At 66.4% G+C, this 57,671-nt stretch carries 50 protein-coding genes, 2 tRNA genes, 1 other RNA gene and 2 pseudogenes (2 of these 55 cut by a window edge); 19 read left to right on the top strand and 36 right to left on the bottom strand.

From position 1 onward, the window contains the following. The 17 genes from F623_RS0110055 to rlmE form a co-directional block, all read right to left on the bottom strand. On the bottom strand, positions 1-193 hold the 5' portion of the coding sequence (locus F623_RS0110055) for an NADH-quinone oxidoreductase subunit J (protein WP_018862418.1). The gene continues 461 nt to the left of window position 1, outside the view; the window shows 193 of its 654 coding nt (coding positions 1-193); its start codon is at positions 191-193; the stop codon falls past the left edge of the window. 15 nt (positions 194-208) lie between these two features. Then, positions 209-697, bottom strand: a complete 489-nt coding sequence (gene nuoI / locus F623_RS0110060; protein ID WP_018862419.1) for an NADH-quinone oxidoreductase subunit NuoI — start codon at positions 695-697, stop codon at positions 209-211. 10 nt (positions 698-707) lie between these two features. Continuing rightward, positions 708-1,772: an NADH-quinone oxidoreductase subunit NuoH gene (nuoH, locus tag F623_RS0110065; RefSeq protein ID WP_018862420.1), complete on the bottom strand. Its 1,065-nt coding sequence runs from the start codon at positions 1,770-1,772 to the stop codon at positions 708-710. 13 nt (positions 1,773-1,785) lie between these two features. Further along, positions 1,786-4,182, bottom strand: a complete 2,397-nt coding sequence (nuoG, locus tag F623_RS0110070) for an NADH-quinone oxidoreductase subunit NuoG (protein WP_018868601.1) — start codon at positions 4,180-4,182, stop codon at positions 1,786-1,788. Between the two features lie 32 nt (positions 4,183-4,214). Then, a complete protein-coding gene (nuoF, locus tag F623_RS0110075) occupies positions 4,215-5,495 on the bottom strand; it encodes an NADH-quinone oxidoreductase subunit NuoF (RefSeq protein ID WP_018862422.1) in 1,281 nt (426 codons plus the stop codon). 1 nt (position 5,496) lies between these two features. Continuing rightward, positions 5,497-6,027 (bottom strand): NAD(P)H-dependent oxidoreductase subunit E, encoded by a 531-nt coding sequence (nuoE, locus tag F623_RS0110080; RefSeq protein ID WP_018868600.1) that lies wholly within the window; start codon positions 6,025-6,027, stop codon positions 5,497-5,499. Further along, on the bottom strand, positions 6,027-7,280 hold the full coding sequence (locus F623_RS0110085) for an NADH-quinone oxidoreductase subunit D (RefSeq protein WP_018868599.1): 1,254 nt from the start codon (positions 7,278-7,280) through the stop codon (positions 6,027-6,029). The genes nuoE and F623_RS0110085 overlap by 1 nt, the downstream gene beginning before the upstream one ends. Then, complete coding sequence (locus F623_RS0110090) at positions 7,273-7,992, bottom strand: NADH-quinone oxidoreductase subunit C (RefSeq protein ID WP_018868598.1); 720 nt, start codon at positions 7,990-7,992, stop codon at positions 7,273-7,275. Before F623_RS0110090 ends, F623_RS0110085 begins: the two co-directional genes overlap by 8 nt. A 17-nt stretch (positions 7,993-8,009) precedes the next feature. Beyond that, positions 8,010-8,486, bottom strand: coding sequence for an NADH-quinone oxidoreductase subunit B family protein (locus F623_RS0110095; protein ID WP_012982122.1), 477 nt, complete (start codon positions 8,484-8,486; stop codon positions 8,010-8,012). After that, positions 8,477-8,833, bottom strand: coding sequence for an NADH-quinone oxidoreductase subunit A (locus F623_RS0110100; RefSeq protein ID WP_018862426.1), 357 nt, complete (start codon positions 8,831-8,833; stop codon positions 8,477-8,479). Before F623_RS0110100 ends, F623_RS0110095 begins: the two co-directional genes overlap by 10 nt. Before the next feature lie 263 nt (positions 8,834-9,096). Beyond that, a tRNA-Leu gene (locus F623_RS0110105) sits at positions 9,097-9,181 on the bottom strand. A 47-nt stretch (positions 9,182-9,228) separates the two neighbouring features. Further along, a complete protein-coding gene (gene secG / locus F623_RS0110110) occupies positions 9,229-9,609 on the bottom strand; it encodes a preprotein translocase subunit SecG (protein ID WP_018862427.1) in 381 nt (126 codons plus the stop codon). Beyond that, on the bottom strand, positions 9,606-10,373 hold the full coding sequence (tpiA, locus tag F623_RS0110115; RefSeq protein ID WP_018862428.1) for a triose-phosphate isomerase: 768 nt from the start codon (positions 10,371-10,373) through the stop codon (positions 9,606-9,608). The genes secG and tpiA overlap by 4 nt, the downstream gene beginning before the upstream one ends. A 183-nt stretch (positions 10,374-10,556) precedes the next feature. After that, the gene (glmM, locus tag F623_RS0110120) at positions 10,557-11,897 is read right to left on the bottom strand and encodes a phosphoglucosamine mutase (RefSeq protein WP_018868597.1); all 1,341 of its coding nucleotides are present in this window, start codon (positions 11,895-11,897) and stop codon (positions 10,557-10,559) included. 35 nt (positions 11,898-11,932) lie between these two features. Next, entirely contained in the window at positions 11,933-12,841 is a 909-nt protein-coding gene (gene folP / locus F623_RS0110125) for a dihydropteroate synthase (RefSeq protein WP_018868596.1), read from the bottom strand. Positions 12,842-12,928: 87 nt separating this feature from the next. Further along, complete coding sequence (gene ftsH / locus F623_RS0110130; protein WP_018862431.1) at positions 12,929-14,878, bottom strand: ATP-dependent zinc metalloprotease FtsH; 1,950 nt, start codon at positions 14,876-14,878, stop codon at positions 12,929-12,931. Positions 14,879-14,922: 44 nt separating this feature from the next. Next, positions 14,923-15,549 carry a 23S rRNA (uridine(2552)-2'-O)-methyltransferase RlmE gene (gene rlmE / locus F623_RS0110135; RefSeq protein WP_018862432.1) on the bottom strand — a complete coding sequence of 209 codons (627 nt, stop codon included), beginning with the start codon at positions 15,547-15,549 and terminating at the stop codon, positions 14,923-14,925. Between the two features lie 73 nt (positions 15,550-15,622). On the opposite strand from rlmE, the gene yhbY reads away from it, so the two are divergent. After that, a complete protein-coding gene (yhbY, locus tag F623_RS0110140) occupies positions 15,623-15,922 on the top strand; it encodes a ribosome assembly RNA-binding protein YhbY (RefSeq protein WP_018868595.1) in 300 nt (99 codons plus the stop codon). 21 nt (positions 15,923-15,943) lie between these two features. On the opposite strand, the gene greA is transcribed toward yhbY, so the two are convergent. The 6 genes from greA to F623_RS0110165 form a co-directional block, all read right to left on the bottom strand. Then, positions 15,944-16,423, bottom strand: a complete 480-nt coding sequence (gene greA, locus F623_RS0110145; protein ID WP_018862434.1) for a transcription elongation factor GreA — start codon at positions 16,421-16,423, stop codon at positions 15,944-15,946. After that, positions 16,420-19,653, bottom strand: coding sequence for a carbamoyl-phosphate synthase large subunit (gene carB / locus F623_RS0110150; protein ID WP_018868594.1), 3,234 nt, complete (start codon positions 19,651-19,653; stop codon positions 16,420-16,422). The genes greA and carB overlap by 4 nt, the downstream gene beginning before the upstream one ends. A gap of 48 nt (positions 19,654-19,701) precedes the next feature. Further along, the gene (carA, locus tag F623_RS0110155) at positions 19,702-20,835 is read right to left on the bottom strand and encodes a glutamine-hydrolyzing carbamoyl-phosphate synthase small subunit (RefSeq protein WP_018862436.1); all 1,134 of its coding nucleotides are present in this window, start codon (positions 20,833-20,835) and stop codon (positions 19,702-19,704) included. Between the two features lie 325 nt (positions 20,836-21,160). Next, positions 21,161-21,304: non-coding RNA, RtT sRNA (locus F623_RS13270), on the bottom strand. Between the two features lie 42 nt (positions 21,305-21,346). After that, positions 21,347-21,437, bottom strand: a tRNA-Ser gene (locus F623_RS0110160). A gap of 93 nt (positions 21,438-21,530) precedes the next feature. Continuing rightward, a complete protein-coding gene (locus tag F623_RS0110165) occupies positions 21,531-21,872 on the bottom strand; it encodes a DUF1820 family protein (protein ID WP_019572178.1) in 342 nt (113 codons plus the stop codon). Positions 21,873-21,991: 119 nt separating this feature from the next. Here F623_RS0110165 and F623_RS0110170 point away from each other — a divergent pair, with 119 nt between their 5' ends. The 3 genes from F623_RS0110170 (at position 21,992) to F623_RS0110180 (ending at position 26,145) form a co-directional block, all read left to right on the top strand. Next, positions 21,992-22,852, top strand: a complete 861-nt coding sequence (locus F623_RS0110170) for a diiron oxygenase (RefSeq protein ID WP_018862438.1) — start codon at positions 21,992-21,994, stop codon at positions 22,850-22,852. 312 nt (positions 22,853-23,164) lie between these two features. Then, on the top strand, positions 23,165-24,742 hold the full coding sequence (mltF, locus tag F623_RS0110175; RefSeq protein WP_018868592.1) for a membrane-bound lytic murein transglycosylase MltF: 1,578 nt from the start codon (positions 23,165-23,167) through the stop codon (positions 24,740-24,742). A 101-nt stretch (positions 24,743-24,843) separates the two neighbouring features. Then, positions 24,844-26,145: an NRAMP family divalent metal transporter gene (locus F623_RS0110180; protein WP_018862440.1), complete on the top strand. Its 1,302-nt coding sequence runs from the start codon at positions 24,844-24,846 to the stop codon at positions 26,143-26,145. 9 nt (positions 26,146-26,154) lie between these two features. Here the strand turns inward: F623_RS0110180 and F623_RS0110185 are convergent, their stop codons facing one another. Then, on the bottom strand, positions 26,155-27,072 hold the full coding sequence (locus tag F623_RS0110185; RefSeq protein ID WP_018868591.1) for an NAD(P)-dependent oxidoreductase: 918 nt from the start codon (positions 27,070-27,072) through the stop codon (positions 26,155-26,157). A gap of 111 nt (positions 27,073-27,183) precedes the next feature. Here F623_RS0110185 and F623_RS12900 point away from each other — a divergent pair. From F623_RS12900 to rlmKL, 7 genes and pseudogenes are all read left to right on the top strand, one after another. After that, positions 27,184-27,747 (top strand): annotated as a pseudogene (locus tag F623_RS12900) (DMT family transporter); the annotation flags it as partial. 273 nt (positions 27,748-28,020) lie between these two features. Further along, positions 28,021-28,317 (top strand): annotated as a pseudogene (locus F623_RS12905) (EamA/RhaT family transporter); the annotation flags it as partial. 234 nt (positions 28,318-28,551) lie between these two features. Continuing rightward, positions 28,552-29,001 carry a DsrE family protein gene (locus F623_RS0110195; RefSeq protein ID WP_018862443.1) on the top strand — a complete coding sequence of 150 codons (450 nt, stop codon included), beginning with the start codon at positions 28,552-28,554 and terminating at the stop codon, positions 28,999-29,001. 304 nt (positions 29,002-29,305) lie between these two features. Continuing rightward, a complete protein-coding gene (locus F623_RS0110200) occupies positions 29,306-29,749 on the top strand; it encodes a DsrE family protein (RefSeq protein ID WP_026278764.1) in 444 nt (147 codons plus the stop codon). Between the two features lie 129 nt (positions 29,750-29,878). Then, the gene (locus F623_RS0110205) at positions 29,879-30,784 is read left to right on the top strand and encodes an ABC transporter ATP-binding protein (protein ID WP_026279390.1); all 906 of its coding nucleotides are present in this window, start codon (positions 29,879-29,881) and stop codon (positions 30,782-30,784) included. Continuing rightward, positions 30,784-31,572 carry an ABC transporter permease gene (locus tag F623_RS0110210; RefSeq protein WP_018862446.1) on the top strand — a complete coding sequence of 263 codons (789 nt, stop codon included), beginning with the start codon at positions 30,784-30,786 and terminating at the stop codon, positions 31,570-31,572. Before F623_RS0110205 ends, F623_RS0110210 begins: the two co-directional genes overlap by 1 nt. A gap of 50 nt (positions 31,573-31,622) precedes the next feature. After that, a complete protein-coding gene (gene rlmKL / locus F623_RS0110215) occupies positions 31,623-33,827 on the top strand; it encodes a bifunctional 23S rRNA (guanine(2069)-N(7))-methyltransferase RlmK/23S rRNA (guanine(2445)-N(2))-methyltransferase RlmL (RefSeq protein WP_018868587.1) in 2,205 nt (734 codons plus the stop codon). 159 nt (positions 33,828-33,986) lie between these two features. Here the strand turns inward: rlmKL and F623_RS0110220 are convergent, their stop codons facing one another. Together F623_RS0110220 and F623_RS0110225 are read right to left on the bottom strand one after the other, a co-directional pair. After that, a complete protein-coding gene (locus F623_RS0110220) occupies positions 33,987-34,310 on the bottom strand; it encodes a c-type cytochrome (RefSeq protein WP_018862448.1) in 324 nt (107 codons plus the stop codon). A 62-nt stretch (positions 34,311-34,372) separates the two neighbouring features. Further along, positions 34,373-35,734, bottom strand: coding sequence for a sulfite oxidase (locus tag F623_RS0110225; RefSeq protein WP_018868586.1), 1,362 nt, complete (start codon positions 35,732-35,734; stop codon positions 34,373-34,375). 192 nt (positions 35,735-35,926) lie between these two features. Between F623_RS0110225 and F623_RS0110230 the strand changes: the two genes are divergently transcribed. Genes F623_RS0110230 through F623_RS0110240 form a run of 3 tightly spaced genes read left to right on the top strand, consistent with a single transcriptional unit; the run spans position 35,927 to position 39,327 of the window. Further along, positions 35,927-36,682 carry an FKBP-type peptidyl-prolyl cis-trans isomerase gene (locus F623_RS0110230; RefSeq protein WP_018862450.1) on the top strand — a complete coding sequence of 252 codons (756 nt, stop codon included), beginning with the start codon at positions 35,927-35,929 and terminating at the stop codon, positions 36,680-36,682. Further along, positions 36,676-38,217 carry a S10 family peptidase gene (locus tag F623_RS0110235; RefSeq protein ID WP_018868585.1) on the top strand — a complete coding sequence of 514 codons (1,542 nt, stop codon included), beginning with the start codon at positions 36,676-36,678 and terminating at the stop codon, positions 38,215-38,217. Before F623_RS0110230 ends, F623_RS0110235 begins: the two co-directional genes overlap by 7 nt. A 57-nt stretch (positions 38,218-38,274) precedes the next feature. Further along, the gene (locus F623_RS0110240) at positions 38,275-39,327 is read left to right on the top strand and encodes a GTP-binding protein (protein ID WP_018868584.1); all 1,053 of its coding nucleotides are present in this window, start codon (positions 38,275-38,277) and stop codon (positions 39,325-39,327) included. Between the two features lie 126 nt (positions 39,328-39,453). Here the strand turns inward: F623_RS0110240 and F623_RS0110245 are convergent, their stop codons facing one another. From F623_RS0110245 to F623_RS0110255, 3 genes are all read right to left on the bottom strand, one after another. Beyond that, positions 39,454-40,233, bottom strand: coding sequence for a sulfite exporter TauE/SafE family protein (locus F623_RS0110245; RefSeq protein WP_018868583.1), 780 nt, complete (start codon positions 40,231-40,233; stop codon positions 39,454-39,456). A gap of 6 nt (positions 40,234-40,239) precedes the next feature. Then, the gene (locus F623_RS0110250; protein ID WP_018862454.1) at positions 40,240-41,220 is read right to left on the bottom strand and encodes a M14 family metallopeptidase; all 981 of its coding nucleotides are present in this window, start codon (positions 41,218-41,220) and stop codon (positions 40,240-40,242) included. A 169-nt stretch (positions 41,221-41,389) separates the two neighbouring features. Next, the gene (locus F623_RS0110255) at positions 41,390-42,757 is read right to left on the bottom strand and encodes a PAS domain S-box protein (RefSeq protein ID WP_018862455.1); all 1,368 of its coding nucleotides are present in this window, start codon (positions 42,755-42,757) and stop codon (positions 41,390-41,392) included. A 290-nt stretch (positions 42,758-43,047) separates the two neighbouring features. Here F623_RS0110255 and hisI point away from each other — a divergent pair, with 290 nt between their 5' ends. The 5 genes from hisI to F623_RS0110280 all read left to right on the top strand — a co-directional run bounded on the left by hisI (position 43,048) and on the right by F623_RS0110280 (position 48,651). Further along, positions 43,048-43,491, top strand: coding sequence for a phosphoribosyl-AMP cyclohydrolase (hisI, locus tag F623_RS0110260; RefSeq protein ID WP_038040535.1), 444 nt, complete (start codon positions 43,048-43,050; stop codon positions 43,489-43,491). Next, on the top strand, positions 43,488-44,912 hold the full coding sequence (gene cysS / locus F623_RS0110265) for a cysteine--tRNA ligase (RefSeq protein WP_018868581.1): 1,425 nt from the start codon (positions 43,488-43,490) through the stop codon (positions 44,910-44,912). The genes hisI and cysS overlap by 4 nt, the downstream gene beginning before the upstream one ends. Before the next feature lie 2 nt (positions 44,913-44,914). Beyond that, positions 44,915-45,571, top strand: coding sequence for a DUF1007 family protein (locus tag F623_RS0110270; protein WP_018862458.1), 657 nt, complete (start codon positions 44,915-44,917; stop codon positions 45,569-45,571). Between the two features lie 70 nt (positions 45,572-45,641). Continuing rightward, positions 45,642-46,754, top strand: coding sequence for a nickel/cobalt transporter (locus F623_RS0110275; RefSeq protein WP_018862459.1), 1,113 nt, complete (start codon positions 45,642-45,644; stop codon positions 46,752-46,754). Between the two features lie 88 nt (positions 46,755-46,842). Further along, entirely contained in the window at positions 46,843-48,651 is a 1,809-nt protein-coding gene (locus F623_RS0110280) for a long-chain fatty acid--CoA ligase (protein WP_018862460.1), read from the top strand. 21 nt (positions 48,652-48,672) lie between these two features. Here the strand turns inward: F623_RS0110280 and F623_RS0110285 are convergent, their stop codons facing one another. The 7 genes in view from F623_RS0110285 to ntrB are tightly spaced (at most 26 nt apart) and all read right to left on the bottom strand, a layout consistent with a single transcriptional unit that may run on beyond the window. Further along, positions 48,673-49,542, bottom strand: a complete 870-nt coding sequence (locus tag F623_RS0110285) for a uroporphyrinogen-III synthase (protein WP_018862461.1) — start codon at positions 49,540-49,542, stop codon at positions 48,673-48,675. Next, positions 49,539-51,005, bottom strand: a complete 1,467-nt coding sequence (gene cysG / locus F623_RS0110290; RefSeq protein WP_018862462.1) for a siroheme synthase CysG — start codon at positions 51,003-51,005, stop codon at positions 49,539-49,541. The genes F623_RS0110285 and cysG overlap by 4 nt, the downstream gene beginning before the upstream one ends. Positions 51,006-51,007: 2 nt before the next feature. After that, entirely contained in the window at positions 51,008-53,698 is a 2,691-nt protein-coding gene (locus tag F623_RS0110295) for a nitrate reductase (protein ID WP_018862463.1), read from the bottom strand. A gap of 1 nt (position 53,699) precedes the next feature. Then, on the bottom strand, positions 53,700-54,071 hold the full coding sequence (nirD, locus tag F623_RS0110300) for a nitrite reductase small subunit NirD (protein WP_018862464.1): 372 nt from the start codon (positions 54,069-54,071) through the stop codon (positions 53,700-53,702). Further along, entirely contained in the window at positions 54,068-56,548 is a 2,481-nt protein-coding gene (nirB, locus tag F623_RS0110305) for a nitrite reductase large subunit NirB (protein ID WP_018862465.1), read from the bottom strand. The genes nirD and nirB overlap by 4 nt, the downstream gene beginning before the upstream one ends. Continuing rightward, a complete protein-coding gene (locus tag F623_RS0110310; protein WP_018862466.1) occupies positions 56,548-57,348 on the bottom strand; it encodes an ABC transporter ATP-binding protein in 801 nt (266 codons plus the stop codon). Before F623_RS0110310 ends, nirB begins: the two co-directional genes overlap by 1 nt. Before the next feature lie 26 nt (positions 57,349-57,374). After that, positions 57,375-57,671, bottom strand: the 3' end of a protein-coding gene (gene ntrB, locus F623_RS0110315) for a nitrate ABC transporter permease (protein ID WP_018862467.1). 636 nt of this gene lie beyond the right edge of the window; the window shows 297 of its 933 coding nt (coding positions 637-933); its start codon lies beyond the right edge, outside the window — the gene reads right to left on this strand; it ends in the stop codon at positions 57,375-57,377.

Raw genomic sequence — 57,671 nt, forward strand, 5'->3', positions numbered from 1 at the left:
CGCCGACATAGACCAGCACCAGCACGATGCCGAGGAACTCGGCCTCCGCCAGCAGCCAGATCGCGGCCGCAGCGAAAAAGCACAGCACGAGGAACAGGGCCGCGTGTACCGGGTTGCGCACGCTGATCATCGCCAGTGCGCCGCCCAGCAGGATCGCGCCGAAGAGGTAGAAAAGAAGCAGCTCGAAGGTCATGGGGCGTTCCCTGCGTTACCGGTACGGGGCGTCGACCGCGCGGGCCTCGGCGATCTCTTTCTCGAAGCGGTCACCAATGGCCAGGAGCTTGTCCTTGGTCATGATCTGCTCGCCCCGGTTTTCGAAGTGGTACTCGAAGATGTGCGTCTCGACGATGGAATCCACCGGGCAGGCCTCCTCGCAGAAGCCGCAGAAGATGCACTTGAACAGGTCGATGTCGTAGCGCGTGGTACGACGCGTACCATCCGCGCGTTCCTCGGACTCGATGGTGATCGCCAACGCCGGGCAGACGGCCTCGCACAGCTTGCAGGCGATGCAGCGCTCCTCGCCGTTCGGATAGCGGCGCAGCGCGTGCAGGCCCCGGAAGCGCGGCGACATCGGGGTCTTCTCGTCCGGGTACTGCACAGTGAACTTCCGGCTCAGCAGGTAACGCCCGGTCAGGCGCAGACCCAGCAGCAGCTCAAAGAACAGAAAACTCTTCAGGTAACGGCGCAACGCTTTCATGACGAACTCCTCAGGCGAACCACGGGCCGACGTTGAATGCGACCAGCACGCCCTCGACAAACAGCCAGAGGATGGTCACCGGGATCAGAACCTTCCAGCCCAGACGCATGATCTGGTCATAGCGATACCGGGGGAAAGTGGCGCGGAACCACAAGAAGGCAAACAGGAACACGGCCGTCTTGAACAGGAACCAGTGGATACCGTGACCCAGCAGCGCACCGATGACCGGCAGGTCAAAAGCCGCTTGCGGCAGGATCCCCTGGAACGGCGACAGCCAGCCACCGAGGAACAGGATCGCGACCAGTGCCGAGATCAGGATCATGTTCGCGTACTCGGCCAGGAAGAACACGGCAAAGGCCATGCCCGAGTACTCGACGTGGAAACCGGCGACGATCTCGGACTCGCCCTCGGCCACGTCGAACGGGGCACGGTTGGTCTCGGCGATCCCGGAGATGAAATACACAAAGAACAGCGGCAGCAGCGGCAGCAGGAACCAGTGGTATATGCTGCCGGACTGCGCCTCGACGATACCGCCGACATTCAGTGTGCCGGCAGCCATCAGCACGCCCACCAGGGCGAAGCCCATCGCAATTTCGTAGGACACCAGCTGTGCGGCCGAACGCAGCGAGCCCAGCAGCGCGTACTTCGAGTTCGAGGCCCAGCCGGCGATGATGATGCCGTACACGCCCAGCGAAGTCAGGGCCAGCAGGTACAACAGACCGGCATTCACATCGGCCAGGGCTCCGCCCTCGAAAAACGGGATCACCGCCCAGGCCGCCAGTGCCGGGGCAATGGTCAGCACCGGGGCACTGAGGAACAGGAAGCGGTTGGCATTGGTCGGGAGGATGACCTCCTTGGTCAACAGCTTCAGCGCATCCGCGATCGGCTGCAGCCAGCCGCGCGGGCCCACCCGGTTCGGCCCCACGCGCACGTGGGCATAGCCGATGACCTTGCGCTCGGCGAAGGTCGTGTAGGCGACGGCCAGCATCAGCGGGATCACGATCAGCTGAATGCCGATCAGGATCTGCATCACCGTCGGCAGGCTGCTGTAGAGGTTCATCATCCAGTCGAACATGTCTTACGTTCCCTCAGGCACGCGCGAGCGTGACCGTGGCGTTCGGGGCGCCCAGCCGGCCCATGGCCGTCGAGCCCGCAAAGGTCACCGCCAGGCCCACCGGCACGGCGTCGTCCAGAATCAGGGTCAGCTCCGTCTCGGCGCCGTCCTGGCGCAGTTTCACGCGCGACCCCGTATCAAGCCCGCCAGCCGACTCCGGATGCACCATCACGCACTCGGCCAGCCGACCCTCGGGGCTGGTTTGCAGCGGCTCGGCGCGGCGCACCAGGGCATCGGTGCTGTAGAGCCCAGCGGCCTGCACGCGATACAGGTCTCCTTGTATCGGCTCCGGCATGGCCAACTGGGCCTTGTTCATGTTGACCGCGGTATCGAAGCTGGCCGCCGCGAGCAGGCCCTTCAGCTCGTCCCGCACGGCACGCGAGTCCAGATAGTCCATGCCGCGTTGATCCAGCAGATTGCCCAGCACACGCCAGACCTTCCAGCCGGGGCGAACGTCTTCCGGCGCACGGGCTGCGGCACGATAGCTTTGCCAGCGACCCTCGACATTCACGAAGGTGCCGGAATTCTCGAAGCTGGTCGCGACCGGCAGCAGGACATCGGCCACGGCTTCCATGTCGGCGCTGGCAAACGCGGACAACGCCACGACGAATCCCGCCTTTTCCAGCGTGGCCCGCAATGCGACCGGGTCCGCCCCGTCGTGCCCGGGCTCGATCCCGGCAATCACGAATGCCTCGCGACCCTCGGCGATCATTTCGGCAGCGTTGTTGCCGGTGGACTCGACCTCGCCCCCGGCAGGACCGCGGTGCGGCAGCACCCCGGCCAGCCAGGCCCCCGCGGCATTGGCACCTGCCGGCAGGTAGCCCAAACGGGCACCGGTATGCTTGGCGATCCAGCCCGCCAGGGCGCGCAAGGTGCCAAAGGCGGGTCCGTGGATCGCGACCTGACCGAGCAGGACATGTCCCTGTTTCCCTTCCAGCAGCGATTTCGCAATGTGCTCGAAGGCGGCACGCGTGTCGGCATCCCGGCTCTCGGCGTCCTTGACGATTTTTTCCAGCTTTTTCGGCAGCGACTTGCCGGCAGCGGCGATTTGCCCGGCGACGCCCGCCAGGGCCATTACCTGGTCGCGCTCGTGGCCAACCAGCTGGGCCTGGACGGGATAGGTCAGGTCGAGCAGCATGTCGTTAATCAGACTGACCCGCGCCCCGCGCGAGGCCGCCTTGCGCAGACGATGGGCCAGCAGCGGCTGCTCGCGGCGCGGATTGCAGCCGACCAGCAGCACCGCGTCAGCATCCTCGAGATCACTGATCGCCACGCCCAGATAGGGGAACAGCGGTGCGGCCGACTCGTCGGAGAAGTCGACCTGGTCCAGCCGGTGATCGATGTCGACGACCCCCATCCCGCGCAGAACCTTCTGCGCCAGGTAGTGCTCTTCCACCGACAGCGACGGCGACAGCAGCGCCCCGATACGCTCGGGGGCGATCTCCTTAAGCCCCTCGACCGCATAGCTCAGCGCCGTCTCCCAGGAGACATCCTGCCACTGGCCGTCCACCTTCATGCGCGGACAGGTCAGGCGGTCCTCGGCATACAGGCCGGTGTAGCTGAAGCGATCCCGGTCGGAGATCCAGGTCTCGTTGACCGCCTCGTTGTCACGCGGCACCACGCGCATCGCACGTCCGTCGTAAGTATGCAGGTAGAGATTGGAGCCGACCGCGTCGTGCGGGGCGATCGTGGCGGCCTGCGACAGCTCCCAGGCACGCGCGGTGTAGCGCGACGGCTTGGCGGTCAGCGCACCGACCGGGCACAGGTCGATCACGTTGCCGGACAGCTCGTGGGCCACGGTCTTCTCGACATAGGTGCCGATGCGCATGTGCTCGCCGCGCCCGGTCGCGCCCAGCTCGCGCACCCCGGCGATCTCTTCGCCAAAGCGCACGCAGCGGGTGCAGTGGATGCAGCGGGTCATCTCGGTCTCGATCAGCGGCCCGATGTCCTTGTCCTTAACCACGCGCTTGGCTTCGGTGTACTTGGATACACTGTCGCCGTAGCCCATGGCCACGTCCTGGAGCTCGCACTCGCCGCCCTGGTCGCAGATCGGGCAGTCCAGCGGATGGTTGATCAGCAGGAATTCCATGGTCCCCTTCTGCGCGCGCAGCGCCAGCGGAGACTGGGTGTAGACCTTCATCCCGTCCATGACCGGGGTCGCGCAGGCGGGCAGCGGCTTGGGCGCCTTCTCCACCTCGACCAGACACATACGGCAGTTCGCCGCCACCGACAGCTTCTTGTGGTAGCAAAACCGCGGAATGCGGATATCGGCATCGTCCGCCACGTCGATCAGCATGGCGCCCTTGGGCGCCTCGATCGTACGGCCGTCAATCTCGATGCTGACCAGATCCTGCTTCTGATCCTGACTCATGCTCGATTCCTGCTGCGGATGCGCGGAGGGCGTCAGGCGGCGTCTGCCACCGGACTCCGACCGTGCTGGATGTAGTATTCGAATTCGTGGCGGAAATGCTTGACGAAGCTGCGCACCGGCATCGCGGCGGCATCGCCCAGGGCGCAGATGGTGTGCCCCTCGATCTTGCTGGCCACATCGTCCAGGCGTTCCAGGTCCTCGGGACGGCCCTGCCCCTCCACGATGCGGGTCAGCATGCGATAGAGCCAGCCGGTCCCCTCGCGGCAGGGCGTGCACTGACCGCAGGACTCGGAGAAGTAGAACCGCGAGATGCGCTGCAGGGCCTTGACCATGTCGGCGGTCTCGTCCATCACGATCACCGCGCCGGAGCCCAGCATGGACCCGGCCTGGGCGATGGAGTCGAAGTCCATGTTGGCCTTCAGCATCACGTCACCCGGCACCACCGGCACCGACGACCCGCCGGGAATCACGGCCTTCAGCTTGCGCCCGTTCAGCACGCCGCCGGCCATTTCCAGCAGATCCTTGAACGGCGTGCCCAGCGCGATCTCGAAGTTGCCCGGATTGTTCACGTGCCCGGAGACGGAGAACAGCTTCTCGCCACCGGACTTCGGCACCCCCAGATCGGCGAACCACTGCCCGCCGTTGCGGATGATGGCCGGTATCGAGGCCAGGGACTCGGTGTTGTTGATGGTGGTCGGCTTGCCGTAGAGGCCAAAGTTGGCCGGGAACGGCGGCTTGAAACGCGGCTGGCCCTTCTTGCCTTCCAGGGACTCGAGCAGTGCTGTCTCCTCGCCGCAGATGTAGGCCCCGGCTCCCAGCGACGGGTAGAGATCGAAATCGACCCCGGAGCCGAAGATGTCCTTGCCCAGGTAACCGTTCGCGTAGGCTTCGTCCAGCGCGGCCATGAAGCGGGTGTTGACCTCGTCCATGAACTCGCCGCGCATGTAGTTGTAGCCCACCGTCGCGCCGATCGCGTAGCCGGCGATCGCCATGCCCTCGATCAGGGCATGCGGGTTGTACATCAGGATTTCGCGGTCCTTGCAGGTGCCCGGCTCGGACTCGTCCGAGTTGCAGACGATGTACTTCTGCCCCGGGGTGTTGCGCGGCATGAAGGACCACTTGAGCCCGGTCGGGAAGCCCGCCCCGCCGCGGCCGCGCAGGTTGGAGGTCTTGACCTCCTCGATCACGTCCTCGGGGGCCATCTTGCCCTTGTAAACCTTCTCCAGCGCCTGGTAGCCGCCGACGCTCTTGTAGGTCTCGAGCGAGGCCGGATCGTCCAGGTAGCGGGTCGCAAAGCAGATCTGGTTGGCCATGCTACTTCTCCAGACCGTCGAGAATCTCGTCCACCTTCTCGGGGGTGAGATTCTCGTAGTAGACGTGATCTACCTGCATCATCGGGGCGCCACAGCAGGCCGCCAGGCACTCCTCTTCCATCTTCAGGTAGAACTTGCCGTCCGGCGTGCTCTCACCAAGCTTGATGCCGAGACGTTTCTCCAGGTGCTCGATGATCTGTTCCGAGCCGCGCAGCATGCAGGAGATGTTGTTGCACACCATGATGGTGTGCTTCCCAACCGGTTCCAGCGAATACATGGAGTAGAACGAGCCGACCTCGTAGACCGCGATTGCCGGCAAATCGAGATACTCGGCCACAGCGTCCATCTTCGCGGTGGAGAGGTAGCCATCCTCGTGCTGAACCGCACGCAGGGCAGCCAGTACCGCGGAGCGCTTCTGGTCGTTCGGGTAGCGCGCCAGCCAGGTATCGATCTCCTCGCGCTCGTGTTCGCTGAGCTCCACCTGCTTGCCGGCGGGCTTGTGGAAGGCGACGGTTTTCTGTTCGGCAGCCATCAGCGGTCGATCTCCCCGAATACGATGTCCTGTGTCCCGATGATCGCGACCACATCGGCCAGCATGTGGCCGCGCGCCATCTCGTCCAGCGCGGACAGGTGCACAAAGCCCGGCGGACGGACCTTCAGGCGATAGGGCTTGTTGGAACCATCCGAGACCAGATACACGCCGAACTCGCCCTTCGGATGCTCGACCGCGGCGTAGGCCTCGCCTTCCGGCAGGCACATCCCCTCGGTGAACAGCTTGAAGTGGTGGATCAGGGCCTCCATGTCGGCCTTCATCTCCTCGCGCTTGGGCGGGGTGATCTTGTGATCCTCCAGCAGCACCGGACCCGGGTTCTGGCGCAGCCAGTCCACACACTGGCGGATGATGCGGTTGGACTGGCGCATCTCCTCGATGCGCACCAGGTAGCGGTCATAGCAGTCGCCGTTGGCGCCGACCGGAATATCGAAATCGAGCCGGTCATAGACCTCGTAGGGCTGCTTCTTGCGCAGATCCCACTCGATGCCGGAGCCGCGCAGCATCGGGCCGGTAAAGCCCAGTTGCATGGCACGTTCGGGGTCGACCACCCCGATACCCACGGTGCGCTGCTTCCAGATACGGTTGTCGGTCAACAGGGTCTCGTACTCGTCCACGCACCCCGGGAAACGCTCGGTAAACGCCTCAATGAAGTCCAGCAGCGAGCCCTGACGAATCCTGTTCAGGTCATCCACGACGTCCTGGGACTTCCACGAAGACGGCTGGTACTGCGGCATCGTACCCGGCAGGTCGCGCGCAACGCCGCCTGGGCGATAGTAGGTCGCGTGCATCCGCGCACCCGAGACCGCCTCGTAGCAGTCCATCAGGTCTTCGCGCTCGCGGAAGGCATACAGGAACACCGCCATCGCGCCGATATCCAGCGCGTGCGCGCCCAGCCACATCAGGTGATTGAGGATGCGGGTGATCTCGTCGAACATCACCCGGATGTACTGCGCTCGCAGCGGGGCCTCGATCTGGAGCAGCTTTTCCATCGCGAGCACATACCCGTGCTCATTGGCCATCATCGACACGTAGTCGAGGCGGTCCATGTAGCCGATGGACTGATTGTACGGTTTGCTCTCGGCGAGCTTTTCGGTGCCGCGGTGGAGCAGACCGATATGCGGATCGGCACGCTGGACGACCTCGCCATCCATCTCCAGCACCAGGCGCAGCACGCCGTGGGCAGACGGATGCTGCGGCCCGAAGTTCAGGGTGAAGTTGCGAATCTCAGGCATTCTCGGCTCCTTCGCCCGGCTTCTCGCCCTCGCTGTAGCGATGGTCGTCGCGGATCACCTTGGGCACCAGCACGCGCGGCTCGATCGTCACGGGCTGGTAGAGCACGCGTGCCAGCTCGGCGTCGTAGCGCATCTCGACATGTCCGATCAGCGGGAAATCCTTGCGGAACGGATGCCCGACGAAGCCGTAGTCGGTAAGGATGCGGCGCAGGTCCGGATGTCCGGAAAACAGGATGCCGAACAGGTCAAAGGCCTCGCGCTCGAACCAGTTGGCCGAGGCCCAGACCTCCACCAGCGACTCGACCTCGGGGAATTCGTCATCCGCCAGCCAGGCGCGCATGCGCAGACGGCGATTGTGCTGGATCGACAGCAACTGCACGGCCACGGTAAAGCGCGGCCCGTCCCAAAGGCTGTCTTCCGGCGCATCGTCGAAGGTGAAGCGCCCGGAGGTGGCCGGCTCGACCCCGCGGGAGAAACCCGTGTTGGTCGCGGACTCGGTGCCCCACTCGTCCTGGCCATACTCGAGGTAGTCGACCCCACACAGGTCAATCATGATCTCGAAACCGAACGTGTCGCGCAGCTTCTCGGCGGCCTCGCGCCACGACTCCGGCCGGATGTCGACGGTGACCTCGTCATAGGCCTCCGTGATCGTCTCCAGGGCGTCGCCCAGTTCCGCCCGCAGGGCGTCGATCCAGTTGTCTTGTTCAGCCATCTGAAACCCCGGGTGCGTCAGCGCGCGATGGTGTTCGTGCGCCGGATCTTGTTCTGCAGCTGGATGATGCCGTAGAGCAGTGCCTCGGCCGTTGGCGGACAGCCCGGCACGTAGACATCCACCGGCACGATGCGGTCGCACCCGCGCACCACGGCATAGGAGTAGTGGTAGTAGCCGCCGCCATTCGCGCAGGAACCCATCGAGATCACCCAGCGCGGCTCGGGCATCTGGTCGTATACCTTGCGCAGCGCCGGGGCCATCTTGTTGACCAGCGTGCCGGCCACGATCATCACGTCGGACTGGCGCGGGCTGGGCCGGAAGATGATCCCGAAGCGGTCGAGGTCATAGCGCGCGGCACCGGCGTGCATCATCTCCACCGCGCAGCAGGCCAGGCCGAAGGTCATCGGCCACAGAGAACCGGTACGGGCCCAGTTGATGAGCTTGTCAGCCGAGGTGGTGACAAAGCCCTTTTCAAGAACGCCTTCTATTCCCATTCCAGCGCCCCCTTCTTCCACTCGTAAATGAACCCAACGACCAGAATGAGCAAAAACACGGCCATCGCAAGAAGCCCGAACAGGCCAATGGCATCCAGCGATACCGCCCACGGGAAGAGAAATGCGATCTCGAGATCAAAAATAATGAACAGGATCGCGACCAGGTAGAAGCGCACGTCGAACTTCAGCCGCGAGTCCTCGAAGGCCTCGAAGCCACATTCGTATGGCGAGTTCTTCGCGGCATCGGGCTTGCGCGGCCCGACGGCCATCCCGACCACCAGCGGCACGATGCCGATCACGACGCCCACTGCGATGAACAGCAGGATGGGTAGATAACCTTCCAGCATGTCTCTCTCCCGTACACCGCCCTCGGGCGGGTCGGTTCGCAGGGTGCCGCGTGGATCCGGCGCGTCCGCGAGCCGTTCTAGCGTTGCTGGTTGAATGCGCCGGCAGGTGGCCACCTCGATGGACGAGGCCGGGGCGCATACCGGGCACGGAGTCTAGGTGAACCGTAAAAACGGTGTCAAGTGTTTGTTATTTTATAAGTTACTGATTTTGCTCTATTTTGGCTCAAGACGCCATTCTCGAACGACGCCGCAAGCCTTTGAAATGGTGCAGATGGTGGGACTCGAACCCACACGGCTTTCGCCACTACCCCCTCAAGATAGCGTGTCTACCAATTCCACCACATCTGCGCGAGACCTGGGGAAACGCTGTTCAGTGTTTCCCTAGAACCGGCCTATTATTCCGGCACGTCGGCCGGGCGATCCGGCGCCGGGGCATCCTGATCATCTTCCTGCGGCACCGTTCCCGGCACGCCTTCCGGGATATCACCCTCTTCCTGCATCTCCTGGGCCTCGAGTTGATCCATCAGGCTTTCGGCCTGCGGGGTCGAAGAGGCGAGGTAGGCCAGCGTCAAGCTGTTCGCGAAGAAGACCACGGCCAGAAAGGCCGTCGAGCGACTCAGGAAGTTGGCCGAGCCGCGGGCACCGAACACGGTTGCGGACGCGCCGCTGCCGAAGGCGGCACCGGCGTCGGCGCCCTTGCCATGCTGCATCAGCACGAGGGCGATCAGGGCGATCGAGACCGCGACCTGAACGACCAGAAGCAACCCATAGATCATGCCGCGACCCGCTCGCCCGCTGCACGGGCGATCGCGGTGAACCCATCGGCGTCCAGCGAGGCACCGCCGATCAGCCCACCGTCGATGTCTTCCAGCGCCAGCAGACCCGCAGCATTGTCAGCCTTCATGCTGCCGCCATAGAGAATGCGCAGATCCGCGGCCACACGCGGGTCACGGCCCGCCACCCGATTGCGGATGAAGGCGTGAACTTCCTGCGCCTGCTCGGGCGTCGCGGTCAGACCGGTACCGATCGCCCAGACGGGCTCGTAGGCAATCACGGCCCGATCAAAGGCTTCAATGCCCGCCGCGTCGAGCACCGCGTCCAGCTGTTCGGACACGACCGACTCGGTGCGCCCGCCTTCACGGTCACTCTTCTGTTCGCCGACACACAGGATCGGGGTCAGTCCGGCGGCCTGGGCGGCAATAAACTTCGCCGCCACCCCTTCGCTGGTCTCGTTCTGACGTTCGCGACGCTCGGAATGCCCGACGATCACGTAGCGGCAGCCCACCTCGGCCAGCATGGACCCGGCGAGCTCGCCGGTATAGGCGCCCTTCTCCTGATCCGAGCAGTCCTGCGCACCGACCTCGATCACGCTGCCCGACAGGGTCTCGGCGATCTCGGCCAGGTAGACGGCGGGCGGACACACCGCAACATCGACACCCTGCAGGTCACCCAGACTGCCCTTCAGGGCCGACAGGAGGGCGCCGTTCGCTTCACGCGAACCGTTCATCTTCCAGTTACCGGCGACCAGCGGCTTGCGCATGCGGATCTTCCTCCTGCGAGAACGGTCGGATCCGCGCGGATACACGGAGTCCGATCATGATGATTAGAGCGGCGGGATGTTACCGGCGCACCCGGTGCAAATCAACCAAGCCCGGCACTGGGCGAACCGGCGATGGAGCCCCGGATGCACGGCCAACGGCTGGCCGGCACCCAAAGACCGGGATCAAACGGCGGCGCGGATACTGTCGGCAATTCGCTCGGCGGCCAGACGGGTAACGCCTTCGTCCTCGGCTTCGACCATCACGCGCACCAGCGGCTCGGTGCCGGAGGGCCGCAGGAGCACTCGCCCGTGCGTACCCAGCTCCGCCTCCACCGCGGCGACCTCGGAACGCACGGCCGGCGCCTCGAGACAGCCATTGGCCTTGCCCGCGACCGGGACATTCACGAGGCACTGCGGCAGCTTCGGGATGCTGGCCGCGAGTTCCGCGAGCGAGCAGCCGGTGCGATGCATCAGGTGGGCCACCTGCAACGCCGCAACGGTCCCGTCACCTGTGGTCGTGTGTTCGAGGCAGACGATATGCCCGGATCCTTCCCCGCCCAGCACCCAGGCCCGCTGACGCAGTTCCTCGAGCACATAGCGGTCGCCCACCTTCGCGCGGACAAACGGGATCCCGTGTTCACCCAGGGCATTCTCGAGCCCCAGGTTGGTCATCAGCGTACCGACCACGCCACCCTGGAGCAGGCCCGACTGCTGGCGATCGAGGGCGAGAATCCCCAGGATCTGGTCGCCATCGACCACGCTGCCGTTCGCATCCGCGAGGATCACGCGGTCACCGTCGCCGTCAAGGGCAATCCCGAGGTCGGCCCCGGAGGCCTTCACCTGCTCGGCCATGACCTCCGGGTACAGGGCGCCCACGCCGGCATTGATGTTGTAGCCATCCGGACGGGCACCCAGCACCTCGACTTCGGCCCCCAGTTCCTCGAATACCGGCGGGGCGACGTTGTAGGTTGCACCATGGGCACAATCGACCACGACGCGCAGGCCGCGCAGCTCGGAGCGCGCCGGGATCGCGCTCTTGCAGAACTCGATGTAGCGCCCGGCCGCATCCGCGATACGGACGGCTTTGCCAAGATGCGCCCCGTCCACCGAGCGTTGCGGCTCTTCCAGCCGCGCCTCGATGGCCTCTTCCACCGCATCGGCGAGCTTGTCGCCCTCCGGGGTGAAGAACTTGAAGCCGTTATCGTGAAACGGGTTGTGGGACGCGCTGATCACGACGCCGGCGGTCGCACGGAAGGTGCGGGTGAGATAGGCCACCGCGGGTGTCGGCATCGGCCCCAGCAGGGCCACATCCAGTCCCGCGGCCGACAACCCCGCCTGCAACGCCGACTCGAACATATACCCCGAGACCCGGGTGTCCTTGCCCACCAGCACCGGACCCTGACGCTGGGCCCGCGCGCCCAGCACCTCGCCCACCGCATAGCCCAGACGCAGCGCGAACTCGGGCGTCATCGGCCAGTCGCCTGTACGCCCTCGAATCCCGTCGGTACCGAAATAACGCCCCATGCCGGTCACTTCTCCTTGAAATCAAACCTTTCGCATCACGAACCGCCGGGATCGCTTCCCGTTCGCGGTGTTAAGGAAACACTGAACAATGCGGAGTATAGCGCCAGCGCATCGTGTGTCCCTGCGACGTCGTGCACACGCAGCACACGCGCACCGGCCTGCGCGGCCAATAGCGCGGCAATCGCGGAACCGGCATCACGTTCCTGCACCGGACGATCGCCCATCAGGGCCCCGATCATCGACTTGCGCGACACCCCCACCAGCAGTGGCGACCCGAGCTCGGCCAGCACGGGCAACGCGTGGAACAGCGCCAGGTTGTGCTCCAGCGTCTTGCCGAACCCGAAGCCCGGATCCAGCAGCAACTGCTCGCCTGGAACGCCCGCCCGCACCAACGTCTCGCGCCGATCGCGCAGAAACTCGCCGACCTCTTGTGCGACGTCGTCGTAGTGCGGGGCCTGCTGCATGGACTGCGGTTGCCCCTGCATGTGCATCGCGCACAGGGCCACGCCCTGCTCGCGAGCGGCTGCGACCGCGGCCTCCCAGGCCCCCTCGGCGCGAAACCCGTTGACGTCGTTCAGCAGCGTGGCCCCGGCCGCCACGGCCTCGCGCATCAGTTCCGGTTTCATCGTGTCCACCGACAGGGGCACGTCGAGTTCCGCGGACAACGCCTCGACGACGGGCAATACTCGGCGCCGTTCCTCGTCCAGCGCCACCGGCTGCGCCCCCGGACGCGTCGACTCGCCCCCGATATCGATCAGGTGGGCGCCCTGCTCCACCATTGCACGGGCGTGCGCCAGCGCCTGCTCCACGTGCTGATGGGACCCGCCATCGGAGAACGAGTCGGGCGTGACATTCAGGATGCCCATGATTCGCGGACGATCCAGCGCCAGCCGGTGCCTTCCGCAGTGCAGGACCGCTGTCGCGCCTTCCGTATCCATGCCCATTCTTGTCCTCCCCGCCAAATGAAAAGGCCGCCAGAGAAACCCTGGCGGCCCATGGTGGCCCGATACCACCCCGTTGATACGCCCCAGTCAGGACTGCGGGGCAGGCCCGCCGACGACGCCCTTGCTGTCGTCGTCCTCGCGTCCATCATCGGAATCGGCGACGGACTCGTCGTTCGCCTGCGGCGACCCACCGGAACCGCTGTCGCTGTCCCAGTCCGCCGGCTCACGGGGATCGCGTCCGGCCATGATGTCCTCGATCTGCTTGTCATCGATGGTCTCGTACTTCATCAGGGCCTTGGCCATCGCGTGCAGCTTGTCGAGATTGTCCAGCAGGATCTGCTTCGCATTCTGGTAGTTGGTGTCGATGATCCGGCGCACCTCGGCATCGATCTGACGCGCGGTCTCGTCGGACATGGGCTTGGATTTGCCCATCTGTCCCCCCAGGAACGGGTGCCCTTCCTCTTCCCCGTAATCCAGCGGGCCCAGCTTCTCGGACAACCCCCACTTGGTCACCATGTTGCGGGCGATCTGGGTGGCGCGCTCGATGTCGTTGGAGGCACCGGTGGTCACCTTGTCGTCACCAAAGATGATCTCTTCCGCCAGGCGCCCGCCGAACAGACTTGCCAACTGGCTCTCCAGCCGGGTCTTGGAATGGCTGTAGCGGTCTTCTTCGGGCAGGAACATGGTCACGCCCAGGGCGCGTCCACGCGGGATGATACTGACCTTGTAGACCGGGTCGTGCTCGGGGACGGTGAGTCCGACGATCGCGTGCCCCGCCTCGTGGTACGCGGTCAGCTTCTTCTCGTCCTCGGACATCACCATGGACTTGCGCTCGGCGCCCATCATGATCTTGTCCTTGGCGCGCTCGAAGTCGCTCATATCCACCAGGCGCTTGCCGGCCCGGGCCGCAAACAGGGCCGCCTCGTTGACCAGGTTGGCCAGGTCCGCGCCCGAGAAGCCGGGCGTACCACGCGCGATCAGGTCCGGACGCACGTCGTCGGCGATCGGCGTCTTCTTCATGTGGACCTTGAGGATCTGTTCGCGGCCCCTGACATCCGGCGGCGGCACCACAACCTGGCGATCGAAACGTCCCGGACGCAGGAGTGCGGGGTCGAGCACGTCCGGACGGTTGGTCGCGGCGATGACGATCACGCCCTCCGTACCTTCGAAGCCGTCCATCTCGACCAGCAACTGGTTCAGGGTCTGCTCGCGTTCGTCGTGACCGCCGCCCATGCCGGCGCCACGCTGGCGCCCCACCGCATCGATCTCGTCGATGAAGATGATGCAGGGGGCGTGCTTCTTGGCCTCCGAGAACATGTCACGCACGCGCGAAGCGCCCACCCCCACGAACATCTCCACGAAATCGGAACCGGAGATGCTGAAGAACGGCACCTTGGCCTCGCCGGCGATGGCCTTGGCCAGCAAGGTCTTGCCGGTACCGGGCGAACCCACCATCAGTACGCCACGCGGGATCTGGCCACCCAGCTTCTGGAACTTGGACGGGTCGCGCAGAAAATCGACCAGTTCGGAGACCTCGTCCTTCGCCTCGTCGCAGCCGGCCACGTCACCGAAAGTGACCTTTACCTGGTCCTCGGACATCAGCTTGGCCTTGGACTTGCCGAAGGACATCGCCCCGCGACCGGCGCCACCGCCACCCTGCATCTGGCGCATGAAGTAGATCCACACGGCGATCAGCAGCAGCATCGGGAACCAGGAGATCAGGATGCTCATCAGTAGCGAGCGCTCGCCATCCTCCTGCGCATTGATCTCCACATTGTTCTGCAGGAGATCACCGATCAGGCCGGTGTCGTTGGGATTGACCGTGGTGAAGCGCTGACCCTCGATGGTCTGGCCGCGGATCTTGTCGCCCTCAATGGTGACGCTGTCGATACGGCCGCCCTGCACATCCCGGATGAACTCGGAATAGGTAATACTCCGCACATCCTGCTGCTGTTGCGGGCTGAAGTTGTTGAACACCGACATCAGGACGATCGCGATGACCGCCCAGATGATCAAATTCTTGGCCAGACCGTTCAAAACGACACCTCGAAAAACTTTACCAACGTGGATTCCTGCGAGCTTTACACATCCCGAGGGCCGCGCGCCAATACGTACACTTCGCGTGACCGTGGGCGCGAGGCTTGCGGTTTGCGCACCTGCACCTTCTCGAACCGACGCCGCACCTCGGCCAGATAGGCGTCCGATCCCTCGCCCTGAAACAACTTGACCAGCATCGCACCCCGAGGGTTCAGCACATCGCAAGCCAGCTCCAGCGCCAGCTCGCACAGATGGATCGAGCGCGGCTGATCGATGGCGTCCGTACCGGTAAGGTTGGGGGCCATATCGGAAAGCACAAGGTCCGCGCGCTGTCCGTCCAGCGCGTCCAGGATCGCTTCCAGGACCGCATCTTCACGAAAATCACCGGTGATGATCGTGGCACCGGGCACCGGGTCCATCGGCAGGATGTCGGAGGCCACCAATACGCCCTTACGGCCAATCTTCTGCGCGGCATATTGCGTCCAGCCACCCGGCGCCGCACCCAGATCCACTACGCGCATGCCGGGTTTGAGCAACCGATCACGTTCGTCGAGCTCCTGCAGCTTGTACACGGCGCGACCGCGATAGCCCTCCTGCTGCGCCTGCTGTACGTACGGGTCGTCGAAGTGTTCCTTCAGCCAGCGCTGGCTGGAACGGCTACGCTTGGGCACCGCGATTCTCCTGGGTCAAACACGCGATCCACGTGCTACACTTTCCGCGTTTCAACACCGAATCGACTCCCACGTGAATCTGACCGACGCGCAACGCCGCCACCTGCGCAGCCTCGCCCATCCGCGCAAGCCCATCGTGACCATCGGCCGCAACGGCCTGACGGACTCGGTGATCAAGGAGCTGGAACAGGCACTGGCGCATCACGAACTGGTCAAGATCAAGGTCAATATCGGCGACCGCGAGGCCCGCAATGGCACCGTCGAGGCCGTGTGCGAACGCACGAATGCGGCACTGGTCCAGCGAATCGGCTTTGTGGCGACCCTGTTCCGGCGCAATCCGGACGAGCCCAAGGTCACCCTCGACCCGGCCTGACCGCGCACGCAGGCCGCTGCGTCAATTGACGTAGCGCACTTCCAGGATCTCGTACTCCGTCTCTCCGCCCGGCGCCTGTACGGTCACGACGTCACCCTCTTCCTTTCCGATCAGCGCGCGCGCGATCGGCGAGGACACCGAAATCATGTTGTTCTTGATGTCGGCCTCGTCCTCGCCCACGATCTTGTAGGTCACCTGGCGACCGTCCTCGGTCGCCTCAAGCACCACGGTGGTGCCGAATACCACCTTGCCGGTCTGCGGCAGGGCCGTGACGTCGATGATCTGGGCGTTGGAGAGCTTGCCTTCCAGTTCGCGAATGCGCCCCTCGATAAAGCTCTGCTGCTCGCGCGCGGCATGGTATTCGGCGTTCTCCTTCAGGTCGCCGTGTTCGCGCGCCTCGGCGATTGCATTGACCACCCGCGGGCGATCCTCGCCCTTCAGCTTTTTCAGCTCCGCCTTCATCTTCTCGGCGCCGGTTACGGTCAGCGGGGTCTTGTTCATGCGCTTTTCCCTCCGAGATTCTCCTGGTGGAGGTCCTGCAGCCGGAACACGTCGTTCGCCCCCAGATGATCCAGGGCCTGCACCGTGGCCTTGGCCCCGGCGATGGTGGTGGTATAACCCACCTTGTGCATCAACGCCTCACGGCGAATGGTGTAGGAGTCGGAGGTCGACTGCTTGCCCTCCACGGTATTGATGATGAAGCTGATCTCATCGTTCTTGATCATGTCGACGATGTGCGGGCGGCCCTCGGTCACCTTGTTCACGCGCGTGACCGCGATGTCGGCATCCTCCAGGATCTTGGCCGTGCCACGGGTCGCCAGGACCTCGAAGCCCAGCTCCACCAGGCGCCGGCCCACCTCGGCCACATGGGGCTTGTCGATCTCGCGCACGGAGACGAAGGCCTTGCCGGTGGAAGGCAGCAGCACGCCCGCACCCAGCTGGCTCTTGGCAAAGGCCTCGGCGAAACTGCGGCCGACCCCCATCACCTCGCCGGTGGACTTCATCTCCGGGCCCAGGATCGGGTCCACGCCCTGGAACTTGGCGAACGGGAACACCGATTCCTTCACCGAATAGTAGTCGGGGTAGACGGCGTCACCCACGCCCTGCTCGGGCAGGGTCTGCCCGGCCATGCAGCGCGCGGCGATCTTGGCCAGCGGCCGTCCGACGGCCTTGGACACATACGGCACCGTGCGCGAGGCGCGCGGATTCACCTCCAGCACGTAGATGTCATCGCCCTTGATCGCGAACTGGGTGTTCATCAGGCCGACGACCTTCAGCCCCAGCGCCATCTTGCGTACCTGCTCGACCATCTCGTCCTGCAGTTCCATTGACAGCGAGAACGGCGGCAGCGAACAGGCGGAGTCGCCCGAATGCACACCGGCCTGCTCGATGTGCTCCATGATCCCGCCGATGATCACGTTCTCGCCATCCGAGATCGCGTCGACATCGACCTCGATCGCGTCGTCCAGAAAGCGGTCCAGCAGCACCGGCGCATCATTGGAGACGGACACCGCGTTCTGCATATAGCTACGCAGATCCTCGCGGTCCCGCACGATCTCCATCGCGCGGCCACCGAGTACGTAGGACGGGCGCACCACGAGGGGATAGCCGATCTCGTCAGCCAGCTTCTCCGCCTCTTCCTCGCTGCGTGCGGTGCGGTTGGGCGGCTGCTTGAGGCCAAGCTTGTGCAACAGGGCCTGGAAACGTTCACGGTCCTCGGCCAGATCGATCGAGTCCGGGCTGGTGCCGATGATCGGTACGCCGGCCGCCTCGAGATCCCGCGCGAGCTTCAACGGGGTCTGTCCGCCGTACTGCACGATCACGCCCATCGGCTTCTCGGTCTCGACGACCTCCAGCACGTCCTCCAGGGTCAGCGGCTCGAAATAAAGCCGGTCGGAGGTGTCGTAGTCGGTGGAGACGGTCTCCGGGTTGCAGTTGACCATGATGGTCTCGTAGCCGTCCTCGCGCATGGCGAGTGCGGCATGCACGCAGCAGTAGTCGAACTCGATACCCTGGCCGATTCGGTTCGGCCCGCCGCCCAGGACCATGATCTTCTGCTTGTCGGTCGGCTCCGCCTCGTTCTCCTCCTCGTAGGAGGAGTACATGTAGGCGGTGGTGGTCGCGAACTCGGCCGCACAGGTATCCACCCGCTTGTACACGGGGCGAACACCCAGCTTGTGACGGTGCTTGCGCACGGCCTTCTCGGTCTCGTTGAGAAGCTTCGCCAGACGCAGGTCGGAGAAGCCGCGCTGCTTCACGCGATACATCTCCTCGGCCGAGATATCACCCAGGATGCGGTCCTTGAGGCCCTTCTCGACGTCCACCAGCTCCTGGATCTGCGCCAGGAACCAGGGGTCGATCGCGGTCAGGTCGAAGATGTCCTGGATCGAGAAGCCGGCGCGGAAGGCATCGGCCACGTACAGCACCTGGTCGGGGCTGGGGTTGGCGAGCTTCGTGCGCAGCTGATCGACGACATCGTCGGCCGCCAGGTCGATACGCTCGTCGAGACCGTCCATGCCCGTTTCCATCGAACGCAGCGCCTTCTGGAACGACTCCTGAAAGGTGCGGCCGATGGCCATCGCCTCGCCGACCGCCTTCATCTGCGTGGTCAGCCGCGCCTCGGCCTGCGGGAATTTCTCGAAGGTGAAGCGCGGGATCTTGGTGACCACATAGTCAATGGACGGCTCGAACGAGGCCGGGGTCAGCCCGCCGGTGATTTCGTTCTTCAGCTCGTCGAGGGTGTAGCCCACCGCCAGCTTGGCCGCGACCTTGGCGATCGGGAAACCGGTCGCCTTGGAGGCCAGCGCCGAGGAGCGTGACACCCGCGGGTTCATCTCGATCACGATCATGCGCCCGTTCTCCGGGTTGATCGCGAACTGCACGTTGGAGCCGCCGGTCTCCACACCGATCTTGCGCAGCACCGCCAGCGAGGCGTCGCGCATGATCTGGTATTCCTTGTCGGTCAGGGTCTGCGCCGGGGCCACGGTGATCGAGTCCCCGGTGTGGATGCCCATCGGGTCCAGGTTCTCGATGGAGCAGATGATGATGCAGTTGTCCGCCTTGTCGCGGACCACCTCCATCTCGAACTCCTTCCAGCCAAGCGCCGATTCCTCCAGCAGCACCTGGTTCACCGGCGAAAGGTCGAGCCCGTTCTTGACGATGTACTCGAACTCCTCGCGGTTGTATGCGATACCGCCGCCCGAGCCGCCGAGGGTGAACGACGGCCGGATAATCACCGGGAAGCCGATCTTCGGCTGGATCTCCTGTGCCTCTTCCCAGGAATGCGCGAGCATCGCGGTCGGGGTATCGAGGCCGATATCGGCCATCGCCGCCTTGAAGTGATCGCGGTCCTCGGCCATGTCGATCGCCGCCTCGTTGGCACCGATCATCTCCACCCCGAACTTCTTGAGCACGCCTTCGTTCGACAGGTCCAGCGCACAGTTCAGCGCGGTCTGCCCGCCCATGGTCGGCAGGATCGCATCCGGCCGCTCCTTCTCGATGATCTGGGCGACGGTTTGCCATTCCACCGGCTCGATGTAGGTGGCATCCGCCATCTCCGGGTCGGTCATGATCGTCGCCGGGTTGGAGTTCACCAGGATCACCCGGTAGCCCTCCTCGCGCAGGGCCTTGCAGGCCTGGGCGCCGGAGTAGTCGAACTCGCAGGCCTGGCCGATCACGATCGGGCCGGCCCCGAGGATCAGGATGCTCTGGATGTCAGTACGCTTGGGCATGTGACGGCTCTCGCAGGCTGTCGAAATCGGAAATTCGGAGGGGGAGCTTTAGCGACGCGCGGCGCGCATCATCTCGACGAAGTCGTCGAACGCCGGGGACACATCGTGCGGGCCCGGGCTGGCCTCGGGATGTCCCTGCAGGCTGAAGGCCGGGCAGTCGGTGCGGGCGATCCCCTGCAGCGTGCCGTCGAACAGCGACCGGTAGGTCGGCGTCAGCGTATCGGGCAGGTTGTCCTCGTCGATCGCAAAGCCGTGATTCTGCGACGAGATCATCACCCGCCCGCTTTCCTCGTGGCGGATCGGGTGGTTCGCCCCGTGATGGCCGAACTTCATCTTCACGCTCTTGCCGCCGCTGGCAATGCCCAGCAGTTGGTGCCCGAGGCAGATGCCGAACAGCGGCAGCTTGCGCTCGCAGAACCCGCGGATCGCCTCGATGGCATAGGTGCAGGGCTCGGGGTCGCCCGGGCCGTTGGACAGGAATACCCCATCGGGCTTCAGCTCCATGACCTCGTCCACCGGCGTCTCGGCCGGCACCACGGTCACGCGGCATCCGCGCTCCGCCAGTTTGCGCAGGATGTTCCGCTTCATGCCGAAGTCGTAGGCCACCACATGGTATTCGGCCTTATCCGGATTGACCCGCGCCGGCGCCTCTCCCAGCTTCCAGGTCCCTTCGAGCCATTCGTAGCGAGTCCGCGTGGTGACCTCGCGCGCCAAGTCCATCCCCTTGATGCCGGGGAACTCGCGCGCGGCTGCCAGGGCCGCGGTCTCGTCGACATCCCCGGCCTGGATGCAGCCGTTGAGTGCACCCTTCTCGCGCAGGATGCGCGTCAGCTTGCGGGTGTCGATCCCGCTGATTGCCACAATCCCATGGCGCAGCAGGTAGTCCGGCAGCGACTCGCGCGAACGAAAGTTCGATACCAGCGGCGGCAGGTCGCGGATGATCAGCCCCGCAGCATGGGCGCGCGCGGACTCGTCGTCTTCCGGGTTGGTGCCGGTATTGCCGATATGCGGATAGGTCAGCGTGACCAGCTGCCGGTGATAGGAAGGATCCGTCAGGATCTCCTGATAGCCGGTCATCGCGGTGTTGAACACCACCTCGCCGACTGTCTGGCCCTGGGCGCCAATCGCCTGACCATGAAAAACAGTGCCATCTTCCAGGACAAGCAGAGCAGGCGCGGACACGTGGACCTCCGGATGGTCTGGGTCGAGGCCGCCAGGCCATTTGCCGGCGGCGGTACTGCGATTCGTTCGGGATCTTCGACCCGGCCTTGCCCGCACCGTTTCGCTGGGGCTGGACCCCGCGTTCGGACAACGGTTCGGCGGCTAAAGGACGGGTGCGGTTTCGGCTGCAAGTGTACGCGAGCGCCGCGCGCGACGTCCAACGAGAATGGCCACTGGACCCTCGTGAAACGCCTTCGCCCAGGCCTCGTCGCGAGGACATCGAGCCCCGGTATTGCGGGGGCCGGACATACAAATAAGGGGCCAGTTGGGCCCCTTTGCTTGAATCTGACGGAGAGGGAGGGATTACTCGGCGCTACGCGCCTCGCCCTCCGGGTCGTCGCCTGCGGCGACGTTCGGGTGCCGCTACGCGTCACCCGTCGAACCCGTCTTTCTCATGTATCGAGGGTTCGAATCCCGATATGTCAGGGGCCAGACATGCGAAAGGGGCCACTCGGACCCCTTTGCTCGAATCTGGCGGAGAGGGAGGGATTCGAACCCTCGATACGGGGTTACCGTATACACACTTTCCAGGCGTGCGCCTTCGACCGCTCGGCCACCTCTCCGTTTTGTTCCGCGAAGGCGCTGGCCCACGCGAAGCGCGAAAGGGTAAACCAGCGGCGGGCGGTTAGCAATGCAGACACCCGCCACGGACAGTATCAGCCGCCTGTGGGCTTGCCCGGGCCGCGGCTCGGCAACGACGGGAAGGCGTGGACATTGCCGCTGTCCTGGCTGGCATCACGGATACGCGGGGTGCCCACATCGGCCACTTCATCAATCCGGATCAGGGCATGCATCGGCACATGGAAGCGCTCGACCCCCTCGAATTCGGTGCGAAGACGTTCCTCTGACGGGTCGACAACCACCTGCGAGCGCTCGCCAAACAGCAACCCCTCGACGGTGACAAAGCCGTACAGCTCGTCCTGATAGACCTCGCGGGCAAAGATCTCGTAGACCTTGCCCTGGTTGAGGAAGCTGACGCGGTAACGGGTGGCGGACATATTCATTTGACTCATATTGGGGTAGCAACCGCAGATTGCAACGGGTTGGCGTTGGTCCGGACCGACAATGCCGGTATGATTCGAGCGTTTAACCGCCCAGCGCCTTCGGTACGCCTTCGATGAATTCCTCGCAGGAGCTGCTCGATCTATTGAGCCGCAACAGCCAGCCGTACGAGGACCCGCTCACACACGTGCGCTGGGACGCACTGTCGCTGGACGATTTCTGGATCCCGGAAGAGGCCGTCTCGCTCTTCGGCACCCCGGAGTACTCGGCGCTGGACGATGCCCGCAAACGGCGCCTGTCGCAATACGAGTTTCTGTATTTCATCAGCGGGGCGCTGTGGCTGGAAGGGCTGTTCATGGAGCGCATCTCGCGCATCTCCATGCACTCGACCGGCCGGCTGGACCGGCTGAATTATCGCCTGCACGAGCTGCGCGAGGAAGCCGGCCACAGCCTGATGTTCATCGAGTTCATGCGCCGCAGCGGGCTGCCCCTGCCGGAACGTCGTTTCCCGAAACCAAAGCTGGCCACCCTGGTCGGTCGTTTCTCGCCGTTCGAGTCTTCGATCTTCTGGATCGCGGTGATGATCGGCGAGGAAGTCCCGGACCGCATGAACCGGCTGATCCGCCAGCACAAGGACGCGATCAGCCCGACGGTGGACGACATCGTAACCCGGCACATGATCGACGAGGCGCGCCACATGGCGCATGCCCGCGACACGCTGGAGTCCTATCTGGATACGCTCCCGTCCTGGCAGAAATGGGCCTACCGCCCGCTGATGCGGCGCGTGTTCCGCCAGTTCGTACACGCGTTCTACTACCCAACCCGTGATATCTACGAACTGGCTGGCCTGCCCGAGGGCCCGGACTATCGCCGCATCGCCCGCGAGAACCCGCGCCGCGCCTCCTTCATCGACACCTGCGTCGACCCCGCGCTCAAGATCCTGCGCGACCAGGGTCTGGTGCTCGACTGGCGCTAGGGAAACACGAATGAATGTACACGCTCGCGCTCGAGTCGCTTTTGCGTACGAACAAGGCGCGGTGACTGCCGTGCAGTCATTCTGCACAAAGGAGGCACAACGCCGTTCCCGCGCAAAAGCGGCCGAACCCCTTGGGGTTGGTACCCCAGGTTCCCCGAGTCCGCGTTGCGGCCCTTGCCGGTAGAACCACTTCCGGCTGCGCACCGCGCCTTGTCTCGGAAAACCTGGGGTGCCAACGCGAGTGTGTACATTCATCCGTGTTTCCCAACCGTCCCCGGTGGCCACCGGGGCAATTGGGTATGATCCAGTGCCATGGGCACGCATCTGAAACTCCGCCCCCCAAGCAGCACCTGGCGCCAGATCGAACTGGGGCTCTTCATCGTGCTGCTAACCGCCATCGTACTGCGGGTGTACTACAACCCGCCGGCGGCGCTGGAGCAGCTCACCTTCCGAGACGAGCTGCGGGTAGCGCTGGTCGAACGTCCGCTGGGGCGCTCCGAACTCGCCTCCACCGCGGGGCGCGACCAGCTCGATCTGGAACTGCTGCACGGCTTCGCCGAGGAACTGGGCACCCGTCTGCGCGTGACCCGCGTGGACGACGCCGCCACCGCCCACCGCTTGCTGCGACAGCGCCGCGTCGACATAGCCGCCGGATTGCTGGTCCCGCCACACGACCCCCTGATCAAACCGGGTCCCGAAATCCTGAACGTGCAGCATATCGTGGCCTACTGGGCCGGAAGCGAGTTGGCCACCCCCCTGCTGTCGCTCGCCGACATGCCCGCCGGGGCGCGCATCGGCATGACTGCCCAGGCACCTGTCCCCGAAAGCCTGAGCCAACCCCTGCTGGCCGAGGTCAGGCTGGACCCCGAAACCCTGGAGCCACCGGCAGATCCTGCCGATGACGAGGCATCACTGGAGGAGTACACGCCCGAATACGCGGATGAGACACCCGACCGCGAACGGCCAGCCAATGATGCGAATGGCGAACTCGTCCCCTACGCCAATGCCGAAGCGCTGCGGGAGGCCCTGGAACACGGCGAGATCGACTATGCAGTGATGAACTCCCTGGAATACCGACGCCTTCGGCGTCTGCATCCGGACCTGCGCCTGGCGCACGAACTGGAGCGCAGTACCGAGGTGCGCTGGTTGTTTCCGTCGGGTCTTGATCGCAGCCTGATCGAGGCGGCCGAGCAGTACGTCGCCGAGTTGCGCGACAGCCGCGAACTGGAATTGTTGCTCGACCGTTATCTCGGCCACCTGGAAACGCATGACCTCGTGGACGCGCTGACCTTCGCGCGTCGAGTCGAACACCGTCTGGAGCAATTCCGCCCGCTGTTCGAGGAGGCCGGAGAGGCCCACGGTCTCGACTGGCGCTTCATCGCGGCAGTGGCTTACCAGGAGTCCCACTGGAACCCCGACGCGGTGTCCCCTACCGGCGTGCGCGGGCTGATGATGCTGACCCAGGTGACCGCCGAGGGACTGGGTGTCGAGGACCGTACCGACCCGGCCGCCAGCGTGGACGGAGGCACACGCTATCTGATCAATCTGCGCGAACGCCTGCCGGAATCGATCCCCGAGCCCGATCGTACCTGGATGACGCTGGCTGCCTACAACGTAGGACTGGGGCATCTACACGACGCCCGGCGTCTGGCCGCTGCCAATGGTGACGACCCGGATCGCTGGCTGGATGTCATGCAATGGCTGCCGCGTCTGGCGCAGTCGGAGTGGTATGAACAAACGCGCTACGGCTACGCCCGCGGCTGGGAGCCGGTGCATTACGTGCAGAACATCCGCAGCTACTACGACAAGCTGGTGCAACGCTTCCCGGAGTCCGACGAACTCAAGCCCCCCGCCCCCGAACTCTACCGCCGCACACCGCTGGCGCTGTAGCCACGTAACAGCAGGATCACGGCCCTCCGCGCCGCCGGCTGGCGGTAGCGGGCTATTCCCCTATAATCGCGGGCCGTATTTTCTGATCACTAGGAGCCTAGATGAGCCCGTCGACTCGCGCCTCTCTGCGGGCCGCCATCGGCCCGGGCCTGCTGATGGCCGGTGCGGCCGTCGGGGTGTCGCACCTGGTCCAGGCCACGCGGGGCGGGGCGGAGTACGGCCTGCTGCTGATCCCGATCGTGCTGCTGGCCTGCCTGTTCAAATATCCATTCCTGGAGTTCGGCCCGCGCTATGCCGCCGCTACCGGCCACCACCTGCTGACGGGCTACCATCGTCTGGGCAACTGGGCGCTAGGGCTGTACATCGCGGTAACCCTGGGCACCCTGTTCACCATCCAGGCGGTGGTCACACTGACCACCGCAGGGCTGGTCACGCTGGTGTTCGGTCTCGAGCTCTCGGTCACGCTGGTATCGGCACTGGTCCTCGCCGCCTGCATTGCATTCCTGATGATCGGGGCCTACCGCGGCCTGGACCTGGGCATGAAGATCATCATGGCCGCTCTGAGCGTATCGACCGTGGCCGCGGTGGCACTGGCCTTCCGGGAGGCCCCGGACCTGGCCACCCTGTCCGGTGCCCAGGAGTGGTCGAACCTCTGGACCCTGGCCGGCTTCGCCTTCATTCTCGCGCTGCTGGGCTGGATGCCCATCCCGCTGGATGTCGCCGCCTGGCACTCGATCTGGACTCAGGAGCGCGCCCGCCAGACGGGGCACGCCCCGACCGTGCGCGAGGCGATCTTCGACTTCCGCCTGGGCTATCTGGGCGCAGTAGTGATCGCCGTGGCGTTCATGCTGCTGGGCGCGGTGCTGATGTACGGCAGCGGCATCGGCTTTGCCGCCGGGGCGGCCGCATTCTCGGCTCAACTGGTGGACCTGTATGCCCAGAGCCTGGGCGAATGGAGCCGCACCCTGATCGCCGTCGCGGCCCTGACCACGATGTTCTCGACCACCCTGGCGGTCACCGATGCCTATCCCCGCGTGATCGTGGCCATCATCCGCACCCTGCGCGAGGATGGCCACGCACCGCAGACCATGGACCCGTCCCGCAAGGGCGAGCGTGGGCTCCACTGGTGGGGCTATCGCATTGCGCTGCTGGCCGTCGCCAGCGGCGCCCTGCTGCTGATCTCGCAGGCCGGGGAGCATTTCACACGGCTGGTGGATATCGCCACGCTGCTGTCCTTCCTCTCCGCTCCGGTACTCGCGTGGATCACCTTCAAGGTGGTCATGTCGCCGGACATGCCGGAGGCGGCCCGCCCGGGGCGCGGTCTGCGCGCTCTGGCCTGGGCCGGTATCACGTTCAGCCTGATCTTCTCGCTGCTGTATATCCTCTGGCGACTGCTCGGCTGAGCTCCCGCTTCAATCCCTCGTGCCCTCGCCACGGGCATGCAGGCAGAAACGCGCCAGGATCGCGACATCGTGATCGGCCTGACCGGCCTCCAGCGCCTTGTCCACCGCGCGGCGCACCGGCTCCAGCCCGTCCAGGCTGAGCCCCACCTGCTCGCCCAGGCCAGCCACAATGCCCAGATCCTTGTGGTAGAGCCCGGCCTGAAAACCGGGCTCGAAGTCGCCGTCCAGCAGGCGCTGACCGTGCACCTCGAGGATACGCGAAGCGGCAAAGCCACCCATCAGCGCCTCGCGCAGCCGCGCCGGATCGACTCCGGTCTGTTCCGCCAGCGCGAAGGCCTCCCCGATGGCGACCAGCGTCTCGCCCACCACCAGCTGGTTGCAGGCCTTGGTGATCTGTCCGGCTCCGCTGGCCCCGACATGGGTCAGCGTCGAGCCAACGACATCGAAGATCGGCCGCAGACGGTTGACCGCATCCTCCGGGCCGCCGACCATCAGGCTCAGCGTGCCATTGCGCGCGCCCGGCTCGCCGCCCGAGACCGGCGCATCCACGAACGTAACCTCCTGCTCCGCCGCCGCCTGCGCAATCGCGCGGGTGCGGATCGGGTCGATCGTACTGTGATCGATCACCAGCAGCCCCGGACGGGCATGTTCGAGCACGCCGTCCGGGCCCAGCATCAGCTGCTCCACGTCCGGAGTGTCGGAAACATTCAGCACCAACACGCGTACGCTGGAGGCCAGTTCCGCCAGGCTAGAGGCCGCCCCGGCTCCCTCCGCCACCAGGGCCTCGGCCGCCTCCGGACGGCGTGCCCAGACCCGGATATCCGCTCCGCTGCGGAGCAGGTTCCGGGTCATGGGACCACCCATGATGCCCAGTCCCACACAACCGATCGGCTGCAGGGCTTCGGGGAGGCTGGATGCTGTGTTCATGGCGAAGGCTCCTGACGGGGACGGCCGTCGAACTAGCCGTCCGGTTGAGTGAAGGGCCCACACTCTAGGGAAACACGCATCGATATACACCCTGGGAGACTGGAAACCACGATGGATCGCATGCCCCCCCGCCTCGTTGGCTCGCTCCTGGCATTTGCCGGCGTCATGGCACTTAGCTTCGACGGCCTACTGGTCCGCCTTGCCGACACCTCCGGCATGAACATCGTGTTCTGGCGCGGGCTGTTCATGGGTGTCGCCCTGATCCTGGTGCTGCGTGTCCTCGACGGCGAATGGATCGGCCGGCACCTTCGCCGTGGCGGACGGGATGCCGGCTGGGTGAGCCTGGGATTCGCCGCCACCACACTTCTGTTCGTGTTCGCAATCCTGAACACGACCGTCGCCAATGTCGTCGTGATCCTCGCGGCCTCCCCTCTGTTCGCAGCGCTCTTCTCGGGCCTGTTGCTGCGCGAGTGGGTACCGCTGCGAACCTGGGTGGCAATCCTGATCTGCCTCGGCGGCATCCTCGGCGTCTTCGCGGGGTCCCTTGAGGCCGGCGGCTGGATTGGCGACACCATGGCCCTGGCCGCCGCACTGGTAATTGGCCTCAACCTGACCATCCTTCGGCGCGCACCTCAAGTGGACCGCCTCGCCGTGATCGCGGCCGGCGGACTGCTAGGGAAACACTGATCCATGTACACGCTCGCGCTCGAGTCGCTTTTGCGTGCGAACAAGGCGCGGTGACTGCCGTGCAGTCATTCTGCACAAGGGAGCCGCAACGCAGTTCCCACGCAAAAGCGGCCGAGCCCCTTCGGGGTTGGCACCCCAGGTTCCCCGATCCTGCGTTGCGGCCCTTGCCGGTAGAACCACTATCGGCTGCGCACCGCGCCTGGTCTCGGAAAACCTGGGGTGCCAACGCGAGTGTGTACATGGATCAGTGTTTCCCTACCAGCGCTAATCGCGTGGCCGCTGGCCACGCCGCTCGACGTCGGGCCGGAGTCGTTAGCGGTCCTGGCCCTGATGGGGCTGATCCAGATGCCCCTGGCACTGGGTCTGATCGCGCTGGCCACCCGCCATCTCCCCGCGGGCGAGGTCGCCCTGTTCCTGGTCCTCGAGGCGGTGTTCGGTACGCTCTGGGTCTGGCTGTTTCTCGCCGAGGCCCCCGGCATGATCACGCTCGCCGCTGGTGGCCTGGTCCTCCTGACGCTGGCGATCCACGGGACCGTCGGAATCCTGAAACGGCCTTAGAAGACGTCTCCTCCACCAGCCCCGCGCCTCTTAAATCAGTATTGAATAATTTTCGGTATTTCGTAATGCACTTATCTATTATTTGATCGGAATAATTACGATGGGTTCCCGTCCTACCCCGAACAGGATTCGAAAAGCCACGGAGGCAAAAGAGTCCGGTGGGCTTCCTGAAAGCCAGACATACGCCTTAACGCATATCCCTAAAGTAACGGGAAACCCGCGAGGAGTTCTGACATGAACAAAACCTTTATCCTCCCGATTGCCCTGGCCGCCGCCGCTTTTGTCCTGCCGGGGACGGCCGCCGCGTCCGATTTCGACTACGGCGAGCACAAGGTGGTGTACCACGTAAACTATGACGACACCGCCCGCTACATGGCCGCGATGGGCAACATCCAGAACCACATCAATGCCGTGGGCGCCGAGAACATGGAGATCAAGGTCGTTATGCACGGCGATGGCCTGGGGCTCCTCAGCACCGCCAAGGATCATGACGACCTGCGGGCCCGGGTGGACAACCTGAAGATGCAAGACGTTGATTTCCAGGTCTGTGCGAACACACTCGCGGGGCGTGACATCGATCTGCACGAAGACCTCTACGATGCCTCCGAGGATGACGTGATTCCGAGCGGCGTCGCGCACATCTCCTATCTGCAGAACAACGGGTTCAGCTACAGCAAGCCGTAAACACCAGGCAGTAAAGCCTTTGGATCGCCGCGTTCTCCCGGCGATCTTTCAGGGTCCGGATTTTCCGGACCCTTTTTCTTTTCTCGGCCATGGTCACGGAACCATATTCCAACGATCCTTTGTCGTTTTCTTTGTCACATAAAAATATCTTCCGAATCGGGAATAACCAAAATTTCCGCCCGTCTTATTAAGTAGCTGGTCGATCCGCCTGCGTAGTGATTCGACCAGTGCGCTTTCGCTGGCGCGACACACCGAACGGCACACAGCCGCACGGAATTTTACGGAACGAAGAGGAACTCGAAACATGAAAGCAATGAAGCTTGTCGCCCTGAGTCTGATTGCGCTCGCCCTGAGCGTACCGGGCATGGCATCTGCTTTTGACTACGGCACCCACAAGGTCGTCTACCACGTGAACTATGACGACGAGCGCCGCTACATGGCCGCCACGGGCAACATCCAGAACCACATCAATGCCGTGGGCGCCGAGAACATGGAGATCAAGGTCGTGATGCACGGCGATGGCCTGGGTCTGTTGCAGCGCGCGAAGGACAATGAAGACCTGCGGGCCCGCATCGACAACCTGAAGATGCAGAACGTCGAATTCATGGTCTGCGCGAATACGCTGGCCGGGCGGAACATCGACCTGCACAACGACCTCTATGACGCCTCCGAGGATGACGTGATCCCCAGCGGCGTCGCGCACATCTCCTACCTGCAGCACAAAGGCTTCACCTACAGCAAGCCGTAAGCCACACCCCGGCATCACACGGGCATGCCCGGGCCAGCAGGCCCGGGCTTTTTTGTGACCAGGATTCGGCCATTGGGGAAGGCCCGGGGAAAGGGTATGGTAGGCATCTCGCAAACCCCGGGACCGCCATTGTCCGCCATCCGCATTCAGCAACTGTGCAAAACCTACGACGGGGTAGCGGTGGTCGACGGCGTGGACCTCGAGATTGCCTCCGGCGAGTTCTTCGGGCTGCTCGGGCCCAACGGTGCTGGCAAGACGACGACCTTGCGCATGCTGCTGGGAATGACCCCGATCGACGGCGGTCATGTCGAAGTACTGGGTCTGCCAATGCCCGAAGGCGAACGCGAGGTGCGCAAGCGCCTGGGCATCGTCCCGCAGTTCGACACGCTGGACCCGGACTTCACCGTGATCGAGAACATGCGCACCTATGCCGCGTACTTCGGTCTTGCCGGCGCAACGGTTCAGGCTCGCATCGATCACCTGCTTGGACAGGTCAACCTGAACGACAAGCGCGGTGCGCGCATCAATGCCCTGTCCGGCGGCATGAAACGCCGGCTGACCCTCGCACGCGCCCTGATCAACGAACCCGAGGTCGTCGTCCTCGACGAACCCACAACCGGGCTGGACCCGCAGGCGCGCCACCACCTCTGGCGCCAGCTCCGACAACTACGCGCGTCCGGCGTCACGCTGGTACTGACCACGCACTACATGGAGGAGGCCCAGGAGCTGTGCGATCGCATCGCGATCATCGACCACGGCCGCATCATCGCCTGTGACCGACCCAGCCGCCTGATCGCCGAGCACATCGAACCCTGGGTACTCACGGTCGGCGGCCCCGAGGCCGGCACCGCGATCGAGCAGGAGATCGGCCACCGCGATCGCGCCCACCAGGTAGCGGATACCTGGCTCGTGTATACGGCCGAACCGGACCGGCTGCGCGAACGCCTGCGCGCACGCGGCCTCGAGCCGACCCTGCGCGAGGCGGACCTGGAAGACGTGTTCCTGAAACTCACCGGCCACGAGCTGCGCGACTGATGTCCGACCCGACCTCGACCTGGCTCCCCCGCCCCAGCCTGCGCTTCGTCGCGGTCTGGCGGCGCAACCTGCTGGTCTGGCGCAAGCTGCTGGTGCCGTCCATGCTCGGCAACTTCGGCGAGCCGATCCTCTACCTGCTGGCCTTCGGCTACGGCTTCGGCCGTCTGGTGGGCGATCTCGACGGCATGAGCTACATGGTGTTCATCGCCTCCGGGATCATCTGCTCCTCGGCGATGTTCACTGCCAGCTTCGAGGGCATGTATTCAGCCTACACGCGCATGGCGGAGCAGAACACCTGGCTCGGAATGCTGGCCACACCACTGACACTGGACGACATCGTGTTCGCCGAGGCGATCTGGGCCGCGAGCAAGGGCCTGATCAGCGCCATCACCATCCTGGTCGTCGCCTCCGTCCTGGGGCTGGTGAGCGACGCCCGCGCCCTGCTCGCGCTGCCGGTGATCTTCCTCGCCGCGTTCACCTTCGGCGCGCTGGCCCTGGTCATCACCGCGCTGGCGCGCAGCTACGACTTCTTCCTGTACTACTTCACCCTGGCGGTGACCCCCATGCTCCTGCTCTCCGGGGTGTTCTTCCCGCTGCAGGAGCTGCCCGACTGGGTGCAGACCCTGGCGCTGGCCCTGCCGCTGGCGCACGTGGTCGAGATCGTGCGTCCGCTGATGACCGGCAGCTGGCCGACCAGCATCTGGCCGCACCTGGTGGTGATCGTGGGCTACGGCGCGGCGGCCATCATCCTGGCGACCGCGCTGATTCGACGCCGCCTGCTGCGCTGACCACAACGGCGGCTGTGGCAAGATAGCCCCCCGTCCCAGGAAGACACCGCATGGCCACACCCGAGAACGATCCCAGCACCCCGCAGGAATACCGCGCCACCGTCGCCCGCGGGCTCGGCCCCCTGCTGGCCGAGGAACTGGGCACCCTCGGTGCCACCGACGTGCGCGAGGAAGGCGGCGCGGTGCACTTCTCGGCCGATCTCGAGACGCTGTACCGGGTACTGCTGGGCAGCCGCATTGCCAGCCGTATCCTGCTGCCACTGGCACGCTTCGAGCAGCCGGACGGCGACGGCTGCTACAGCGCCGCCCGCGCGAACGACTGGCCCGCGCTGCTGGAGCCCGGCGCGACCTTCGCGGTCGAGGTCAGCGGCAAGAGCCGCCACATCCGCCATACCCACTTCGCCGGGGTACGCATCAAGGACGCGGTGGCCGACGCCTTCCGCGAGGCGACCGGCGCGCGCCCGGACGTGGACCCGAAACACCCCGACGTGCGCATCCTGCTGCAGCTGCAGGGCGATCACGCCCGGCTGTCCGTGGATATCGGCAACGGCGGCCTGCACCGGCGCGGCTATCGCGGCGCCGGCGGGGCCGCCCCGCTGCGCGAGAACCTCGCCGCGGCCCTGCTCGCCCGCGCCGGCTGGCCCGCACGCGTCGAGGACCACCCGGAACAGGCGCAGCTGCTGGACCCATTCTGCGGCAGCGGCACCCTAGTGATCGAGGCCGCCCTGATCGCCACGCATACCGCACCCGGGCTGCTGCGCCACGACTTCCGCCCGCAGGGTTGGGCCGGGCACGACACCGCCCTGTGGCAGCGCTGTGTGGACACGGCCCGGGCGGCGGTCCGCCCCTGGCAGGGCCCGGCGCTGCTGGGGTCGGATCGCGACCCGCGCGCGGTGCAGGCCGCACGCCAGGCGGCCCGGACGGCTGGGGTCGCCGCCTGCACCCGATTCGAGGTCGCCGACGTGCTGACCCTGGCGCCCCCCGCACCGAGCGGGCTGCTGATCAGCAACCCGCCCTACGGCGAACGCATCGGTGACCAGCCCGAGCTGATCAAGCTCTACAGCCTGCTGGGCGAGCATCTGAAACAGGCCTTTGGCGGCTGGCAGGTGGCCCTGCTGGTCGCGGACACCACCGACTCCCGCCGCCTCGGGCTGCGCGCCACGCGCAAGTACCGCGTACACAACGGCCCGATCGACTGCCAGCTGCTGGAGTTCGACATCCATGCCCGCGAGGGACAGGCCGAGGCGGCGCCCCCGGCACCCGAGTTCGCCAACCGCCTGCGCAAGAACCTGAAACACCTGGATCGCTGGGCGCGGCGCCAGGGGGTCACCTGCTACCGCATTTACAGCGCGGACCTGGACGAGTATCCGCTGCTGATCGACCGTTACCAGGCCACCGACGGCTCCGTGCACCTGCACCTGCAGGAGTTCGCCGCCCCGGCGTCGGTCGAACCCGCGCGCGCCGAGGCGCGCCTGCGCGGGGCGCTGGCCGCGACCCTGGAAGTCACCGGCGTCTTGCCCGCCCACCTGCACTACAAGCAGCGGCGTGCCCAGAAAGGCCGCTCGCAGTACCAGCGCGCCGAGACCGCCCAACCCGCCCCCTTCTGGGTCAAGGAACATGGCTGCCGACTCAAGGTGGAGCTGGATGCCTACCTGGACAGCGGCCTGTTCCTGGACCACCGCCCAATGCGGCGCCGCCTGCAGGAAGAATGCCGCGGACTGCGGTTGCTGAACCTGTTCTGCTACACCGCCGCGGTCAGTGCCCATGCCGCCGTCGGGGGTGCCCGCCAGACCGTCTCGGTGGACCTGTCCAATACCTACCTCGACTGGGCCGCCGACAACCTCGCAGCCAATGGTTTCGAGGCCACCGTGCGTGACGGGCGCAGTCGGCGCCGACCGGATACCCACGCCCTGCTGCGTGCCGACTGCATCACCTGGGTGCGGGAGGCCGCCGACGACCCGGCCCTGCGCTTCGAGCGGATCTTCCTCGATCCCCCGACCTTCTCGAACTCGAAACGCACCGAGGCGGACTTCGAGGTGCAACGCGACCATGTCGAACTGATCCTGGATGCCGCGCGCCTGCTGACCGAGGACGGCATCCTGTACTTCTCGACCAACCGCCGCCGTTTCGAGCTGGATACCGAGTCACTTGCGGGGCTCGAGGTCCGCCACATCACGCGTGAGACACTGGATGAAGACTTCCGCCGACCACCGCCACCCCATCGCTGCTGGGCCATCTCGCACTCAACGGACTGACACGCCACAAGACCCGGTATCGCCACCGGCCATTCACGGGCGGCGGACAGGCTCGCGGAGCGGAAACCCGGTGCCGCGCTTCACAGAGGCCACCACAAAAAAGGCGCCCCTTGGGGCGCCTGAAGATACTGCCTCTGACTGCGGAGTATCCGGTACGGACTAGTCGCCGTAACCGTAGTTCTCCACCAGGAAGTCCACGATGTCATCACGCTGCTCGTCGGTGAGCCAGGTCATGCCGTAGTCTTCCATGTCGTCCATGACCCAGTTCCAGTCAGCACGATTCAGGTTCTGATTGGTGGCCTGACGGATGCCGTGGCAGGCGGAACAGGTCTGCTCGAACAGTTCCTTTGTCGCCGAGACCTCTTCGGCCTTCTCTTCCTGGGCTTGTTGTTCTTCCTCTGATATCGCCTCGTCGGCAACAACGGGCAAAGCCAGGGCCGCGAACGCAAACCCCAGCAGCGAAAGCATTACAAAACGCTTCATGCGTACTCCGTTCTGATCAAAAAGAAACCCGGGGCAAATGATGCCCCGGGTATAGAGGTTTGTCACGCAGCGACTGTGACCGGGATCTTGTGGACGATGTTGCCGTCGTAGCCACGCGGGTTCCACGGCTGGACAATGGGCTGAGTATTGCCCTTGTCGTCCACCGCACGCGCCCAGATCTCGTAGTAGCCGCGATTCTCGAAGGACAGTTCCTTCTCGAAGTGCACCCAGGCGTACTTGTTCACGGGTTCGCCCTTGAGATCGGCCTTTTCCCAGTTGAGGCCAAAGTCGGTGGAGATCCAGACTTCCGCGACCTCGTCCTCGCCTGCCCAGGCATGACCGGTGACCTTGACGGTCTCGCCACGCTCCAGACCGGTGTCCTTCTTCGGACCGGTGATCACGGACTTGATCAGCCACGGGCCGCCAACCTTCATGTCCTCTTCCGGCGGGCGCTCGCCCGGGGCCACCGGGTACTTGGGCATGCGGTAGGAGTAGCCAGTCATGCCGCGGCCGTCGTGTTCTTGATCGCGCAGCGTGATCTTGTTCAGCCACTTGTGCGAGCAGGAGCCGTACCAGCCCGGCACCACCAGACGCACGGGGAAACCGTGGGTCGCAGGTATGTCCTCTCCGTTCATCGCATAGGCCACGATGGTGTGCTCTTCCATCGCCTTGTCGATCGGCACGCCACGGGAGAACGGACCTCGGTCACCGAGGATCGGCTCGTAGCCCTCGTGCGCGGTGTAGACGGCGCTGTCCTTCACGCCGGCCCGCTCGAGGATGTCCTTCAGCGGCACGCCGGTCCACTTGGCGTTACCCACTGCACCGCGGTCCCAGGGGTTGCCTCGCGGCTGCGGATCGAAGTTGGCGCGGCCGTTGCCGCCACACTCGATGTGCAGGACCAGGTCCTTGCTGTCCATGCTCTTCAGGTCGTCGAGACCGATCTCGAGCTCGTCGTGCACCTCGCCGTCGATCTTCAGCGACCAGCCGTTCGGGTCACGATCCAGTGCTTGCTGCGGGATCAGGTCGTTGTTGCGAATAAAATGCCGGCTGGCCGGGGTGACCTCGTCCTCCAGCAGGTGCGGCGGGGTCTCGACGTTCAGCGGGCGATCGTTGTGCACGATCAGGCCGTCTTCCTTGCCGGCGTCGGACATCGCGGCCTTCGCCTGCTCGTCCTCGAGGCCATTCGCCTCGTCCGCCCAGGCGGCCGGGATCAGACCGCGCCCGAACAGGCCGCGCATCGCGGCGTCGGTACCGGCACCAAAGCCGAACAGCGTCAGGGCGGCGCCCCCCACGCCCATGCGGCCCATGAAACGACGCCGCGAGACGGCTTCGTCAAAGATCTCGAGGGTCTGGGGGTCCGCCCCGGCGTCTTCCGTTACGCCTCGCAGTCGGTCCCAGAACTGGTTTTCTTGTTTCTTGGTCATTGGCTCCTCCGTCGCGTGGATCCTTGCGGTTAGAATCCCCAACAACACCTTTTCGGCTTGGGGATCCTTGAGTCATTTAGACCAGGTTCAAATATATTTCAAAGGTTTTTTCGGGGAATTTTGGGAGCAATTTTGTGGTCCTTTATAAGCCTCCTCAAAAAACAAAAACTTGCACTTTATAAGGATAAAATGATGAAAGCGTGGTTTCTGTTCGCCCTATTCCTGACCCCGGCCTTTGCGCTGGCCGACAGCATCGAGATTCGCGACATCGAGGAGGGCGAGGGCGCCGAACTCGTGCGGCACGACAGCGCCCTGGTCCACTATGTCGGCAAGCTTGAGGAGGACGGTTCCGAGTTCGACTCCAGCCGGGGTGGCCAACCCCTGTCCGTGACCATCGGCTCCGGCCAGACCATCCCCGGCTTCGAGCAGGCGGTAAAGGGCATGCGCCTGGGCGGCAAGCGCGAGGCCATCATCCCGCCAGAGCTGGCCTACGGCGAACGGGGTGCCGGCAACATCATTCCGCCGAACGCCACCCTGCGGTTCGAGATCGAGGTCGTCGAAGTGGATCGGGCCCCGTTCACCGGCCTGGACAACAAAGGCCTGGCCGAGAAGCTGGACGAAGGGGTAACCATCGTCGACATCCGTCGCCCGGATGAATGGGCCGAAACCGGCGTCGTGGAAGGCAGCCACCGCATCACCGCGTTCGAGGAAGACGGCAGCCTCAATCCCGACTTCGGCAGCCAGTTCACCGCGCTGGTCGACTCCGACGACGAGGTGATCCTGATCTGCCGCGTGGGCAACCGCACCAGCGCACTCGCCCAGGCCCTTTCGGAGGGGCTCGGCTACGACAAGATCTACAACGTGACCGACGGGATCATGGAATGGCTGGACGACGATCGTGTCGTACGCCATGACTGCCCCGATCACGAGGAGACCGCTCAATGCTGATAACGGCGCCGGAACGACGCCCGCTCAAACTCACATCTGCACCACGCACCGTCGCCGGCCCGCTCTACGGGCTGGCGCTCGGCCTGCTGATCGGTCCCGGGATGTCCGCCCCCCTGCTGGCGGACGAGACCGAACCGACGCCCCCCCTGCCCGATCCCGTGACCACCGAGCACTCGCTGGAGTTGCTTGACGGCAGCGCACTCGAGTACCAGGCCACGGTCGGCTATGTCCCGCTGGGCGAGTCGCTGGACGAACCCGATGCCCGGGTCTTCACCGTCAGCTACACGGTGGACAGCGACCACGACCGCCCGGTCACCTTCATGGTCAACGGCGGCCCCGGCGCGGCCTCGGCCTACCTGAACGTGGGCGGCCTGGGCCCGCGGGTGCTGGAGACCGACGACAAGGGCCTGGCTTCCTCCACCCCGCCCCGGCTGGTCGACAATCCCAAGACCTGGCTGGCCTTCACCGATCTGGTCTTCATCGACCCGGTCGGGACCGGCTTCTCGCGCGTGATGGGAGGCGAAGCGGATCAGTACTACTCCCGTGATGGCGACCTGGCCGCGATGGAAGAGACGCTGGAGCGCTGGCTCGATGAACACGGCCGGCGCGGCGACGCGGTGTACCTGGCGGGCGAGAGCTACGGGGGCTACCGTGCCGCGGCGCTGCCGGCACGCATCGCCAAGGGCTCCGGCATCAGCCTGAGCGGCACGGTGCTGATCTCGCCCGCGCTGGATTACGGCATGCTGGAACACGGCACCGCCCGCCCGATCGGCTGGGCCCTGAGCCTGCCGGCGATCACCGCCGCCGCGAAGGCGCAGGGTCGGCTGGGCGACGACCCGCCCAGCCTGGAAGAGGCCGAGGCCTTTGCCCTGGGCGATTACCTGCAGGGCCTGATCCACCCCGGGCAGATCGACGACGACTGGATTGACGAGGTCGCCCGCTTCACCGGCCTATCACGCGACCGTCTGAAGGCCACACGGGGACGCATCACGCTGGATATGACCCAGCGCGGCCTGCTGATGGATGAAGGCCGGCTGGTCAGCCTGTACGACGGCGGCATCGACAACCTCGACCCGGTGCCCACGCACCTGCAACCGCAGGCGGACGCCATCCTGGACGGCCTGACCGCACCGCTGTCCACCGCGATGCTGGACCACCTGCGCAACACCCTGGACTGGGAGCACGGGCACCAGTACCGCCTGCTCAGCCGCGACGTGTTCCGCGCCTGGGACTGGGAGGCCAGTGGCCGCGAGGGACACTTCACCGCGATGGACGAGCTGGCCACCGCCCTGTCACTCAACCGCGACTTCCGTATCTTCAGCGTGCACGGCGAGGCGGACCTGATCACGCCCTACTTCACGACCGAGTGGCTGCTGGGCCAGATCGCGTTCGCCGCCGGCGACGAGGCCGACTCGCGCATCATCCCCCGCGCCTACCCCGGCGGGCACATGCTGTACATGCGGGCGGACACCAACGAGGCCCTGTTCAAGGACGCCGAGGCGTTCTATCAGGGCGAACTGCGCGCCAACGACTGAATCCATCCTCGGGAGGACCCGCTATCCGGGTCCTCTCGCCAACCTGGCGAACGCCACATGACCACCCACCATGACATCCCCACCCACCTGATTACCGGCTTTCTGGGGGTGGGCAAGACGACCACTATCCGCCAGCTGCTCGCGCTGCGCCCCGAGGGCGAGCACTGGGCCGTGCTGGTCAACGAGTTTGGCGAGATCGGGGTGGACGGCGGCCTGCTCGCGGATACCGGCGTCGCGCTGGAGGAGATCCCAGGCGGCTGTCTTTGCTGCGTCTCCGCGCAGATGTTCACCGTCGGCCTGAACCGGCTGATCCGCTCACAGCACCCCGACCGCATCCTGATCGAGCCCACCGGGCTCGGGCACCCGGCCGAGATCATCCGCACCCTCACCCAGCCCCCCTACGACGGCGTGCTGGACCTGCGTGCGACGATCACAGTCATGGACGCCCGCCACCTGTCCTCGCCGCGCCACCGCGAACACCCGAACTGGAACGACCAGATTGCGCTGGCCGATGTGCTGCTAGCCAACAAGGCCGACCTCTACAGCGAGGCGGACCGCGAGGCCCTGCAGGCGTTTGTCGCCGACATGTCGCCGCCACGCCCACTGGTGGTCGAAACGACCCAGGGGCGTGTGGAATCGGCATGGCTGGAGCGCCCCCGGCTGGAACGAGGCGGGGCCCTGTTCCCGGAGGCCCGGGCCTTTCTGTCCGCCGGTGACCAGCACGATCATGCCCACGATCACGACCATGGGCATGACCATGCACCGCACGAGCACGGGGACGAGCCCGTGACCATCGACACCCGCGGCGATGGCTACCTGGGCCGCAGCTGGCTGCTGCCCGAGGGGCAGGCGCTCGACCACGCGGCGCTGGAGGCGCTGGTGAGCGGTTTCACCGGAGAACGCCTCAAGGGCCTCGTGCGGACCGATCAGGGCTGGCAGCGCATCAACCGCGTGGGCGGCGACGGCGGTCTTGAGGCCATGGAAGCGCCAGCCGCCGGCACCCGCCCCCGCATCGAGGCCATCCTGCCAGAGACCGACGCCCGGGCACTGGACACCTTCGACCACGCGCTGCAACAGGCTCACACCGATGCTCAGTACACCACGCCATAAGCCTCGGGGATGGCCCGGGCAACCGATGCGATTCGCTGCGCTCATCGCATCCTTGTGTCTTGCGGTTCACGGATGACCGCAGGATGCAATGAGCACCGCGAATTGCATCAACCCAACGCCAGAGAACTACCCCAGCCAGACCGGATCGACGAAGAAGAGCACGGTGGTGCCGGCACCCACCAGCGTGACCAGATACCGGTACCACGGTTCGGGCAGAACCCCCAGTAGCCCAATCCCGACCCGGGCGCCGAGAATGGCCCCGGCCCCGACGGCCAGCAACCCGGTCGCGACCACCTGCCCGCCCATGACAAAAACCACCACCGCAATCAACGTCAGCACAGTGGAGAGCACGTTCTTCAGGGCATTGGCCTGTGTCAGGTCGGCCATCCCCTGTCCCCGCAGGATCGCCAGCAGCAGGATGCCGACCCCGCCGTTGAAATAGCCACCGTAGACGCAGCCAAGCCCCGCGCCCGCCACCCGGGCGAGTGCCGGACGGGCCGCATGGGCCGCGCGACGCTGCAGCCACGGACCCAGTGCAAACAGCAGTGTCGCCAGCAACAGCAGCCAGGGGATGAAGGCCCGAAAACGCGCGTCCCCTGTCAGCAGGAGCAGGGCCGCGCCCAGCGCCCCGCCCAGCGCCCCCACGACCAGGAACAGCGCCAGCAGGCGCATGCCCAGATCCCGCCCCAGGATGCGCAGACGACGGTGATCGACGAGCAGGCTGGCCGCATACCCGGGCAGCAATGCGGCGGTCCCGGTGGCGTTGGCCGCCACCGGCGGGACACCCACGGCCATCAGGGCCGGCAGGGTCAGAAAACTGCCGCCCCCGGCCAGGGCATTCAAGGCACCGGCGAAAAACCCGGCCGCAAAAAGTAGCGCGGCAACGCCGGAGAAGACGAACTCCACGGGAGGTCAGATCACGCGGCGATCACTGAACTCGGCGCGATAAAACCATTCGTTGCCCGGCAGCGAGTTGGGGTTGGGGAACACGATGAAGCCGTCGGCCGGCGCCTTCACCTCGGTCCCGTCCGCGCGAACGCCGATCACATCACCCTCGTGCAGCGCATCGAAGCTCTTCCACTCGCGCACGAACCGGTCATCGGGGTGGTCGCGGTCGATCACCTCGACCAGGCGCAGGACCTCCGGGTCGTCCTGCCCGGGCGTGGCCGGGGCCTCGATCATGCCGAGATGGGCCAGAGTATTGAGGATCGCGTTGTAGGCCACCACCGGCGCCTGCGGATCGTCGTGCTGGCCGCACTCCAGCGTCACGCCGTAGCCGCCCTGCGAGCGCATGTACTCGGTGGTACCGATGCCGTAGCTGGGGTCGGTAGACAGCATCTGCGCGCGGTGACTGGCGTTCGGGTTCTTCATGCGCCGGGCAACTCCGCGCGCGTAGGTATCCAGCCAGCCCTCGACCATGCGCCGCGGGCCGAGGCAGGCGGCCAGGGCCTCCTCCTCGCGGGCACGGGTAAAGCCCTCCAGCCCGCCTTCGTTGTTCCGCGGACCGAGCATGATGAACGGCTGGCCGCCGGTATGAAACGAGTGCAGATCCAGCAGGACGTCATGGGCCGCCAGCAGGGGGCACAGTACGTTGGCAATGCGGTCCTCGAAGTCCTGCGGGTCTTCGGTCACGCGCAGGTTGCGGTTCAGGTTGCGCTCACCCATGCGCTGCCCCAGCTGGTAGGCCAGTGGGTTCGTGCGCGGGACCAGCGTCAGCGTCCCGCACTGCAGGCGGCGCTCGCCGCTCTCCAGCTCGCCGTGCAACCGCTCGGCCGCCTGCGTGCCGCAGGTCTCGTTGCCATGCACCGCACCCAGCACGATCAACCGCGGCCCCGGGGTCAGGCCGTGGAAGGTCAGGGAACGCATGGCGGTGGGATGCAGCTGGGACGACATAACAAGAGCTCCGGCGAACGGGGAATCAGCCCGCCATTGTACGCGCGCGCCTTGTGGGCGCGAGCCGGCGGCTACTTCAAGCGGAAGAGGTCAAACCGCTTTTTCGGTCGCAGCGGGGCCGTATATGGGCCCTTCCGCTTTCAACACCCCGAGATGACGGCTCTTCCCACTACAGATCCGTGATATCCAGCATCGTCCCCTGGACCGCGTGCAGACCGTCGTCGCCCTCGACCACCGAGTCCACCACCAGGCTGAACCAGCGCTCTTCGCCGCGCGAGGGATGCCGCCGCAGCCGGAAGCGCCGACCAACACCCTCCTGGCCGGGGGCCAGCTCGCGCAAAACCTCCCGCATTTGTTCCGCATCTCCGGCATCCGGGTCGAATTGCACATCCCAGACGTCACTCAGACTGGGCGTATAGTGGCGCGGATCCAGCCCCATCAGGTTGTACAGGTGATCGGACCACCACAGTCGCCCGGTCTCGACCACGTACTCCCACGAGCCGAGGCCCGCATGACGCTCGGCGCGTTCCAGGCGATCCAACTGGCAATTCAACGCCTGCTCGGCCTTTTTGCGCGGCTCGATATTGCGCAGGGTCACCAGCAGCAGCTGCTCGTTGGCGATCTCGGTTGCCTGCAGGTTCGCTTCCACCCAGAAGACATGACCATCGCGGTGGCGAGCGCGCCACTCGAACGAAAGTTGCTCGCCACGCCGCGCGCGGTTGATCAAGGCCTGCTGGCGTTCGAACTCGTAGCCGGGCTCCTGGGCGCTAAGGTCACTGACCGTGCAACGCAGAATCTCCTCGCGCTCGTAGCCATACATGGCCAGCGCCGAGGCATTCGCCCCGACAAAGACGCCTGTCTCGAAGTCCTGCAACAGAACACCCTCCTGCACGTTGTCGAAGATGGCACGAAAGCGCTTCTCGCTGTCACGCAGGCCGCGCTCGGCTTCGACCCGTTCGGTAACATCCGTCAGCAGGCCATGAAAGCCGTGGACCTCGCCACCGGAGTCCCGCTCCAGCCAGGTCCGATCCTCGACCCAGATCCAGCGCCTCCCCCCCACATCCAGGCGGTAGTACTGCACATATTCGTCCGGCCCACGCTCCATATGCCGGTGCACGTCCTTGATGATGGCCTCCCGATCCTCGGGGTGAATCCGTTGCGCATAGTCCGCCGCACCGGAGGTCAGATCCTCCGGCTCGAGGCCCCAGCGCCGCACATTCGGGGACACATACACCACCGGCCAGCCGGGACGCGCGGCCCACTCGATGGCGACTACCGGCGAACGATTGACCACTTCGGTCAGGTAGCGGGCTTCGGCCGACGCCCGATCACGGGCCGCGAGCACCCAGTACAACAGCAGAAAGAGAACCAGAGCGGTCACAGTGACATAGAAAAAGCCCTTGACCGTCTGCAACCAGCCAAGCAGCTGGATATCGTCCACCAGCCAAAGCAACGCCTTGTCGGACAGCGCAATCCACAGCAGCCCGAGCGCCAGATAGACCAGCGCCACCCAGCTGGCGGTACGCCAGGCACTCATCCCCCTTTCGGGAATACCGGCCTTATCCCTTGTCTCGTGCCTCAATCCCGTTCCCCAGCCCGCGCAGAAATCCCTCTGCGTATTGCTACTTTAGTTTGAGGATCGACCAGCCGGCCCGGGGATGCAAGAGCCTCCAAAACGCCGGCTGCCAACCGTCCTTGCTCGCTGTTTGTATTCGATATCGGGTTACAACGGTTTTCCCGGAAGTCGCATCGGAATGCGTGTCCCGTTCTGCTCATCGGGGGCGCGGGATGGTACCCTTGGCGCTGGTTTCCGCGATACCGGCGTACATGTTCAAGACACTGGAAAAAGCCTCGCGCAACACCCGCCAGCCAGCCACCGAGGTACTGGAAAAACTCAAGCTGAATTCGGACGGCCTGATTCCCGCGATCGCCCAGCAGTTCGACAGCGGCGAGGTCCTGATGATGGCCTGGATGAACCGCGAGGCGCTGGACGAGACGCTGCGCACCGGGCGCGTGTGCTACTACTCGCGCTCGCGCCAGGCGCTGTGGCGCAAGGGCGAGCAGTCGGGTCAGGTGCAGCAGCTGCAGTCCCTGCACCTGGACTGCGACGGCGACACCATCCTGCTGAAGGTCGACCAGACGGGGCCCGCCTGCCACACCGGCCGGCGCAGCTGCTTCTACGTGCAGATCGACAACGACGAGGCTGTGATCACCAGCGACCCGGAGATCGCCCCCGAGACCCTGTACGGCCACAAGGACGACCCGCAATGAGCGCCAACCCCGGCCGCGAGCTGATCCTGCACAACACGCTCGGCGGGCACGACGAGCCCTTTCATCCGCAAGACCCCAAGCGCGTCACGCTCTACGTCTGCGGCCCCACGGTGTACAACCGGGTGCACGTGGGCAATGGCCGCCCGGTGGTGGTGTTCGACGTGCTGTTTCGCGTACTGCGCGAGCTGTACGGCCCGGAGCACGTGATCTACGCGCGCAACATCACCGACGTCGACGACAAGATCAACAAGGCCGCGGCCGAGAACAGCGAGCCGATCGCCGCGCTGACCGAGCGCTTCACCCGTGCCTTCCACGAGGACATCGCCGAGCTGGGCACGCTGCCGCCGACCCTCGAGCCGCGCGCCACCGATCACATCCAGCCGATGATCGAGCTGATCGAACGGTTGATCGAGCGCGGCCACGCCTACCCGGCCGAGGGGCACGTGCTGTTCGACGTCACCTCCTACCCGGACTATGGCGCGCTGTCCGGGCGCACGCTGGAAGACATGCAGGCCGGCGCCCGGGTCGAGGTCGCCAGCTACAAGCGCCACCCCGGCGACTTCGTGCTGTGGAAGCCGGCCGCCGAGGGCGAACCGGGCTGGGACAGCCCCTGGGGCTATGGCCGTCCCGGCTGGCACCTCGAATGCACCGCGATGATCCGCAGCCACCTGGGCGCGATGATCGACATCCACGGCGGCGGGCACGATCTCGTCTTCCCTCACCACGAAAACGAGATCGCCCAGGGCTGCGCGGCGGAGGGTTGCGCCGAGCACGGCACGCACTACGCCCGCTACTGGGTGCACAACGGGCACGTGACCATCGACGGCGAGAAGATGTCCAAGTCGCTGGGCAACTTCCAGCTGCTGCACGACCTGCTGCAGGCCTATCCGGGCGAGGTCCTGCGCATGGCGCTGCTGTCGCGCCACTACCGCGCGCCGCTGAACTTCTCCGAGGACACGCTGAACCAGTCGCGCAATGCCCTGAACGGGCTCTACCGCGTGCTGCGTGACCACTCCGATATCGAACCGGCCCCCGTGGACGCCGCCGAGACGCCGGTGTTCACGGCGCTGCTGGACGACCTGAACACCCCCGGCGGCATCACCGCCCTGCACCGCCTGGCGGATGCCCTGGCCGCGGCTGGCGACGCGGCCGAACGGGCCCGCCTGAAGGGCGAACTGATGGCCGGCGCCGGGCTGCTTGGACTGCTGCAGCAGGACCCGACGGCCTGGTTCCAGGGGGATGGCGAGGACCACGAACTCGCCGCCTGGGTGGAGGAACGCATCGCCGCCCGCCAGGCCGCGCGCAAGAACCGTGACTTTGCCACCGCCGACGCCATCCGCGACGAGCTCACCGCCCGCGGGATCGAGCTCGAGGACACCCCGGAAGGGACACGCTGGCAGCGCAGCGGGAGCGTCACCTGAACATGGCCCGACGCCTCATCCGGCGGCTCCTGCTGGGCCTGGCGCTGCTGATCCCGGGCCTCGCGCTGGCACACCCCCACGCCTGGATCGACCTGCGCGTGGGGCTCGTGTTCGACGACAACGGCCAGCTGGAGCGCATGCAGCAGGCCTGGCTGATCGATCCGACCTACAGCCATATGCTGCTGGAAGAGATGACCCGGGACCTGGAAGGCGATATCGGCATCGACGAGGCGCTGGATCGGGTCGCCGAGCGCATGCTGGAAAACCTGGCCGCCTACGACTACTTCACCGAGCTGCGCCACGACGACGCGGAGCTTTCGGTACCCCGGGCGGAAAACGCCCGGCTCTCGCTGGAGGACCGGCGGCTTTATCTGCGTTTCGACCTGCCGCTGGCCGAACACGAACTCGACGATGCCAACGGCTTCACCTATCGCGTGTTCGACCCGACCTACTGGATCGAGGTTCTGCACGACGCAGACGACGTGGTACATATCGAGAATCGCCAGGGCTGCGAGGTGCGGATCGAAGAGGCCCGACCGGACCCGCAACTGATGCGCTATGCCGCCACCCTGGAACGTCAGGACCGCAGTCCTGTCGACAATCTCGGACGCTACTTTGCCGAGACCGCCACCCTGCAGTGCCGGAACCGTTCGGACTGAGTCCGAACGCACACGATTCAAGGCCAGAATCGGTCGATGAACCCGCAGGAAAGCGTTATAGTGTAACGATATGATCGTCGCCCCCGCCCATCGACTTCGCGGCCTCACGGCCTCCCTGGTCCTCCTGACCCTGGGACTCTTCTTGTTGCTGGGCGCTTTCAGCGCCCACGCCGGCGAATCAGCCCATCCTCTGGGTGGCGGCGCACCTGCTGGCGAGACCGAGGAACGCCCGTCCCCGCCCGATGCCGCCACCGGGCCCGTGCCCGAAACGCTGGCCGACCCCCCCGGCGCGCTCGAGCGCGTCACTGCCTGGATGCTGCAGACCCAGCGCCAGTTGCATCGCGACCTGACTCAGGGACTGCACGCCCTGCGCGACGCCCCTACCGCCCAGACGGCCGGCGCCCTGATCCTGGTCAGCCTGCTGTACGGCATCTTCCACGCGGCCGGCCCAGGCCATGGCAAGGCGGTCATCAGCGCCTATCTGCTGACCCAGCCCCAGAACCTGAAACGCGGCATCCTGCTCTCCACGGTCTCGGCACTGGCCCAGGGGGTCACGGCCATCGTGCTGGTCGGGGTGCTGATCGGCCTGCTCGGCTGGCTGGCGCGCGATACGCTGGGCCAGGTACGCACGCTGGAGATCGCCAGCTTCGCGCTGGTCGCCCTGCTGGGCATCTGGCTGATGCTGCGCGCCCTGCGCCACGCCTGGCGCCTGCACAAGGCCCATGCCCGGGCACGCACAGAGACCCGGCACGAGCACGCAGACCATCATCACCATGAACACCATACCCATGACGACCACTGCGGCTGCGGCACGCCGCATCATGTCGACCCGAACCACAGCGGGACCTGGTGGGGCACGGTCGCGGCCGTGGGCATCCGCCCCTGTTCCGGCGCGGTGCTGATCATGGCGGTCTCGGCGGCCCTGGGCCTGGCCTGGGCTGGCGTGCTGGCCGTGCTGGCGATGTCGCTGGGAACCGCGGCCACGGTATCCGTTCTGGCCACGCTGGCCGTCTCCGCACGCGACTGGACCCGCCGCTGGCTGGGCCCGACACGCGTCGGCCGCCTGACCTACGTGGGGCCGGCTTTCGGGCTCGCCGGCGGCGGCATCATCGCGCTCATCGGTGTCAGCCTGGTGATCGGGGCCGTCGCCTACCGGCCCGCCGCACACCCGCTGGGACTGTAGAACACCGCAAGACGCTAGGGGTCAGGGTTGCCGCACAGGACCGGGTCCTCTAACGTCCCGAACATACTCCAAGTTGCGAGACGCGCCGATGTCCGATTCCGCGATCCGTCCCGACCAGGCCCCAACCCTCCCCTCGCTGTTCCGCGTCCGCGTCGAGCAGACACCGGATACCCCGGCCTACCGCCACTACAACGCCGAGCGCGAGGAGTGGCAGCAGACCTCCTGGCACGAGATGGGGGCGATGGTGGATCGCTGGCAGGCCGCCCTGGCCGCGGAGGGCCTCAAGCCCGGCGAGCGCGTCGCGCTGATGCTCGGCAATTCGCGCGAGTGGGTCGCGTTCGACCAGGCGGCGATGGGGCTGGGGCTGGTCCCGGTCCCGCTGTACACCGACGATCGTCCGGACAACGTCGCCTACATCATCGGCCAGACACAGGCGCGCATCCTGCTGCTGGGCGAGAGCGCCCACAGCCGGCGGTTGTCCGAGCACTTCGAGAACATGCCGTCGCTGCGGCGCATCGTGAACATCGGCGGCGAGGATACGGAGCCGGACGACGAACGCGTAATCGAGCTGGAAGACTGGCTCGCACAGCATGAGGGTACGGACGTCCACTATCCGGACCTCGATCCAGAGGCCATGGCCACGATCGTCTATACCTCCGGCACCACCGGGCGCCCCAAGGGCGTGATCCTCTCGCACCGCAACATCCTGGAGAACGCCTGGGCCTCCTCGCAGACCGGTCCCCTGTCCCCTGCCGACCGGTTCCTGTCGTTCCTGCCGCTGTCGCACATGCTGGAGCGCACCGCCGGGCTCTACATGCCCATGCTGATCGGTGCCGAGGTCGCCTTCGCGCGCTCCATCCAGGGCCTGGGGGAGGACCTGGTCACCGTACGCCCGACCGTACTGATCTCGGTACCGCGCATCTACGAGCGCGTGCACGGACGCATCCAGGCCGGCCTGAAGCAGAAATCAGGCCTCGGCCGAGCCCTGTTCAAGGCGACCGTCAGCATCGGCTGGAAGCGCTTCGAGCATCAGCAGGGCCGAGGCGGCTGGTCTCCCGGCTTCCTGCTCTGGCCCCTGCTGGAGCGCATTGTCGCGCGCAAGGTGCTGGATCGCCTGGGGGGCGAGCTTCGCTTCGCGGTCTGCGGCGGCGCCCCCCTGCCCCCACCGATCGCCCAGTTCTTCATCGGCCTGGGCCTGCCGGTTCTGCACGGCTACGGGATGACCGAGGCCAGTCCGGTGGTCACGGTGAACACCCCGGACAACAACCTGCCCGCCTCGATCGGCAAGCCGCTGCCCGGGGTGGAGGTGAAGATCGGCGAGATGGACGAACTGCTCACCCGCAGCCCCTGCGTGATGCTCGGCTACTGGAAGAACGAGGAGGCCACCGGCGAGACCATCGACGCGGACGGCTGGCTGCACAGTGGCGACCAGGCCCGCATCGACGACAGCGGGCATGTCTTCATCACCGGGCGCATCAAGGACATCCTGGTGCTGACCAACGGCGAAAAGGTCCCGCCGGCCGACATGGAGATGGCGATCGCACTGGATGCGCTGTTCGACCAGGTGATGATCGTCGGCGACAACCGCTCCTTCCTGACCGCGCTGGTCGTACCGGAGCCGGAGGCCTGGGCCTCGTTCGCCAGTGACCACAACCTCGAAGCCGAGGCCGAGGGCCGGCTGCCGCGCAAGGCCGAACGCGCCCTGCTGCAGCGCATCCAGTACCAGCTACGCGACTTCCCCGGCTACGCCAAAATCCGCCATGTCCATGTGACCCACGAGGCCTGGTCCGTGGAAAACGGCATGCTGACCCCGACCATGAAACTCAAGCGCCCGGTGATCAGCGAGCACTACAGCGAGGCCATCGAGGCCATGTACGCCGGCCACGACGGTCACTGAGACCCGCGCCGGGCCCGCCATTCAGCCGCGATGCCCACCCAGGTGGCGCGCGAGCGTCGAGACCAGGGGCTTCATGAAGTACTGACCGTCGGGGACCACTGTCGGGTGCACCCCGTGGGCGCGCAGCTCGTCGGCCACCACCGGGCCGATCGCGGCGACGACGGTTCGGCCGAGCGCTGACAGCAGCGCATCCTCGTGCCCCGCGTCACGGGCGACGCGCAGCAGTCGCCGCACCTGGGCCTGGCTGGTGAAGGCGATCGCATCCACCTCCCCCGTGATCAGGGCTGCGATCAGCCCGGTCACGCGCTCGGTCTCGGCGGCGTCCGCATAGCGGTAGGGCCAGACGGGAAAGACCTCGGCGCCCGCCTGCTCCAGGAACTCGAGCAGGCGGCGGTTGGGTTCCGCGCCGTAGAGCTGCACCCCGATGCGCTGCCCGGCCAGATGCTGCCCGGCCCGATCCTGTCCGGAAAGGGTCTCGATGATGCCCTCGGTCGTCGGCGCGGCCGCGACCGCATCCGGCCGCACGCCGAAGGGCTTCATCGCCCGCCCCGGCTTGGGGCCCCGCACCAGGGTCTGCGTCCGCGCCACGGCCGCCAGCCAGGTGTCCTCGCGCCCGGCACGCCGGGCAAAACCGGTCAGGCGGGTGAAGCCCTCGCCGGTCAGAAAAATCAGGCGGTCGAACGGCGCCTCGATCGCCCTGTGCAGCCAGGCCTCGATCGCCGTGCGGTCGGGGCTGTCGTGGATCGCGATCAGCGGGCAGCGCCAGACCTCGGCCCCACGCCGCTCCAGCAGGCCGGCGAAGACCTCCAGCGCCCGGCTCTCCGGCAGGGCCACGCGGCGACCCGCGAGGCCACTGGCCGCCGCCTCCGGCACGACGGATGCGTCCGTCACGCCGCGCTCGCCGCCGCGGCCCGCGACCCTGCCCCCGACAGCGGCATCGGCTGCGGGAACACCGTCGTGGCCCCGGCATCCGGCCGGAACCAGGCCAGACGTGTGTGGCAGGCCGCCACCTCGCCGATCACGATCAGGCTGGGCGAACCCACCTGCTCGCGCTCGGCACGTGCGGCCAGCGTATCCAGCGTGCCGGTCACGACGCGCTGGCGGGCGGTGGTGCCGTTCTCGATGATCGCCGCCGGTGTCTGCCCGGCGCGGCCGGCACCCTTCAGCCCCCGGCAGATCTCGCCCACCCCCTTGCGGCCCATGTAGAACACCAGGGTCTCGCGGGTACTGGTCAGCTGCGACCAGTCCACATCCAGCCGCCCTTCGCGGGTATGGCCGGTGATGAACCGCACCGACTGGGCATGGTCGCGGTGGGTCAGCGGTATGCCCGCATAGGCGGCACAGCCGCTGGCCGCGGTAATGCCGGGGACGACCTGGTAGGCCACGCCGTCGCGCGCCAGCACGTCCAGCTCCTCGCCGCCCCGGCCGAACACGAACGGGTCGCCGCCCTTCAGCCGGGCCACCCGCTTGCCCTTGCGCGCCAGGCGGGAGAGCAGCGCGCTGATCTCCTCCTGCGGCACGCAGTGGTGGTCGCGCTCCTTGCCGACATAGAAGCGCTCGGCCTCGCGCCGCGCCAGGTTCACCACCTCGGAGGACACCAGCCGGTCGTAGACGACCACATCCGCCTGCTGCAGCAGGCGCAGCGCGCGAAAGGTCAGCAGGTCGGGATCGCCCGGCCCGGCGCCGATCAGGTAGACCTCGCCGGGCGTGCTGGTTGCGGCGTCCGCCAGTTCCTGCTCCAGGCGCGCCTCGGCCGCGTCCATGCGCCCGGCCAGGGCGAGCTCGGTGGCCGGCCCGGCAAAGGCCCGCTCCCAGAAGGCGCGGCGGGCGTTCACATGGTCGAAACGGGCGCGCACCCGGTCGCGCAGCCGCCCGGCGAGATCGGCCAGCCGACCATAGCCGGTCGGGATCAGGCTCTCGATCTTCGCGCGCAGCAGGCGCACCAGCACCGGGGCGCGGCCACCCGAGCCGATCGCGATGGTCAGCGGCCCGCGCTCCACGATCGCCGGCAGGATGAAGCTGCACAGCTCGGGCTGGTCGGCGACGTTCACCGGGATCGAACGCGCGATGCAGTCCTCCGAGACCTGGCGGTTCACGGCCGCGTCATCGGTCGCGGCAATCACGATCGCCACACGATCCAGGCATTCGGTGTCATAGACCCCCGGATCGCGGCTGATCGACCCCGGTTGTTCGCGCAGCAGGCGCTCGGCGGCCTCGCTGTACTCGGGGGCTCGCAGGCGCACCCGCGCCCCGGCCTCCAGCAGCAGCGCAGCCTTGCGCGTGGCGACCGGCCCAGCCCCGACCACCAGGGCCTCGCGGCCGTGCAACTGCATATAGATCGGCAGGTGTTCCATGCTTATCCCTCCCGCGCCACGGGGTCCGTGGGCGCCTCGGCTTCCTCGTTCAACAGGGTCTGGATCTCGGGGCGACAGGAGCCACAGTTGGTCCCGGCCTCGAGGGCCGCACCCACGGCCTCGCAGGTGGCCAGCCCCTGCTCGCGGATCGCGGTGCGGATACGCGTCTCGTCCACGCCGAAGCAGGCGCAGACCATGCGTCCGCGCGCGGCCTGGCCGTTCGGTGGTCGCCCGGTCAGCAGAGCCATCCGTTCGGCATCGCTGATCGTCTCGGCCGCGAACAGGCCACCCAGCCACTCGCGCTCGGGCAAGCCCCGATCGGGGCCCGCGAACAACACGCAGGCGAGCCGCCCCTCGTGGATCCGCGCGGCGCGGTAGCGCCCCCCGGCGGAGTCGGCGAACTCCAGCCATTCCCCCGGCCCGTCCAGGCGCTCGCGCCACGCATCCATCGTGGGCGGTGTGCCCCGCCCGGCCAGTTCGGTGCGCAGGTGCCGGGGACCGCAGGCGGTGACCGCGTAGTCCGCCTCCGGCGCGGTGATCGGCTCGCGGCTCAAGACGAAGCCGTGCCAGTCCAGCGCGGCCGGGCGCACAGCCACGGCCGTGTGCTTGAACGCCGGCTGCCCGGAGACCGGGTCGACATGCGCGGGCACCAGCGCATCCACACGGGCGAGCCGCGCGATCGGCCGGCTCCAGTGCATGGGCACGAACACGCTGCCCGGGCGCTGTTCGCGGCGGGTCTGCACCCGCGCCAGCAGGCGGCCGTGGCGACTGGTCACCTCGGCGAGATCGCCGGCCTGGAGCCGGAACAGACCGGCATCCACCGGATGGATCTCGACGAACGGTTCCGGCTGATGCGCACTCAGGCGCGGGGTGCGTGCGGTGCGGGTCATGCTGTGCCACTGGTCTCGGATGCGGCCGGTGTTCAGGCGCAGCGGATAATCGGCAGCGACCGGGTCGGTCGGGGCCTGCGGGGTCACGGCCTTGAGCTGCGCCCGGCCACTGGCGGTAAAGAAACGGCCATCGCCATAGAGGTGCTCGGCACCCGTCCGGCTCCCCGCCGGCAGCGGCCACTGCACCGGCTCCAGGACGTCGTACTCGGCGTCGGAAAGCCCGGCCAGCGCGCCGATGTCGAAGTCGCGCGTGCCGTGGTTCTCGAAGGCGGACAGCGCCGCATGCTCGCGGAAGATCTCGCCCGGATGGGTATAGGGAAAGGCGTCGGCGAAACCCAGGCGCTGCGCGACCCGGGCCAGCGCCCACCAGTCGTGACGGGCCTCGCCCGGGGGCACCCGGAACGGGCGCTGGCGCGAGATGCGGCGCTCGGAGTTGGTTACCGTGCCGTCCTTCTCGCCCCAGGTGGTCGCCGGCAGCAATACGTCGGCCACCCGCGTGGTCTCGGTCTCGCGCACGCAGTCGGAGACCACGACCAGCGGGCATTCGGCCAGGGCGCGCTCGAAGCGCGCGGCCTCGGGCAGGCTGAACAGCGGATTGGTGCCGATGATCCAGATCGCCTTCACCTGCCCCGACTCGACCGCGCGAAACAGGTCCAGCGCCTTCAGGCCCGGCTGGCGAGCAAGGTTCGGTGCGCCCCAGAAGCGCCCAACCCGGTCCAGGGCCGCGTCGTCGAAGCCCATGTGCGCGGCCAGCTGGCTGGCCAGTCCGCCGACTTCGCGCCCGCCCATCGCGTTCGGCTGGCCGGTCAGCGAGAACGGGCCCATGCCCGAGCGCCCGATGCGGCCGGTGGCCAGGTGTACGTTGAGGATCGTCCCGGCCTTGTCCACGCCGCTGTCGGACTGGTTGATGCCCTGGCAGAAGGCGGTCACGGTGCGCTCGGTACGGGCAAACCACTGGAAGAACGTCGCCACCGCCTCCGGCTCCAGCTCGCAGGCCTCGGCGGTCGCGGCGATCGACGGGCTGGAGGCCCGCGCGGCCGCCAGGGCGTCGGCAAAGCCTTCGACATGGCGCTCCAGGAAGCCGGGGTCCAGCGCATCCTCCCGGCGCAGATGGTCCAGCAGGCCGTTGAACAGCCAGGCATCCGTGCCTGGCGCCAGCGGCAGGTGCAGGTCGGCCGCCTGGGCGGTGGCCGTGCACCGCGGGTCGATCACCACCAGCTTCATCTCCGGGCGCGCCGCGCGGGCGGCCTGCAGGCGCTGGAAAAGTACCGGGTGGGCCCAGGCCATGTTGGAGCCCGTGACCACGACCAGATCGGCCTGCTCGAGGTCGGTATAGCTTCCCGGCACGCCGTCCACGCCGAAGGCGCGGGTGTGGGCGGCCACCGCCGTGGACATGCAGAGCCGGGAGTTGGTGTCGATATTGGCCGAGCCGACGAAGCCCTTCATCAGCTTGTTGGCTACGTAGTAGTCCTCGGTCAGGATCTGCCCGGAGACGTACAGGGCGACCGCATCCGGCCCGTGTGCCGCGATGGTCTCGCGAAAGCCGTCCGCGACATGATCCAGCGCGGTCTCCCAGTCGACACGCCGCCCACCGATCTCCGGGTGCAGCAACCGGCCCTCGTCGCCGAGGGTCTCGGCCAGTGCCGCGCCCTTGGAGCACAGGCGCCCGGCATTCGCCGGATGGGCGGGATCACCGCATACCGCGACCGGAAACTCGCCGCCCGGCGTCGCGGTCACCTCCACGCCGCAGCCCACCCCGCAATAGGGACAGGTCGTACGGGTCACCGACTGTTCCGCAGCCATCTCAGCCCGCCTCGCGGCAGGCGACCGGTGCCGCAGCGGTATCGTCCGCGGCGTCGCCCGTGGCGCCGGAGAGGTCCAGCCACACCTGACCGTCGGTCACCCGGATCGGGAAGGCATGGGTGCAGCCACTGTCCGCCCCGGTGGCCTCGCCGGACTGCAGATCGATCACCCAGTTGTGCAGCGGGCAGGTCACGCGCTCGCCGTGAACGATGCCCTGCGACAGCGGCCCACCCTTGTGCGGGCACTGATCGCGCAGGGCAAAGACGCGGTCATCCGCGGTGCGGAACACGGCGATGTCGCCGTTCGGGCCCGCCACCACGCGCGCACCCAGCGACGGGATGTCCTCGAGCGGACAGATCGCGAGCCAGCTCATGCCGACACCCCCTGGCGCGGGGTCGCGTCCACCGGCTTGATCGGGATGAACTCGTGCGCCGCATGCCCGGCGGCCCGCTCGGCCCAGGGGTCCACCTGCGCCACCTCCTGCGACTCCAGGAAGCGGGCGTACAGCGCGGCGCGGTTCTCGGCGTCGTCCACGAGGCGTTCCTTCACCCGGGTCAGTCCGACGCGCTCGATCCACGGGGCGGTGCGTTCCAGATAGCGCGCGTCTTCGCGGTAGAACTGCATGAAGGCCCCGGCGTATTCGAGTACCTCGGCCTCGGTCTCCACCTTGCAGAGGAAGTCGGTGGCGCGGACCTTCACCCCGCCGTTGCCACCCACGTGCAGCTCGTAGCCCGAGTCCACGCAGACCACGCCCAGGTCCTTGATCGTCGCCTCGGCGCAGTTACGCGGACAGCCGGAGACCGCCATCTTGAACTTGTGCGGGGTCCAGGAGCCCCAGGTCATCCGCTCCAGCTGGATGCCGAGTCCGGTCGAGTCCTGGGTGCCGAAGCGGCACCACTCGGAGCCGACACAGGTCTTCACCGTGCGCAGGGCCTTGCCATAGGCATGGCCGGAGACAAACCCGGCGTCGCCAAGATCGCGCCACATCGCCGGCAGATCGGCCTTCTGCACCCCCAGCAGGTCGATGCGCTGGCCGCCGGTGAACTTGACCGTGGGCACCTGGTAGCGCTCGGCCACCTCGGCGATCGCGCGCAGCTCGGCCGGTGTGGTCACCCCGCCCCAGATGCGCGGTACGACGGAATAGGTCCCGTCCTTCTGGATGTTGCCGTGGGCGCGCTCGTTGATGAAGCGTGACTGGGCGTCGTCCTGGTAGTCCTTCGGCCAGGCCGCCAGCAGGTAGTAGTTGAGCGCCGGACGGCAGACATGGCAGCCGTTCGGGGTCTTCCAGTCGAGGGCCTCGAACACCGCCGACATCGACTTCAGGCCGTCGCGGGCAATGGCCGCGCGCACCTCGTCGTGGCTGTGATCGGTGCAGGCGCAGACCGGCTTTTTCGCCGGGGCGTCGGAGTAGTCGCCACCCAGCGTGGTCGCGAGCACGGACTCCACCAGCCCGGTGCAGGAGCCACAGGAGTTCGACGCCTTGGTGTGGGCACGCACGTCCTCCAGCGTGAACAGCTTGTGCTCGCTGATCGCCTGGACGATCTCGCCCTTGCACACGCCGTTGCAGCCGCAGATCTCGGCCTCGTCGGGCATCGCCGCGACCCGCGAGGCCTCGTCGCCGTGGCCGGAGTCGCCGATATGCGCCTGGCCGAACAGCAGGTTCTCGCGGATGTCGGCCACCGGCGTTCCGTCCCGCATCAGCTGGAAATACCAGGAACCGTCCAGGGTATCGCCGTACAGCACGGCCCCCTGGATGCGGTTGTCCTTCAGCACCAGGCGCTTGTAGACGCCGCGCGCGGCATCCTTGAACACCAGGTCCTCGGTGTTCTCGTCGCCGGTGAAGTCGCCGGCGGAGAACAGGTCGATCCCGGTCACCTTCAGCTTGGTGGAGGTCATCGAACCCTCGTAGCGCCCGATGCCGTACTCGGCCAGGTGGTTGGCGCAGACCTTCGCCTGCTCCCACAGGGGCGCAACCAGGCCGTAGGTGGCGCCGCGGTGCTGAACACACTCGCCGACCGCGTAGATCGACGGGTCATAGGTCTGCATCGTGTCGTTCACCACCACGCCGCGCTCGCAGTGCAGCCCGGCGGACTCGGCCAGCGCGGCGTTCGGGCGGATCCCGACCGCCATCACCACCAGATCCGCCTCGACCTCGCTGCCGTCGGTGAAACGCACGCCGGTAACGCGGCCCTCGCCCAGGATCGCCTCGGTCTGATGCGCCATGCGAAAACGCATGCCGCGCTCCTCCAGCGAGCCGCGCAGCATCCCGGCGGCCTCGGCATCCAGCTGGCGCTCCATCAGGTGGTCCATCAGGTGCACCACGGTGACCTCCATGCCCTGGCGCATCAGGCCGTTGGCGGCCTCCAGGCCGAGCAGGCCGCCGCCGATCACCACCGCATGCTGGTGTGCGCGGCTGGCCGCGAGCATCGCGTCCACGTCGTGGATATCGCGGAAGGCGACCACGCCCTCGAGCCCGTGCCCCGGCACCGGGATCATCACCGGATCGGAGCCGGTCGCCAGCAGCAGGCGGTCATAGGGCGCCTCGGTGCCGTCCTCGGCGATCACCCGCCGGTTCACGCGATCGATCTGCTCGATGCGCCTGCCCTTGTGCAGGGTGATGCCGCGTTCGGCATACCAGGCATCGTCGTTCAGCATGATCTCGTCGACGGTCTTCTCCGAGGCCAGCACCGGCGAGAGCATGATGCGGTTGTAGTTGCCCCAGGGCTCGGCACCGAACACGGTGATGTCGTACATGTCGGGCTTGAGCTTCAGCAACTCCTCGACCGTGCGCATTCCGGCCATGCCGTTGCCGATCAGGACCAGCCGCGGCTTCTCGTTCGCGGTATCCATCACGCGGCCTCCGACTCGGGGTTCTTGTGGCGCTCGTGGAGAAAGCGCAACACCTCGGCCCGGTAGTGGTTGTATTCGGCGTTGTCGGCCATCGCCAGGCGCTCGCGCGGCTTCGGCAGGTCGATCTCCAGGATCTCGCCGATGGTCGCGGCCGGGCCGTTGGTCATCATCACGATGCGGTCGGACAGCAACACCGCCTCGTCCACGTCGTGGGTGACCATCAGTACGGTGTTGCCCAGATCCGACTGGATGCGCATCACCTCGTCCTGCAGGTGCGCCCGGGTCAGCGCGTCCAGCGCACCGAAGGGCTCGTCCATCAGCAGCACCTTGGGCTCCATCGCCAGGGCTCGGGCGATGCCCACGCGCTGCTTCATGCCACCGGAGATCTCGTCCGGGCGCTTGTCCAGGGCATGGCCCATACCGACCATGTCGAGGGTGGCATTCACCCACTCGCGACGCTCGGCGGCCGACTTCTTGCCCTTGAAGGTCTTGTCCACCGCCAGCGCCACGTTGTCGCGCACGGTCAGCCAGGGCAGCAGGGAGTGGTTCTGGAACACGACGCTGCGATCCGGGCCCGGCTTGCTGACCTCCTTGCCGTCCAGGATCACCGCGCCGGTACTGGTCTCCAGCAGCCCGGCGACGATGTTGAGCACCGTCGACTTGCCGCAGCCGGAGTGGCCGATGATGGAGAGGAACTCGCCGCGCTCCACGTGCAGGTCGACGTCACGCAGCACTTCGGTCGCCGTCGGGCCTTCGCCAAAGGTCTTGTGGACGTGTTCGATGGAGAGATAGCTGGTCATGATGATTCTCCTGTGAGGGGGCCGGCTCAGCCGGCCTGCGTGCCGCGGGTGACCCAGTTGCCGACGATCGCGACCAGACGGTCGAGGAAGAACCCGACCAGGCCGACGTAGACCAGGGCCAGCACGATGTCGCTGAGCATGGAGGCGTTCCAGGCATCCCAGATGAAGAAGCCGATGCCGACCCCGCCGATCAGCATCTCGGCGGCGACGATCGCCAGCCAGGCGAGACCGATGCCGATGCGCAGACCGGAGAAGACATACGGCGCGGCGGCCGGGAGCATGATCTTGGTGAAGTACTCGTAGCCGTTCAGGCGAAGCACGCG

The sequence above is a fragment of the Thioalkalivibrio sp. ALD1 genome, from assembly GCF_000381245.1.
Classification (GTDB): domain Bacteria; phylum Pseudomonadota; class Gammaproteobacteria; order Ectothiorhodospirales; family Ectothiorhodospiraceae; genus Thioalkalivibrio.

Coding starts and splice junctions, on each gene's coding strand:
- nuoI (WP_018862419.1), bottom strand. CDS start 697: ATGAAAGCGTTGCGCCGTTACCTGAAGAGTTTTCTGTTCTTTGAGCTG.
- nuoH (WP_018862420.1), bottom strand. CDS start 1,772: ATGTTCGACTGGATGATGAACCTCTACAGCAGCCTGCCGACGGTGATG.
- nuoG (WP_018868601.1), bottom strand. CDS start 4,182: ATGAGTCAGGATCAGAAGCAGGATCTGGTCAGCATCGAGATTGACGGC.
- nuoF (WP_018862422.1), bottom strand. CDS start 5,495: ATGGCCAACCAGATCTGCTTTGCGACCCGCTACCTGGACGATCCGGCC.
- nuoE (WP_018868600.1), bottom strand. CDS start 6,027: ATGGCTGCCGAACAGAAAACCGTCGCCTTCCACAAGCCCGCCGGCAAG.
- F623_RS0110085 (WP_018868599.1), bottom strand. CDS start 7,280: ATGCCTGAGATTCGCAACTTCACCCTGAACTTCGGGCCGCAGCATCCG.
- F623_RS0110090 (WP_018868598.1), bottom strand. CDS start 7,992: ATGGCTGAACAAGACAACTGGATCGACGCCCTGCGGGCGGAACTGGGC.
- F623_RS0110095 (WP_012982122.1), bottom strand. CDS start 8,486: ATGGGAATAGAAGGCGTTCTTGAAAAGGGCTTTGTCACCACCTCGGCT.
- F623_RS0110100 (WP_018862426.1), bottom strand. CDS start 8,833: ATGCTGGAAGGTTATCTACCCATCCTGCTGTTCATCGCAGTGGGCGTC.
- secG (WP_018862427.1), bottom strand. CDS start 9,609: ATGATCTATGGGTTGCTTCTGGTCGTTCAGGTCGCGGTCTCGATCGCC.
- tpiA (WP_018862428.1), bottom strand. CDS start 10,373: ATGCGCAAGCCGCTGGTCGCCGGTAACTGGAAGATGAACGGTTCGCGT.
- glmM (WP_018868597.1), bottom strand. CDS start 11,897: ATGGGGCGTTATTTCGGTACCGACGGGATTCGAGGGCGTACAGGCGAC.
- folP (WP_018868596.1), bottom strand. CDS start 12,841: ATGGGCATGGATACGGAAGGCGCGACAGCGGTCCTGCACTGCGGAAGG.
- greA (WP_018862434.1), bottom strand. CDS start 16,423: ATGAACAAGACCCCGCTGACCGTAACCGGCGCCGAGAAGATGAAGGCG.
- carB (WP_018868594.1), bottom strand. CDS start 19,653: ATGCCCAAGCGTACTGACATCCAGAGCATCCTGATCCTCGGGGCCGGC.
- F623_RS0110165 (WP_019572178.1), bottom strand. CDS start 21,872: ATGTCCGCCACCCGTTACCGCGTCAGCTTCCTCAACCAGGGCAAGGTC.
- F623_RS0110170 (WP_018862438.1), top strand. CDS start 21,992: ATGAATTCCTCGCAGGAGCTGCTCGATCTATTGAGCCGCAACAGCCAG.
- mltF (WP_018868592.1), top strand. CDS start 23,165: ATGGGCACGCATCTGAAACTCCGCCCCCCAAGCAGCACCTGGCGCCAG.
- F623_RS0110180 (WP_018862440.1), top strand. CDS start 24,844: ATGAGCCCGTCGACTCGCGCCTCTCTGCGGGCCGCCATCGGCCCGGGC.
- F623_RS0110185 (WP_018868591.1), bottom strand. CDS start 27,072: ATGAACACAGCATCCAGCCTCCCCGAAGCCCTGCAGCCGATCGGTTGT.
- F623_RS0110195 (WP_018862443.1), top strand. CDS start 28,552: ATGAACAAAACCTTTATCCTCCCGATTGCCCTGGCCGCCGCCGCTTTT.
- F623_RS0110200 (WP_026278764.1), top strand. CDS start 29,306: ATGAAAGCAATGAAGCTTGTCGCCCTGAGTCTGATTGCGCTCGCCCTG.
- F623_RS0110210 (WP_018862446.1), top strand. CDS start 30,784: ATGTCCGACCCGACCTCGACCTGGCTCCCCCGCCCCAGCCTGCGCTTC.
- rlmKL (WP_018868587.1), top strand. CDS start 31,623: ATGGCCACACCCGAGAACGATCCCAGCACCCCGCAGGAATACCGCGCC.
- F623_RS0110220 (WP_018862448.1), bottom strand. CDS start 34,310: ATGAAGCGTTTTGTAATGCTTTCGCTGCTGGGGTTTGCGTTCGCGGCC.
- F623_RS0110225 (WP_018868586.1), bottom strand. CDS start 35,734: ATGACCAAGAAACAAGAAAACCAGTTCTGGGACCGACTGCGAGGCGTA.
- F623_RS0110230 (WP_018862450.1), top strand. CDS start 35,927: ATGAAAGCGTGGTTTCTGTTCGCCCTATTCCTGACCCCGGCCTTTGCG.
- F623_RS0110235 (WP_018868585.1), top strand. CDS start 36,676: ATGCTGATAACGGCGCCGGAACGACGCCCGCTCAAACTCACATCTGCA.
- F623_RS0110240 (WP_018868584.1), top strand. CDS start 38,275: ATGACCACCCACCATGACATCCCCACCCACCTGATTACCGGCTTTCTG.
- F623_RS0110250 (WP_018862454.1), bottom strand. CDS start 41,220: ATGTCGTCCCAGCTGCATCCCACCGCCATGCGTTCCCTGACCTTCCAC.
- F623_RS0110255 (WP_018862455.1), bottom strand. CDS start 42,757: ATGAGTGCCTGGCGTACCGCCAGCTGGGTGGCGCTGGTCTATCTGGCG.
- hisI (WP_038040535.1), top strand. CDS start 43,048: ATGTTCAAGACACTGGAAAAAGCCTCGCGCAACACCCGCCAGCCAGCC.
- cysS (WP_018868581.1), top strand. CDS start 43,488: ATGAGCGCCAACCCCGGCCGCGAGCTGATCCTGCACAACACGCTCGGC.
- F623_RS0110270 (WP_018862458.1), top strand. CDS start 44,915: ATGGCCCGACGCCTCATCCGGCGGCTCCTGCTGGGCCTGGCGCTGCTG.
- F623_RS0110275 (WP_018862459.1), top strand. CDS start 45,642: ATGATCGTCGCCCCCGCCCATCGACTTCGCGGCCTCACGGCCTCCCTG.
- F623_RS0110280 (WP_018862460.1), top strand. CDS start 46,843: ATGTCCGATTCCGCGATCCGTCCCGACCAGGCCCCAACCCTCCCCTCG.
- cysG (WP_018862462.1), bottom strand. CDS start 51,005: ATGGAACACCTGCCGATCTATATGCAGTTGCACGGCCGCGAGGCCCTG.
- F623_RS0110295 (WP_018862463.1), bottom strand. CDS start 53,698: ATGGCTGCGGAACAGTCGGTGACCCGTACGACCTGTCCCTATTGCGGG.
- nirD (WP_018862464.1), bottom strand. CDS start 54,071: ATGAGCTGGCTCGCGATCTGTCCGCTCGAGGACATCCCGTCGCTGGGT.
- nirB (WP_018862465.1), bottom strand. CDS start 56,548: ATGGATACCGCGAACGAGAAGCCGCGGCTGGTCCTGATCGGCAACGGC.
- F623_RS0110310 (WP_018862466.1), bottom strand. CDS start 57,348: ATGACCAGCTATCTCTCCATCGAACACGTCCACAAGACCTTTGGCGAA.